Genomic DNA, 57,671 nt, shown 5'->3' on the forward strand with positions numbered 1-57,671 from the left:
GTCCAGCGCCACGATCAGGATCTTGCCGCGCTGGGTCATCTGGGTGCGCACGCCGGTGATCACGCCGCACATCATGCGCGGGTCGCGCGACGGTTCCAGGTCTTTCAATTTGGTCTTGGCGAAGCGCCGCACCTCTTGCGCATACGAGTCGAACATATGGCCCGACAGGTAATAGCCGAGCGCGATCTTTTCTTCGGACAGCTTCTGGCGGTCGGTCCAGGGCGTGGCCTTGACGTACTCGGGCGGCGCCACGAGGTCGGAATCGTCGCCGCCGAACAGGCTGACCTGGTTGGCGGCGACCGAGCCGCCACTAGTTTCCAATGCAAATGCTGTCGGACAGATATTTCTCGTAAAAGCGAGGAAAACTGACTTAGCTAAAATAGGCTAATTCCAATCTTCTCTATGTCTTGCCCTTACCAACAGCCTTCGGAGTTCCTAGCTGCTCAAACCTATCTAGCAAAAAATGAAGTTTAGTACTTGGATTCGGTTCTCCCACATCCGCAGCCTCACGTTCTGCGCGAATGGCATTATCCTTGGCATCTTTTAATCTAGGGAGTAATTTTTCAAATAAGTCTAGATTATCACCCTTTTCGTAAAACGCCATCTCCTTTATACGCTTGAGCTCCCTCAGCATATTTTGCCCAGGGGACAGACCTTTGGCATTCGCATATGCCCTCCGACTGTACTTAAAGTGCAAATATAGCCAATATTCGAAACAAGGATACGAGACAATCATTTCAATTTTCGGCTGATTTCCCGCAAGGCGCATTGCCTCGTCAAATGTCGGATGCGTATCCCTATCAATTACACAATAAAGGTTGTCATATTTCGCTTGACGCTCAATTGCTTTTTCAACTATTCCTCTAGGGTCTGTATGACCAACATTCGCGACGTCAATAAGTGCATTAGCGCGAAAATGCACCTTTGCATCGTTCAAATATTTTTTCCCTGATGTCGTATCCTCACAGATAACCAAAACTTTAGGCTGCTGAACAAAACTGGCCTCACGTCGACGAAAAGAAGATGCGCCACGTCCCATTTATTCAGACCTTAAAATCGGCAAGCCGCGATAACGTCCCTCGAAGTAACGCTTCTCCACATCCTCATCTTCACGCCCCTCAAAATCATGGATTGAAAACAACTTTGTTGCTCCATTTTTATCTCGATCCGTTATCCATAATTGATCTCGTCGAAGCATTTTTGTATTCATAAGATGTGTATCATGGGTGGTGAAAATTAACTGCCCCTCACCAGGATTGCATAGATGTTTCTTAACAAGGTTCTCTACAAGCATAGGATGGAGGCTGCTATCTAATTCATCAACTATGATTGTTTTTTGCGGCAGAGCCAACCAAGGAAGATAAAAACCCATCAAACTTCGTGTCCCTTTTGACTCCTCATTGAAATCAAATTCTGTCTCACCTAGTTCTGTTCTGTGAGTTAAGGTCGTTTTATGCTTTACTGATCCATCAAATGCTTGTTGTAACGCTGTTTCTAAAGATTCCACCGAACTCGAATCAGAGTCGGAATCACGGTCTAAATCGTCATCATCCTTATCAATTTCAAACTCTATCTTTGTCACCGGGACATCAATCTCTTGGAGATAGGAGCTCATGTCCTTTACAAATTGAGGAAATTTTGTCCCTACGACCTGGATTGACCTACCAAGCGGAGCCAAATTATCACCAATAAATAAACTACCCGATTTTAGCCAACGATACGGAATTCTTAACTGCTGTAGTTCCTCACTGCTATTTTCGACCGCCTGAGATAAAAATAACGCGCGAGGCGGCGTTAGTTTTTTCCATACGTTATGTAATTCAGGCTCACCTTCTAAACCGACAATTCTGTAATTTTCAACTTCGCCATCATAAATTCTCTCATAAAGCATGATCTCTTTCCCTTTAGGAAAGCTTGTCAGCCTCTCTTCATAAATGCGACTTTCGGTAAGCGCAAGCTCAAAGTGATAACGGCATTTATTCTCAATGAAATGAAATTCAATACGCGTTGGCTGATCCAATAATTTCCTATCGAATCGAAAAGGTTTAACAGGCAGAGCTTTCTTATCAGAAATTCTCGCATGAATTACTCTACGAACAATGTCTAAAGCTTCTAACAAGTTTGACTTTCCAGAAGCGTTAGCGCCATATATAGCAGCTACTTTTAATAGTGCTGGTAATTTTTCGCCAGGCACATCAGGAACGAATACGCAGTTTTTTTTGCGGAGACGTGGGGCGGCAGCCATTGAGAAAGTCTGCCTCTCGCGGAAAGACTTGAAGTTCTCGACGGAAAATTCGATCAGCATGCGGAAATCTCGCAGTTCATAGTAAGTTATAGGCTTGATTATGACGCAAATTTACCGTTGGCGCAGTTTTTTTGCAAATCGCCACCATCTGCGCCTAGAGACAGCGCAAGATAGTTCAGTACACACGGTGGAAGCAAGATGCGGAAGTTGCCGTAAAAGCATTTTTTTCGGTTGAGTTTGCTCCGCCATAAGCATTTCTAGGTTGCCTGTCTCCACGCGTGGCAGACGTATACTTTTTATTAAAAAAGCGACTGTAATCTAGTAGCTCGATACATCGATGATGAATTACTTCTCGCGTTCAGTACTCGACCGCCACGTCCTTCGCCCCCAGCGTGAGCTCGAGCGCCTGCTTGAGCGTATCCGACGGCCCCACCCGCCACTCGTCACCCAATTGCACCACATACGGTATCCCGTTGGTCTCCAGCCGCAGGCTGACCGGCATCCCGTCCTGCACCCGATAGGGCTGCAGCACTTCGGCGATCTTCGCCGGATCGACAGTGGTAGCCAGGTCCATCTCGAGCTTGTGCCCGTACTGGATGCGCGAGGCCGCGATGTCGAACACCTTCTCGGCCGTGATGCGCAGGCCGCCGTTGAAGCGGTCTTCGGACACCTTGCCGACCACCAGCAGGAACTCGTCTTCCTTGAGGGCGTGCTTGTTGGCGTCGGCCACCTCGCTGTAGACGGTCACTTCATGCACGGCGGTCTTGTCGTCCAGCGCCACGATCAGGATCTTGCCGCGCTGGGTCATCTGGGTGCGCACGCCGGTGATCACGCCGCACATCATGCGCGGGTCGCGCGACGGCTCCAGATCCTTCAACTTGGTCTTGGCGAAGCGCCGCACTTCCTGCGCATACGAGTCGAACATATGGCCCGACAGGTAATAGCCGAGCGCGATCTTTTCTTCGGACAGCTTCTGGCGGTCGGTCCAGGGCGTGGCCTTGACGTACTCGGGCGGCGCCACGAGGTCGGAATCGTCGCCGCCGAACAGGCTGACCTGGTTGGCCGCTGCCGCCGCCTGGCCGGCCGCTTCCATCGCGAACGCCACCGACGCCAGCAACACGGCGCGGTCGACGCCGAAGGCGTCCATCGCCCCGGCGCGGATCAGCGATTCGATGGTGCGGCGGTTGATCTGCTTGCGATCGACCCGCTTGCAGAAATCGAACAGGTCCTTGAACTTGCCGCCTTCCTTGCGCGCAGCGATGATGGCCTCGATCGCGCCCTGCCCCGCGCCCTTCACGCCGCCCAGGCCGTAGCGGATATTGGTCACCTGCTTGCCGGTCTTGGACTTCGCTTCGCCTTCCGGGGTGAAGCGGAACTGCGATTCGTTGACGTCCGGCGGCAGGATCACGAGCTTGCAGATCTCCTTCGCATCCTCCACCAGGATCTTGATCTTCTCGGTGTCTTCCATCGCCAGCGACATATTGGCTGCCATGAACGCGGCGGTGTGGTGCACCTTCAAATACGCGGTGTGGTACGACAGCAGCGCGTAGGCGGCCGCGTGCGACTTGTTGAAGCCGTAGCCCGCGAATTTTTCCATCAAGTCGAAGATCTCATCGGCCTTGGCGGTAGTGAGGCCATCCTTGGCGGCGCCGGCGCGGAAGATCTCGCGGTGCTCGGCCATCTCTTCGGCTTTCTTTTTACCCATCGCGCGGCGCAGCATGTCGGCGCCGCCCAGCGAGTAGCCGCCCACGATCTGCGCCATCTGCATCACCTGCTCCTGGTAGACCATGATGCCGTAGGTCTCGGACAGGATGGACTCGGTGCGCGGATCGGGATAGTCGAACTTCTCGCCGTGCTTGCGCTTGCAGAAGTCGGGGATCAGGTCCATCGGGCCCGGACGGTACAAGGCCACCAGCGCGATGATGTCCTCGAAACGGTCGGGACGCGCGTCCTTCAGCATGCCCTGCATGCCGCGCGACTCCAGCTGGAAGATCGCGACGGTCTTGGCGTCACTGAGCAATTTGTACGAGAGGCGGTCGTCCAGCGGCAGCTTGGCCAGGTCGAATTCGCTCTCGGCCGGGTCGAGATCCTTGATGTAATTGACGGCGCGGTCGAGGATCGTCAAGGTGGTCAGGCCCAAAAAGTCGAACTTGACCAGGCCCACGGCCTCCACGTCGTCCTTGTCGTACTGCGACACCACGCCGGCGTCGCCGCCCTGGGTGTACAGCGGGCAGAAGTCGGTGAGTTTGCCCGGCGCAATCAAGACGCCCCCGGCGTGCATGCCGATGCCGCGCGTGATGCCCTCGACCTGCTGCGCCAGGTCGAGCAGCTGCTTGACCTCTTCCTCGTTTTCGAGACGCTCCTTGAGCATCGGTTCTTCCTCGATCGCCTCGGCGATCGAGACCGGTTTGCCCGGCTTGAACGGAATCAGCTTGGAGATGCCGTCGCAGAAGTTGTAGCCGAAGTCGAGCACGCGGCCGACGTCGCGGATCGCGCCCTTGGCCGCCATGGTGCCGAAGGTGGCGATCTGCGACACCGCGTCGCGGCCGTACAGGTCCTTCACGTGCTGGATCACCAGTTCGCGCTTTTCCTGGCAGAAGTCAATGTCGAAGTCGGGCATCGAGACGCGTTCGGGATTCAGGAAGCGCTCGAACAGCAGGTTGTACTTCAGCGGATCGAGGTCGGTAATCTTCAAGGCATACGCAACGAGGGAACCCGCACCCGAGCCGCGGCCCGGGCCGATCGGCACGCCGTTGTTCTTGCCCCACTGGATGAACTCCGCCACGATCAGGAAGTAGCCCGGGAACTTCATGTTGATGATCGTCTTGTTCTCGAAATCGAGGCGGGCTTCGTAGCGCGGACGCTCCTTTTCGCGCTGCGCCTCGTTCGGATACAGCTGGACCAGGCGCTCTTCAAGACCGCGTTTGGTCTCGGCGACCAGGAATTCGTCGATCGTCATGCCCGGGGTCGGGAAATTCGGCAGCTGCGGCTTGCCCAGGGTGAGCGTGACGTTGCAGCGCTTGGCGATTTCGACCGAATTGGCGAGCGCGCCCGGCAAGTCCTTGAACAGCTCGGCCATCTCGTCCTGCGACTTGAAGCACATATTCTCGTTGAAGCGGCGCACGCGCTTGGCATTGGCCAGCATCTCGCCTTCGGCGATACACACACGCGCTTCGTGGGCGATGAATTCGCTCTTGTCCAGGAACTGCACCGGGTGCGTCGCCACCACCGGCAGCCCCAGGCGGCCGGCCAGCGCCACCGAATGGCGCACCTGCTGCTCCTGGTTGGGCTGGCCGGCGCGCTGGATCTCGATGTAGAAGTGGCCCGGGAAGATTGTCGCCCAGCGCGCGGCATTGGCCTCGGCCTTTGCCAGGTCGCCGTTCTCGATCGCCTGGCCGACGTCGCCGAAATGGGCGCCCGACAGCACGATCAGGGCGTTATCCTGCGGCTCGTCGGGGTTCAATGTCGACACGGACGTGGCCAGCGCTTCCAGCCACTCGGTGCGCAGCTCGGCGCGGCCCTTGTGCTGGTTGGTGAGCCAGGCGCGCGCCAGCAGGTCGCACAGCTGCAGGTAGCCGGTGTGGTTCTTGGCCAGGATCAAGAGGCGATGCGGCTTGTCGCGGTTGTCGTCGTTGGTGATCCAGGCGTCGACCCCGACGATCGGCTTGATGCCCTTGCCGCGCGCCGCCTTGTAGAAACGCACCAGGCAGAAGGTATTGGCTAGGTCGGTCACGGCCAGCGCCGGCTGGTTGTCCTTGACGGCGGCCTTGACCAGGTCGTCGATGCGGACCAGGCCGTCGACGATGGAGTATTCGGAGTGGACGCGCAGATGGGTGAAAGTCGGGGAGGTCATCCCGGTATTTTACCGCGAGCCGGCTGGGCGCGGCATGTCGAGGGCGCTGCCCGGGGTCGCGCCGTGGCGATGCTGTCGGGGCTGGAAAAACGCCTGCCCGGTGACGGGCAGGCGGCGCATCCGCATCGCCTTTGCGGTCGGGTGCGCTGGCGCGTTGCCTCAGGGAGACATCATGCCGATCAGGTCGATCTGCTGGAAGCCCGGCACACCATCGCTGAAGGTGGCGAGCAGCGTGATTTCATCGGCGTCGTCGAGCGTCGACATCGTGGACGATCGCGGCGGGGTTGTTGGTTGCGATATTATTTACTGAGGTTTGGCGCACGCGCAGCGGCAAAACCGTTGCAAGTCCTTAGCCTGGCCATGATGGCAATACTCACAGGCGCAATCGGAGCAGCGCCACCCCTTTGACCGGATCTCGCCGATGAGGGACAGGAGCACGGTCCCGGCATTGCACCGGGACCGGCCAGACAATCAGCCTGGAATACCGATCAGCGTGATCTGCGAGATCTCGGGCACCCCTTGGGTGAACACGGCAATCAGCGTCACTTCGTTGGCGTCGACCACGCCGTTGTTGTCAGCGGACGTGTAGTGCAGCAGCGCGCCGCCCCTGCCTTCCAGGGCCTTCACCAGGATCAGCGCGCTGTCGTCCTTCTGTGCGCCAGTCACGTTCAGGTGGTTGTTCAGGTTCAGCAGTGTTGCCGATCCTGCGAGGTTCAGCTCATCGCTCACGAACGGGCCAAGGGTCTCGATAAACACCCCTTCGGTGGCACCGTCCACGACCACCTCGGCACCTGTTTTCCAGACGATCTCGTCGCTGAAGTCCTTGTTGACCTTCGTCGCCGCCTGGCCCGCGAGGGTGATGTGGTCGTCGTCGCCAAAGCGCACGATCAGGTCGTGCGATGCGGAATCGAAACGCTCGTAATGAAGGTCCACGGTGCCATGACCGGCCAGCACCGCGTCGTGGCCCTTGCCAGTGATGAGCACCGTGCTGGCGTTGCCCGGCTCATACAGCATGCTGTTGGCACTGCCGCTGGCATTGACCAGCCTGCCGTCGAGCGATATCGCCCCTTTGAGCTCGAAGCCTTGCTGGACGACCGTGCCATCGACGCCGCCGGCGAACCGGGTGCTGCCGGCGCCGAACACGCCAACCTCGGTCGCGAAAGTGCCTTCGGTCCACTTGAGTTCATAGACGCCCGCAACCAGCACCTTGTTCAGGGTCAGGCGGCCCTCGATATCGACACCAAAATTGCTGCCATCGAGGTAGCCCGAGGTCGGATCAGCGCCAGGACGCAGGTCGGTCAATTGCAAGCCGCTGGCATCCAGCAAGCCGTTGCCGGTATTGGCCAGCACGACGTCGGCCGGGATGCCGGAAAAGGAAAACTTGCTCCACTGGGCCGAGAAGTCGAACTGGGTGCCGGTATGGATCGAGGCCATCTCACCCGGCGGAACCGGCGCGGCCGCCAGCGTCAGCGTGCCGGCCACGGCATCGATTTTCAGTGCCAGATCCGGGCCGCTGTAGCCGGCCAGCAGGATACTGTTGATGCCGTTACCGTCGGTCCACTGCAGCATATAGTCCTCGCCGCTCGCATCGTGCAGGAAGCGGCCGTTGATGTTGCTGCCGCGCGCCAGTGCGGTTGCGCCGAGCAGGTAGCCGCTCAGCAGTTCATCGCTGACCTCGGGCGGCGTATCGCGGAAGATGGTCCCGATGTGGAATACGTCGCCCACTTCGGCGCCGACGATGCGGTCGAGCTCCGGGATCTTGTCGCCCGACACGATGCCGCCGATATGGGTGTCGCCCGCCTCATACAGCAGGCGGCTGGCCTTGCCGTCGGCTAGCATGATGATCGTATCGGCGCCGCTGCCGCCCGCGATGAAGTCGCTTCCGCCGCCGCCCACGATCTCGTCGTAGCCGTCGCCGCCGATCAGGTAGTCGTCGCCGGCGGTGCCGATCAGGAGATCGTCGCCGTCGAAGCCCCACTGGTGGGTGGCGCCCGACATCATGTCGCCGGAGGTGGTGCCGAGGAAGTAGCTGCGTCCGCTGGCGTCCGCCACTGGCGTGCCGCCGCCGACCGGCGTCACCTGCAGGGTTCCGGAGGACTGGCTCTGCTGCTGGCCGACATAGAAGGAGCCCTTGATGGCGCCGCCGCCTTGCTCGGTCGAGAACAGCGGGGACGGCCCCAGCGCCAGCGAGCCGGCGATCGGGCTGGTGATGGTCAGGCCATCGAGCGTGGGCGTGACCGTCAGGTCGGCCGAAGCCGGGCCGTCGATGTCCCATTCCTGGTAATCGCCGACGTTGCCGGCGGCGTCGATCACGCGCAGCTCGATTGTCTGGTCGGCTTCCGACAGGTCGATGCCCTGCAGCGTGAAGGTGCCAGTGCTGTTCGCCTGCGGAGCGTCAACCCAGGTCTCGGCGCCCTTGATGCGCCACTGGACGACGCCGTCGCTGGTGTCGTCGATGCTGAAGGTGACTTCGACGATCTCATCGTCAGTCTTGAGCACGCCGTCAACGCCCTGGCCGATGCGCACAAAGCCCAGCTGGCCGTGCGGGTCGGTAACGTCGAGCAGGATCTCCTGCTTGAAAGGGGTGCCGACGGTGCCGCCACTGGGGGCGGCCACGCGCAGCTCCACGGTCAGCAGATGGTCGGGCATCGGCTCGCGTGCGCCGGCGCGGTATTCGCCTACCGGTTCGCCCATCGTCAGGTCGACGTCTTCGAGCACGATGATGCCGTTGACCGGCGCGATGTCGGTCCACTCGGCGCTGCCCTCGTGGCGGTACTGGATCTTCTGGCCCGGCTGCAGGGCGCCGCTGACGCTGAAGCGGATGTCGACGGTCGTTTCGTTGGTGACGTGGTCGTTCGGCGCGCGGTCGTCCGGATCATGGGTGACGCCTTCGAAGGTGAAGGTCACGCCCTTCGGCGGAGTCGGCGTCGGTGTCGGGCCCGGCGGATACACGACGTCGATCGCGGCGGTCAGGCCGCCCTGGGCCAGCGCGTTGACGACATCCTGCAGGGTGGCGCTGGCCGGCATTACCTTCAGCACCTGGGCCATGCCGCCGCCGCGCAGGAGCGACTCCAGCGTGGCGGGGCTGCCGGCGGCGGCTTGCGCCACATCGGCCAGGGCCTGGGCCAGGACCACCGGATCGGCCTTGCCGCGTGCGGTGTCGAACAGCGCCAGCAGGTTGCTGCCGGTGGCGATCGCATCGATCACGGCCGGGTTGTGCGAGGCGATATCGGCGAAGGCGACGGTCGCTTTCACCAGCTGCTCGATGTCGGCCTGCGAGGCGCCAGACGTCACGGCGCGCACCAGCACGCGCGCCGCTTCGATGGAAGAGTAACCGGCGTAGTCGCTGCCGGACGTCTCCACCAGGGTGGTGAAGGCATCCACCGCCTGCTGGCGCAGGTCGAGCAAACCCTTGTCGGTGCCCTGGGCGCCCTTCAGGATCTCGACGGCGACGTCGGCCAGCGAGGCATGGCCTTGCGCGACCACCTCGGCCCAGTAGTCCACGCCGCTCTGTTCAGGCGTTCGGTTGAATAGCTGCTGGTAGATCTCGGCGATGCGCTCGGCCGGCGTGTCGTCGCCGAAGCGCAACTGCGCTTCACGCGACGTGGCGAAGGCATCGATGATCGCCCGATGATCGCCATCGCTATTGGCCAGGTGCCCGGCCCAGAACTTCAGGCCGGCAGGGTCGGCCGGACGGCCATAGAAGGCGAGGTAGAGAGAATTTACCGCGGATTCGTGGGTGGAGAGCGTGGTCATGAAATTGTCGATGAGTTGAAGAGGTGGTGGTTCATCGGTCCCGCTGCCGGAGCAGCGGGGTTGGGCGCCATCAGGGGGTCTGGCCGTAGTAGGTGCCGACCACATTGATCTCGTCCATGAGCGGCACGCCGTCGAAGAAGGTCGCGATGACCTGCACCTCGCCGCCATTGATGACGCCGTTGCCATCGCTATCGCTGTAGTGCAGCAGGATGGCGCTGTCGGCGGCCGTGTCGCGCGCCAGGATCACGAGGTCGCGCTTGGTCAGCATTGTCACGTCCAGCGCGCGCAGTGTCGCCAGCGTCGCCGAATCGTCGTTATCGAGTTCGCTGGTGACGATCACGCCGTCGATATCGATGGCAATGCCCTCATGGTGCGCCTCGAGCGTACCGGACCACGCCCAGTCGAGCGCGCCATTCTGGTCCTTGTCGATGGTGGTTTCCGCCACTCCCTGGAACAATAGCTGGTCATCGCCGCCAAAGCCGATCAGCATGTCTTGCGCGCTGCTGTCGATACGTCCGTAGCGGATGTCCATCTGAACACCACCACCCGCAAGGATCACGTCCTGCTGCGTGCCGGTGGTCAGTTGGACCGCGGTGCCGTAGGCGCCGTACATCTTGCTGACATTGCTGCCGGCATCGTTCAGGGTGTAATTGATAGGCAAGAACGTGGGGACGCTGAATCCGTCCTGGACGATGTTGCCGGCGACGCCGCCTGCGAACATGATATCGCCCGCCGCGAGGTAGCCGCTGTCGGTCGCGAACGTATCCTTGTTGAAGCTCATATTGTAGACGCCTGCCTCGAGCGCGCGGCCGAAGTGCATGTTTCCATCGATGCCGATGCCGAAGCCAGGACCGCTGGTGTAGTCGCTGTCGGCCTGGGTGCTGGTCAGGGCATTCTCCAGCCAGAAATCCTGTCCCGCGAGCAGGCCATTGCCGACACCCGAATGCACGATCCCGTCGGGCATGCCGTCCAGGTAGAAGCCGCTGTCGGTGGCGCTGAAGCTGTAGGTGATGCTCTTGTAGGTCGATGCCACCGGTCCGTCGACCAGCGTCAGCGTGCCGCGCCCGGCATCGATGGCCAGGTCCAGCGCATGTCCGGCATAGTCCTTGAAGTAGATGCTGTTGATCGCCGTGCCGTCGGTCCACTGGACCAGGAACGATGTGCCGTCCGGGTTGACGTTGAAGCGGCTGTCGCCCGAGCTGCGCACGACCGATACCTGGCCGGCTGCGGCGCTGGTCAGCAGCGTATCGCCGACGGTCGAGGCGCCATGCAGGATGTCGCCGACCTGGATCACGTCGCCCGCTTCCGCCCCGAAGATGAAGTCCATGCCGTTGAAGTAATCGCCGGAGACGACCACGGTGCTGCGGGTATCGCCTGCTTCGTATACGAGGGTGCTGCCCTTGCCGTCGACTTCCAGGTAGATGGCATCGGATTCGGCGCCGCCCGAGATGACGTCGCTGCCGCCCATCGAGTAGATCGTATCGTTGTCGGCGCCGCCGCTGATGTAATCGTCCCCGGCCGTGCCTTCCAGGTGGTCATAACCCTGGAAGCCCCACAGATAGCTGCCCTGCGGCCCATCCGCATCGGCGTCGCCCAGATGGTAGACGCGGCCGCTCGGGTCTTGCAGCACCTGGCCGTCGGCCGTCCTGACGGTCAGGACGCCGCTGCGGGCCAGTTCCTGCTGGCCCACCAGGACGGTGCCAACGATCGCCTGCGTGGTCTCGTGGGTCGATTCGACCGGCACCCCGCCAATCTCGATCGTGCCCGCCGTCGAACTGGTGACGCGCAGGCCCTGCGGCGTCATCTCGACCGAGATGCCGATGGGGCCGTCAATGACGACACTGTCCTCGAAGCCGACATTACCGGCGGCGTCGATCACGCGCAGCTCGATGGTCTGGTCGGCTTCCGACAGGTCGATACCCTGCAGCGTGAAGTGGCCGTTGCTGTTCGCCTGCGGGGCGTCGACCCAGGTATCGCTGCCCTTGACGCGCCACTGGACGATGCCATCGTCCTTGTGCGCGACGCCGAAGGTCAGGTCGACTTTGTCCTGGTCGGTCTTGAGCACGCCATCGAGTTCGCCCTCGATGCGCTGGAAGCTCAGGATTTCGGTCGGCGGGGTGTCGTCGAACGTGAATTCCAGCTTGTTCGACGCCGCGCTGGCATTGCCGGCGTAATTGATCTGACGCACCAGGAGTGCGCCAGTGGCGATGTCCAGCGCGCCCAGGTCGAGCTGGGCCTCCACGCCGTCCTTGGTGACGCCACCGAACTTCCAGGTCTTGCCGTCGTCGACCGAATATTCCCAGCCGGTCAGCGATGGTTCGCCGAGTCCTTCGATGATCACGGTGCCATCGCTGGTGACGCCATCTTTATCGTCGATGCCGGTATCGTCGGCCAGGCGGATCGTCAGCGCATCCGGCGTTTCGCGGTTGAGATTGAACTGCATTTCCTTCGCCTCGCTTGCATTGCCGGCGGCATCGAGCTGGCGGACCCGGACCGTGTGCATGCCGTCTTGCAGCGCCGGCAAGCTGGTCGTCCAGGTCGCCATATTGGCGCCAGGAGACATGTACAGATACTGTACGACCGCGCCTTGCTCCAGGCCATCGATCGCGAAACCGACGACGTTGGTGTTGCCAGTGCCAAGTCCACCGAAATGGCTGGCGGTCGCATTCACAAGTGCGACGTCCGGCATCTCGGCAAAACGGTCGAGCACGAGCGTTTCGGTGGCCGACAGGATTTCCTGCTTGTCAGCGCCGACCAGGCGCAGCTGCACCGTGGTCAGGACGTCCTCGACCGGGCCGGCTTCCATGATGCCCATGCGCGGCGGCGGTGGCGGCAGGTCTTGCGCACCGATGGTCAGGTCGACGTCCTGGAGCACGATGACGCCGCGCACGGAGGTATCGATGCCAGTGCTGATCCAGTGCTTGCCGCCATCGATGGTGTACTGGAAGCTCTGGCCGGCCTTGATGGCGCCGTCGTAGGTGAACTTGACGTCGGCGCTTTCGACCTTGGTGACGTGGTCCTTGAGATCGCGGTCGCCGGTGCCGGATTCCACGCTGTCGAACTTGAGCGACGATACCGGCGCCGATGGCGACGGGGTCGCCGGGCTGCTCGGATACACGACCTCGATTGCGGCCGGCAGGCCGCCGCGGGCCAGCGCCTCGACCACGTCCTGCAAGGTGGCATCGGCCGGCATCACCTTCAGCACCTGGGCCATGCCGCCGCCGCGCAGCAGCGACTCCAGCGTGGCCGGGCTGCCGGCGGCAGCTGCCGCCACATCGGCCAGGGCCTGGGCCAGGATCACCGGATCGGCCTTGCCGCGTGCGGTGTCGAACAGCGCCAGCAGGTTGCTGCCGGTGGCGATCGCATCGATCACGGCCGGGTTGTGCGAGGCGATATCGGCGAAGGCGACGGTCGCTTTGACCAGCTGCGCGATGTCCGCCTGCGACGCATCATGCGTCACGGCGCGCACCAGCACGCGCGCGGCTTCGATGGAGGAATAACCGGCGTAGTTACTGCCCGACGTTTCCACCAGGGTGGTGAAGGCATCCACCGCCTGCTGGCGCAGCTCGAGCAGGCCTTTGTCGGTGCCCTGGGCGCCTTTCAGGATCTCGATCGCGACGTCGGCCAGCGAGGCCTGGCCTTGGGCGACCACCTCGGCCCAGTAGTCCACGCCGCTCTGTTCAGGCGTGCGGTTGAATAGCTGCTGGTAGATCTCGGCGATGCGTTCGGCCGGCGTGTCGTCGCCAAAACGCACCTGCGCTTCGCGCGAGGTGGCGAAGGCATCGATGATGGCGCGGTGGTCGCCGTTGCTGTTAGCCAGCTGCTCGGCCCAGAATGTCAGGCCGGCAGGGTCGGCCGGACGGCCGTAGAAGGCGAGGTAGAAGGAATTAACCGTGGATTCGTAGGACGTCAGTTCGTTCATAGTCGATATCAATTAATTATGGATGGTATTTGCCAAGCATAATTAGTATGTATCGAAATGTAATTGCGAAACGGAAATATTTTTTGCTTTTATCGATTTTGTAGGTTTTTTCCTACAAAGAAATAGCAAAAAATTATGTATTCATTTGGACCCGTCTTGTCAAAAGCAAAATGACTGCGCAGTCTCAGTAACAGATCCAGACAAGACGAAAGAATGTCAGCGCATAAAAAAGCCCTGCCGGCGTCATCCCAGCAGGGCTCTCGTGTCAGCCGATGGCTGTCGCTCAGCCTTCGATGCCGCCCCCGATCTGGGTGCCGACGAGTTCGATGTTGCCGGTCGAGATCATGCCATCCGCGAACATGGCAATCGTCGTCAATTCCGACGCATCGATCTTGCCGTTATTGTCCATGTTCTGGTACAGGAACAGGACGTTGCTGTCGCCGCGATCGCCGTTGGCCAGGATGAGCAGATGCTCATTCAGCGCGATATTGTCGACATTGAGCTTGAGATTGAGTTCCTCGAACAGATTGCCGCTGTATGGTCCCCAGCCGCCGTAAGGCGTGCCGATCGTGACGTAGCCGTTGACGGTGACGGTCGCGCCTTCGGTCGTCGCGAAAATGTCCTCGCCCTCATGTACCCAGGCAATGTCGTCGTTGTTATCCTTGCGCAACGCGGCGGCAAGCGCGCCGTCGAGCAGCACCGTGTCGCCCTTGTCGAAACCGAAGATCAGGTCTTGCGCGCGGTCATCGATACGGTCGTAGACAACGGTCACGTCGCTGCCCTGGTCGACGATGACGTCGTTGCCGGCGCCGGTGTCGATACGGACAGGGCCCATGGCATTGGTGATGAAGCCGTCGTTGCCGAGGGAATCATCGCGCGCCACGTCGCTGTTGACGATTTCTGGCGCCTTGTCCAGCACAAAGCCGCGATGCGAGAAGGTTCCATTCTCGCCGCCTGCGAAATACACTTCGTCCGCATTCACGAAGCCATTCGTGGTCTGGAAGGTGTCGTTCGCCCAGCTCATCTTGAACAGGCCGGCCGACAGCGCCGTCTTGAACTCCAGGGTGCTGCCTTGCTGGATCTTTTCCATGCCAGGCAGGGCATCGTAGCCCGGCAGTGCCTTGGCGACGCCGGTGCTGAAGTCCTCGAGCCTGAACGTGTCCAGGTTGGCAATGTTCGTGATGTAGCCATCCTTGAGGCGGATGTCCGCCAGGCTGGTGCCGGCTGCAAGGTTGAGATAGAGATCATCGAACTGCGCGTTGATGACCGGCTTGAGTGCGAAGGTAGAGCCGCCCGAATAGGCGAACAGGTTCGGCGTCGTGGTGCCGAAATTGTGCAGGATGGTGCTGTTGACCTTGCCGCCACTGCTCCACTGGACCATGTAGTCGTCGTCGCTCGCGCTCGCCCCCTTGATGAAGACACCGCCGTCGTCCGAACCGCGCACGATGGCGTACTCGTTGGGGTTGCCGCCTGCGCTCAGGTAATCGGTCCTGAGTACTGGCGTCTGACCGAACATGATATCGATACGCAGCTCATCGCCCACGCCAAAATTGCTGATCTTGTCGATGGCGGCAGTGCTGGTGTTGTCGACGAACGGCACATCGGCATCGCCCAGTTCGTACTGCACAGTGTCCGAGACCTCATCCGTGCCGAGATCGATCAGGTCGCCGCCCTTGCCGCCAATGATCAGGTCGCGACCAGCTCCGCCCGTGATCGTGTCATTGCCCTCGCCGCCAAACAGATTGGTCTTGCTACCGATGCCGATGATGACGTCGTCGCCGCCGAAGCCCCAAACGACCGATCCGGAGATGGTGTCTGCTGCCTTGGTGCCAAGATTGAGGACATAGCCGGCAATCTGGGGAGGGGTAACGGGCGCGCCGCCGGTAGGCGTAAACTCGAACGTGCCCTTGGCGCCAGTTTCCTGTTCGCCGACGGTATAGACCACGAAGCCGCCTTCATTCGGGGCCTGGACTGCCGTCAGGGTCGTCGACTTGTTGCCGTCGACCAGCTTCGACGTGCCCTCCAGCGTGGAGCCAACGATCAAGCCATCGCTCCTTGGCACGACCAGCACATTCGGTGGCAACACGACGCCGGCCGGGCCATCGATGAGCGTTGCAACGAATTCGTTGGCATTGCCCGCGTTATCGGTCACCCGCACCTGGACGGTCTGGTCGGCCTTGCTCAGGTCGACGCCCGGAATGGTCACGCTGCCGTCCTTGACGTATCGACTATCGAGTGCGATCCACGCCTGGCTGCCCTGCATGCGGTATTCGACGAAGTCGCCGGCGCCCAGTTCGCCCGTCAGCGCGAAGTCGACATTGACGACCGTGGCGGTCGTGGTGTTGCCGCTATCCTTGCCGTCGATGCCGACGAAGACCAGCGATGCATTCGGCGCCGCGCTGTCGAACACGACCTCTTTGGTGACGCCGGCAAGCTGGCGGTCGCCCTCCATGGCGCGCAGCTGGATCTTGGTCGTGACGTTAGCCGGCGTGATCAGTTCCTGAGTCGATACATTACCAACAAGGGTTGCATGGCCCTTTCCGCCAAGGTAGAGCTCCTGAATGGTGACGGTATTGGCGACGGTATCTTCCAGCATACCCTGGTCGATCCACGATGCGCCGCCATCGATGCTGTACTCGAAGTGCTGGCCCTTGACCAGATCCGGACCGGTGTACTTGAATTTGACGTTGGCGTACGCGAGGTTGGTCGTATTGTCGAGCACATGGTCTTGCTCGCTCTGGTCGATGCTGTCGAACGACAGCTTCATCCCGGCAGGCGCCGGCGTGCCTGGCGCGGTTGGCGCGGTCGGATACACCACTTCGACCGCGGCTGGCAGGCCGCCTTCGGCCAGGGCCTTGACCACGTCCTTCAGGCTGGCCGCGGCCGGCATCACCTTGAGCACCTTGTCCATGCCGCCGCCGCGCAGCAGCGATTCTAGCGTGACCGGGTCGCCGGCGGCGGCCTTGGCGGTGTCGGCCAGCGCCTGGGCCAGCGCAACCGGATCGCCCTTGCCGCGCGTGGTGTCGAACAGCGCCAGCAGCGTCGTGTTGACGGCGATCGCTTCGACTACTTGCGGGGTCTTGGTGGCGGTATCGGCGAACGAGACTGCCGCCTTGACCAGCTGCACCAGGTCGGTGGTGGTGGCGTCCGCGGTCACGGCGCGCACCAGGATGCGGGCAGCCTCGATCGAGGCGTAGCCAGCGTACTGGCTACCGGTCGCTTCGACTTGCGCGGTGAATTCGTCGACCGCCTGCTGGCGCAGCGCGGACAGGGTCGCGTCGCTGCCACGAGCGCCGTTGAGGATGGCGATCGACACGTCGGCCAGCGAAGCGTTGCCCTGCTCGACCACGTCGGTCCAGTAGGCCAGTCCGTCGGCGTCCATCGTCCGGTTAAACAGCTGCTGGTAAATTTCGCCGATGCGGTCACCCAGTGAGTCGGTGCCAAAGCGCACTTGCGCTTCCTCCGACACAGCGAAGGCCTGGGTGATGGCACCTAGGTCGCCGTTATTCGCAGCGAGCTGCTGGGACCAGAATTTGAGGCCGGCAGGATCGGCAGGCCGGCCATAGAAGGCCAGGTAGAAGGAATTGACCGTCGAATCGTGAATGCTGAGTGTGCTCATGGTTTATAGAATGTGGACCAGGCGAAAATTGCCGAGAGCCAAGTATCCATGCACCTGAGATTACAAACACACACATTTTTACTGCTTCTATCGTTTTGTCGTATTTTACCGACGTTCTCTGAGCTTTTTTATATCCTACTTGAGCGATATCGACGATTAATCAGCAAATATCGAAAACCAACACATCATTCCTGACGAGCCGACGCCAGTTCTTTTTTGGCAGTCGCGCCGTAGCGGCGGCGCATGCGCAAGAACGGCTCTTCGATGACGTGGTAGCTGAGCGTCGCCAGCGCCCACGTTGTCGCATAGGTGACGACAATCATGAACAGGGCGTCGAGCCAGCCAATGGCGAACGGCCGCACCGCCCCGACCTGGGTGGCCAGCAGGTGCAACAGCGCCATGTGCAGCAGGTAGAACGAGAAGCTGATCTTGCCGCCATGCGTGAGCACGCGCTCCACCACGCCCGGCAGGCGCGGCCGGAAGGCGGTCCAGCCGAGGATCAGCAGCGCCCAGCCCGCGCTCTCGAGCAGTGACCAGCCGATCCAGAACGGGGAGTGCGGCACGCTGCCGAAACTTGCCAGCCGGTGCATCAGCGCCGTATCCCACATCACCAGCGCGATCGACGCCGGCACCAGCAAGGGCGCGATGCGCTGCAGGAGCGCGCCGTGGCGCGCGTACACCATGGCGGCGATCATGCCGATGATGAACTGGTCGAAGCGGCCGACGAAGGTGCTGAAATACATCAGCGTGCTGTTGGTGTTGACGGTGAACGCCGCCGCCTTGAAAAACAGCAGCAGCACCAGCCATCCCGCCAGGTAGCGGATGCCGCTTTCCATGGCGAAGCGCGCCAGGAACGGGAAGACCAGATAGAACAAGAACTCGAGCGAAATGGTCCATGCCGCACCGGTGATCGGCGTGCCGGACGTGGGCGCCAGCCCGAGGTTGGTGGCGAACACGTACAGCAGGTCGGCCGGCTGGAACTTGTCGCGTCCGATCGAGGTGGCGACCAGGAAGATCACCAGGTACAGCGGCATGATGCGCAGCAGGCGGTTGCGCAAAAAGTCGGCATACACGATCTGACGCTGGTGCAGCGCGATCAGCATGAACAGGAAGCCCGACAGCGTGAAGAACAGCCCCACGCCGGTATGGCCTTCGATGATCAGCGCCGCCCATGGCGAGCTCAGGCCAGTGCCGCCGAGGCCGCGGTATTCGAGGTGGAAGTGAAACAGGAACACGAGCGTGGCCGCCAGCCAGCGCAACTGGTCGATCCGTGGGTTGTACCCGATGTTCAGCGACTGCATGCTGTGCCCCGTTATCAAAGGCAAGCATTGTAGCGTTACCGCCTTGAAATAGTCAGGTATTTGCCGGCCGTTGTGCGGCCGGCAAAGATTACATCGTCAGACGGCGAAGTCCCACTGCGCCGCATCCAGCTGATGGCCCACGATCTCGGCTGAGTGCACCAGTTCGTTGGCCACCTGCTGCAGCGACATGCCGTTCTCCATGTGCTCGACCCAATAGGCCAGGCCGCCGGTGTCGGCGGTGCGGTCGAACACCGCGCGGTACAGCAGGCCGATGTCGTGCGTGGCATCGCCATCGAGCGCGCCGAAGCGGGCCACGCCTTCGGCCGAGGCCAGCAGCTCGAGCGCGACGCCGCCCAGGCTCAGGCCCGCCTCGCCGGCGCCGGCCCAGTAAGCGAAACCGTCGGCGTCGGCCTGGCGGCCCAGCACGTCCTGGTACAGGCCGGCCAGGGTGTGCAACGCGGCATCGGCCTCGACCTTGAGCACGCCGTCGCTGAAGCGCAGGGATTCGACGTTGACCACCTTGGCTACCTGGTCCGGCGCGGCCTTGCTGCTCACCAGGGTGTAGCCGCCATGGTGCGCGATGGTGTAGTCGGCGGCGGCGCCGGCGAAGGCAGCGGTGTCGAGACCGGCTCCGCCGTGCAGCAGCGTCGTCGTGACCGCCTCGCTGATGACTGTCGCCGTGGTCGAGACCGTGGCGGCACGCACCGCGGCGGAGGTGGCGCTGCCGAAGTCGATGGTCAGCAGGTCGGCGCCGCCGCCGGCGAACACCGTGCTGCCGTTGCTGCCGACGGTGAAGCCTTGTGCGGCGTTATCGCCGGACAGGATCACCTTGGTGCCGCCGCCATGCACATTGATCGCGCCGATGATTGCGGCGAAATCGATATTGCTCAGGTTGACGCCGGTTGCGGCCGGCGCCGCAGCGCCGTCCACCACCACGGCGATCTGCTGGCCGCCGCCGATACCGACCAGGTCGATCGCGCTGCTGGACGCCGTGATGCCTTTCAGCGACACCGTTTCGACCACCAGCGACTGGGCGATCGCCAGGCTGTCCAGGTACCGCTCGCCGTTCGCGATCATCTTGGCGATGTTGGCGACCTCATTGGTCTTGTTGGCGGCTTCGATCATGCCGATCAGCGTCTTGAGGGAGGTGTCCGTGCCGCTAACCAGGCCGCCGCTGGCGCTCAGGCCCAGGCCCACGTCGAGATTCGCGGTCAACAGCGCCTTGCCGCCACTGCTGACCAGGGAAATGTCGGATGCGCCGGTCTGGCCGGTGCTCACGATCGGCACATTGATTTCCCGGCCGATCGCGCCGCCAGGCAGCGTGACCGGCTTGACCGACACCTGCACGCTATTGTCGACGACCGGCGGAGTCGGCGTCGGCGTCGGGCTGACCGCGCGCTCGACCGTTAATTCCAGCGCTTCGCTGGCTTGCGACACATTGCCGGCGGCGTCGAACTGGACGGCGGTCAGCGTGTGCTTGCCGACGGCCAGCGTGTCGGTCTTGACGCTCCAGACGCCCTCTTCGTTCGCCTTCGTGCTGGCCACCAGCTTGCCGTCGGCGTAGATGGCGACCCGCCCATAGGCGTCGGCGCCGTGCCCGTTCAGGGTCGGAGCGGTGACGTTGGTGATGTTGTCGCCCACCGTGCCGCTGTCGCTGGCCTCGGCCAGCGCAGGCGCATGCGGGGCGTCCGGGTTGACGGTATCGATTTCGACCCGGACGATGCCGCTCTTGAGGACCACCGGCTGGTTTTCCACACCCTGGCCCATCGCCAGCACTTGCGCATGAATCTTGTAGTTGCCGTCTTTCAGCGGCTGGCGGTCTTCCGGATCGAGGGTCATGTTGTCGCCGATCCGGATGGACCAGTTGCCGTCCCCGTTGGCGCTGCCGACGGCGAGCAGCTTGCCGGTGCTGTCCAGCAGGCTGACGGCGGCGTTCGCCGCCGCGGTGCCAGTGAACGTGGGGTTGACGTCGTTGGTGATGCCGTCGTCCTTCACGCCCGAATCGCTGTCCTCGCTCAGCACCGGGGTGCTTGGGCGGCCGCTCTTGACCGTGAACGCGATCGGCGCGCTGGCCGCCGATTCGTTGCCGGCCACGTCGACCTGCCTGGCCGTCAGGCTGTAGGGGCCGTCTTGCAGTTCGGTGGTGGTGATTTTCCAGTCGCCTTGCGAGTTGGCGACCGCTTCGCCGACCTTCTTGTCGCCGTTGTACAGGGTGACGGTGGCGCCCTTCTCGGCCGTGCCGGTGATGTCCGGGGTGAAGTCGGACGTCACCTTGTCGGCAGGATCGCCGATGGCATAGGTGCTGTCGAGCCCGATCTCGGCCGGCGCATCGGCCTTGGTGTCCACGGTGAAGGTGAAACTGGTGCCGGCGTCGTCGCTGTTCGTCAACTTGACGGTCACGGTGTGCTCGCCGTCGTCCAGGTCGGGCAGCGCGACCGAGTAATAGCCTTCGGCATTGCTGTCGACCGTCGCGAATGCCACGCTGGCGTCGTCGAGATACACGTCCAGCTCGACCGATGCTTCGGCGAAGCCTTCCAGCGCCGGCGAGCTCAGCTTGGTGGTGGCGTCGCCTTTGACGCCGGTATCGCTACTGGCGGCGAACTGCAGGGTGTTGGTTTGCAGGACGATGTCGTCGAGGCTGAAATAGAAGCTTCCTTGGGTAGGCTTGATCAGGCTGACCGCCGACACGTTTTTCCATTCCGCGTTGAACGTCAGCGTGCCGTCTTCCGGTGAAAACTGAACCGAACCGAAAGGATCGTTGAGGGCCGTATTGAATGTCTTCGAGGCGATTGGAGACCCGTTCGAGTCATATCCTATGACCTTGACGTCGGCCATCAAGCTCTGGGGTACGATCAACTTGAGGGACTTGATGCCGAAGCTGCTGCCATCCTGGGCCGAGATGCGCACGCCCGAATCCTCCGCGGCCTGATTCAATGAAATCGACAAATACTTGTTACCCTGGTCTTCGTCGATATAGCTCGAGCTGTCGTAGCCGCTACCGATATGTGAGAACAGCAAGGTGCCGTATGGCGTTCCGTTCTTCGATAACGAATTGGAATTTGTAACGGACAGGTCGTCGAAATCAAGGGAAGCTGGTTTGGGAGCGGTCATGTCGGTAAGTCGGCAAAAAATTGAGTCGCGGCAGGATTGCATCGCTCGCTGAGTATAGGTGTCAGATATTTATTGCGAACAGGCAATTTACCGTTTTCGCCGGAAATGTTGGGCACGCACCACAGAATGATGCTTTTTTGTACATGCGATACACATAGTTAATAGGTTTTTTGTTAACGCAAATTTGACATCTCCTGCTACATTCCAGAAACGAAGTGCTTTTATTGCACTATTTACCTGTTATCGAATTAGCGAGTTTCCGTACGCTAAGCCCTTATTGTCGGCAAAATGCCGGTGCCGCGTGGTAGGTCTGACTGGCTGACTTATAATGTCGCCCTGTCTTTTCTCACGCCTTTGCAAGGCCTATCGACCATGTCTTCCCACACCCAGTACGTCAACATCGCCGCCTATAAATTCATCACGCTCGACAACCTGGAGCAATTGCGCCCGCAATACCAGGACCTGTGCAACGAGCTGGGATTGAAGGGGACTGTGCTGCTGACGCCGGAAGGCATCAATATGTTCTTGTCGGGTACGCGCGAACATATCGACCAGTATCTGGCCTGGGTGCGCAGCGACGCCCGCCTGGCCGACCTGGAATGGAAAGAAAGCCTGTCGGCCGAGCAGTCGCACAAGCGCATGCTGGTGAAGATCAAAAAAGAGATCATCACCATGCGCATGCCGCTGATCAAGCCGGAACTGGGCCGCGCGCCAGTGGTCGATGCCCCTACCCTCAAGCGTTGGCTCGACCAGGGCCATGACGACGACGGCGTCGAAGTCGTCATGATGGAAACCCGCAATGCCTTCGAGGTGGACGTCGGCACCTTCAACAACACGCTCGACTACCGGATCGACAAGTTCACCGAATTCCCGGCCGTGGCTGCCGCGCACAAACAAGAGCTGTCCGGCAAGACCGTGGTGACCTTCTGCACCGGCGGCATCCGCTGCGAAAAAGCGGCGATCCACATGAAGGAAATCGGTTACGACCGCGTGTTCCAGCTGGAAGGCGGCATCCTGAAGTATTTCGAGGAAGTCGGTGGCGACCACTACAACGGCGACTGCTTCGTGTTCGACTACCGCACCGCGCTCAACCCGAAGCTGGAACCGACCGAGACCGTGCAGTGCTTCGCCTGCCGCGCCGTGGTGACGCCGCGCCAGCAGCTGTCGCCCGACTATGTCGTGGGCGTGTCGTGCCCGCATTGCGCGGGCAAGCCAGCCCAGGGTGAAGCGCTCAATGCGCCTGCCGCCCAGCCAGCGGCCCAAGCATAACCACGTCGTTCCCGCGATATAAGCACGTCGTTGGCGCGATGTAAGCACGTCGTTGGCGCGATATAAGCACGTCGTTCCCGCGAAGGCGGGAACCTAATTTCCGCTGCAGTCCATAGCGTCTTTTCCATCAGCTCAAGCGACCTTGGGTCCCCGCCTGCGCGGGGACGACGGCTAAGTTGAGCTACAGGGACGACGGCCGAGTGGAGCAATACCGTTACACCACCGGCAGCGCTTCCGCACCGGTCTGCACGCCCACCAGCGCGGTTTCGCCGGCCGTATGCGCGTCCACGATCCGGTCGATCCACGCATCGACCACTTCCGTGTCGAGCGCATCGGCGGCGGACGACAGGTCCTTGATCGTGGCGAGGAATTCGGCCGCGATATCGATGTTGGCGCCGGCATAGGCAGCCTGTTCATGCGGCTCATCCAGGCGATCCGTGAACAGGGTCGCGGCGGCGATCTTGCCCTTGAAGGCGATTTCATCCTGCCCCTCGGCGCCGTCGGCGATCTGGGTCACGACGTTATCGATGGTGATCATCTTGTTATCGAGCAGGTTGGCCCAGTAGTCCACGCCCGTGGACTCGGCCTCGCGGCCGAACAGGTTCATGTAGACCTCGCTGACCACGGCACGGTTGTCCATGCCGGCATAGGTGTCGCGGTATTCATTCGATGTCGAAAACGAGCGCGACAGTTCATTCAGCGCATCCGGGTTCGCGTCCAGCGCATCCTTCCAGTAGTCCAGCCCGGCAACGTCGGCTGGACGGTTGAAATACGCGACGTACAGTTCCTGGATATCGAGTTCGGCGATTGCCATAGTTACCTCCGCTATTAATTGGTGATTTGATATTACTCAAAACGACGAATTAGCGGCGCACACATCGGACGGATTCGGGAAAATCACATCTTTTGAATGCAAGATAACGATGGTTGCTGCGGGATATGAGAAGTTACTTCGCCCTGACTGACGCTTGGGCGGATGCGGCCGCCTGCGGGCGCAGGCGACCGTCGCTGATCAGCGGAAGAAGGCTGCGATCTCGCGGATGGCTTCCGGCGCGATCGTGCCGGAGGCTGCGCGCAGGCGCATCAGTCCCACGAGGTAGGAATAGCGGGCCTGGGCCAGGTCGCGCTGGGTGGTGACGAGCTGCGACTGGGCGTTGAGCAGGTCGAGGTTGATACGCACCCCGCCTTTGATGCTTTGCTCAGTCGCCTTGACGAGTTCCTTGCCCGAATCGACTGCCTTGACGAGGGCATCGATCTTGCGACCGCTGCTCTGAACCAGGTCGTATGCGCGGCGCAACTCGACCATGGTCTCGTTGGTGCGGGCATCGAGCTCGGCCTGGACGCGGCCGTAGTTGGCCGCGGCCTGGCGCGTCTGCGCGCTGATCGCGCCGCCCGAATAGATCGGAATATTCACCTGAAGGCCGATCGAGCGGTTGAGCGTTTCCTGGCCTGCCACGGTCAAAGTCTCGCTGAGGTTTTTGCCGTAGGAAGCGACCATGTCGACGCGCGGCAGGTGGCCCGCCTTGTTACGGCCGATCTCGAGCCGCGAGTTTTCCACCGACAGCCGCAACGCCGCCAGCGTATTGTTCTGGCGCAGCGCCAGTTGCTGCCATTCCTCGTACGTGGTGACGTCCAGCGTGACAGGACGGAAGTTGGCGGCGATCTGGTCGAGCGAACCCGGATCCATGCCGATCACGCCGGCCAGCGTGTTGCGTGCCGCCGTCACATGGTCCTGGGCCTCGACCAGCGCGGCTTCGGCCACATCGAGCCGGGCCTGGGTTTCCAGCATGTCGGTGCGGGTGCCCTCGCCTTTTTCGAACAGGAATTGGTTCACCTTCTGCTGCTCGCTGTGCGTGTCGCGCTGGGCACGCGCGAGCGCCAGCTGATCCTCGGCGAACAAGGCATCCATATAGGTGCTGACCAGGCGCACCGAGACTTCGTCGGTGCCCGCTTCATAAGCTTCCTTGGCCTGGGCGCTCTGCACCTTGCCCTGACGGTAGCGCTGGATTGCATCCATATTGAACAGCGACTGGCGCAGTTGCACGACCGAGGAGCGGCTCAGGTATTTTGGGTAATCCTGCTGGAGCCGCCCGTTGCTGGTGAACTCGCGATCAACCCGATTCTGGTTAACCGAATGGCTGGCCGACACCTGCGGCAAGAGCTGCGAGCGGCCCAGGATCGCGTTTTCCTTGCCGCTCTCGTTCTCGTAGTAACGCATGCGGAACACCGGATCGTGCTTGAGCGCGGCCTGGTACGCCTCTTCCAGGGTGACCGCGCCGACGCTGCCGGCGCCGCACAGACCGGCGGCCAGCAGCGCGCCCGCCGCCAGGCCATGCAGGCGAAACTTGTTGATCGACGCCATGGCTTACTCCTCGCTCAGCGCCGAGTGGGCACGGTCCATGATCGGCTTGAGCAGGTAGCTCATCATGGTGCGCTCGCCGGTCTTGACGAACAGCTCTACCGGCATGCCGGAGCGGATGTCCATCTTGTGGGCGGCAACTTTCTTCTCGCCTTCCGGCGTGACCTTCACGTGCACCTTGTAGTACGGGGCGCCGGTGCGCTCGTCGACGCTGCGGTCAGCCGAGATGTACAGCACTTCGCCATTGATGTGCGGGGTCTTGTTGGTATTGAATGCTGAGAAGATCAGCTCGACCGGCAAGCCCGGATGCACCTTGTCGACCAGGTTCGTCGCCAGCTGGCCGTCGACGATCAGCGGGGCATTGCTCGGCACGATGTCCATCATCTTGAAGCCGGGCGGCACCACGCCGCCATTGGTGAACACGGCCAGGCCGACCACGACGCCGTCGGCCGGCGAGCGGACTTCGACGTTCGACAGTTCGAAGTGCTGCGCCTGCAGGCGTGAACCCTGGGCATCGACTTCGCGCTGGTAGTCGGTCAGCTGGGTACGCACTTCCTTCTGGAACTCCTGGAGGCGTTGCGTGCGGCGCATCGTCAGCTCGATCACCTGGCGCTGCGAGCGGCCGATATTGCCGATGTCTTCGGAGATCGCGCCGCCGAGCTGAGCATAGGTGCGCTCCAGTTCGAGGAGGCGGTTGCGAGCGACATAACCTTCTTTCGCCAGGTCACGCATGCCGCCCAGCTGTTCCTTCAGGAATTCGACCTGTTCTTTCTTGCTATCGCGCGATTCCTGCAGGCCGCTGATCTGCATCTTGAGGCCTTCGATACTGGCGTCGACGCCGGACAGCTCGCTCTGCAGCGCATTGGCGCGCGACATCAGGAGCTGATTCTGGGTAGTCATCATTTCCATGACGCGTGGCTCGCTACGGCGCTTCTCCAGCTCTTCCGGGAACTTGATCGTGCGGGAACCGTCGCGCTCCGCCGTCAGGCGGGCCACGGTGGCCAGTGCCGACAGGTACTGGGCGTCGGTAACGTCGAATGCAGAGCGCGCGATGATTGGATTCATGCGCACCAGCACCTGGCCTTTCTTGACCTGGTCACCATCGCGCACCAGCAATTCCTGGACCGTGCCGCCAGCCTGGTGCTGCACGGCCTGGCGGTTCGATTCGGTCGCCACGGTGCCCGACAGCGGCACACCCTTGTCGAGCGGTGCGAACAACGCCCACAGCAGGAAACCACCAAACCCGATCAACACGACGAACCAGCCGATACGGCTGAACGCTTTCGCATCGGTCTTCACTTCAAGCGGCGTCACGTCGTGGGTGATGACTTCCGCTGCGTCTTTCTTCACCAGCTTCATTAGTTCGATTCTCCGGTAGTCGCAGGCGCCGCCGCGGCGGAGGCGGGGGCGGTTGCCGCACGCGCTGCTTGCGCGGCTTCGATCGCTTTCTTGTTCGCTTCCTGGATTGCTGCCATCACTTGCTGGGTCGGACCGAATGCCTGCACCGAACCTTCTTTCAGTACCAGCAGTTTATTGGTCGCACCAAGGATGCTTGGACGGTGCGTGATCAGCACGATGGTCTTGCCACGGCGACGCAGGTCGAGCACCGCCTGGACCAGCGACTGCTCGCCGATCTCGTCCAGGTTCGAGTTTGGTTCGTCCAGCACGAGCAGCGCAGGATCGTCATACATCGCACGGGCCAGGGCCAGGCGCTGCTTCTGCCCGCCCGACAGGCCCCCGCCACCGTCCGCGAGCGGCGTGTCATAGCCTTTCGGCAGGCGCAGGATCATGTCGTGCACACCGGCGCGCTGGGCGGCCGTCACGACTTTCTCGGCATTGACGTCGCCAAAGCGGGCGATATTCTCGCTCACGGTGCCGCTGAAAAGTTCGATGTCCTGCGGCAGGTAGCCGATGTGCGGGCCCAGCTCGGCCTTGTTCCACTGATAGATGTCGGCGCCATCCAGGCGTACTTTGCCCATCATCGAAGGCCAGATACCGACCAGCAGGCGCGCCAGGGTCGACTTGCCCGAACCGCTTTGACCGATCACGCCGAGGACGTCGCCAGGGGCGATCGCAAAACTCAGATTGCGTACGATCGGCGTGCTCACGCCCGGTGGGGCCGCGGTGACAGCTTCGACGGTCAGGGCGCCATTCGGTTTCGGCAGCTCCATGCCCGCAGGACGCGCCGGATTGGTTTCGAGCAGCTTGGTCAGGCGCTCGTGGGCGCTACGGGTGCTGCTCCAGCTCTTCCACACGCCAATGACCTGCTGCACCGGTTGCATCGTTCGGCCAACCAGGATCGAGGCAGCAATCATCATGCCGGGAGTAATCTTGTTCTCAAGGACCAGCAGCGCGCCGAAGCCGAGCACCAGCGACTGGAGCGCGGTCTGCACGAACTTGGTCACGGCGCCGATCGTGCCGGCTTTCTGGCTGGCATCTGCCTGCAGCGACAGGAACTTACCGTGGGTCTTGAACCAGCGGCCCATCAGATTGGGCAGCATGCCCATCGATTCGATCACCTCGGCATTGCGCAGGTTATTGGTCGCCATGGTGCTGGCCGACACGGCCATCGAGTTGGCTTCCGACAGCGGCGCGCGCGTCACACGTTCGTTGACGATCGCCAGCACCACCAGGATCGCGGTACCGCCGAGTGCGAACCAGCCGAGCGATGGCTCGAACAGGAAGATCACGATCAGGTAGATCGGGAACCATGGCGCATCAAAGAAGGCGAACAGTGCATTGCCGGTCAAGAACTGGCGCAGGCTGGTCAGGTCGTTCAGCGCCTGGCCGGCATTGCCGCCGGATTGCTTCAGATTTTGCTCGAACGCTGCCGTATAGATGCGCTTGTTGAGCATCATGTCGAACTTGGCGCCGACGCGCACCAGCACAAAGGAACGCACGACCTCGAGCGCACCGACGAACAGGAAGGCGCCCAGCATCAGCAGGGTCAGCATCAACAGGGTGATTTCGTTACGGCTGGCCAGCACGCGGTCGTAGACCTGCAGCATGTACAGCGACGGGGTCAGCGCCAGCAGATTGATGACCGCGCTGAAGACACCGACGGTGATGAAGGTGCTCTTGAAGGCGAGTAAGGCGCGCTCGATTTCGTTTTTTTCGTTTAGCAGTTTTTTCATGGGCTGTAGTCTGAGAACAGATCGGTATCGAGGAGCACTCGACCGGCCCAGCAGTTTCCAAGCATCAAGTAACTGTTCGGCGCGCCTATTATGCCGGAAAACCTTTGCGTTTTGTGATATTCGTCACAAAATGTGAGTACTCTGACCACACTTCCGTCGTCTGGCGACGACAGGCGTAAAAAAACCCGCCACCTTGCGGTGGCGGGCTTCAATGCTTATGCAAGCCCGCTAGGCGGGCAAGGCATTAATTAAGCATCTTTCAGCGAGATCACGCCGTCGGTCAGTTGCAGGTCGGTTGCATCGACGCCCACCAGGCTGATGACGATGATGTCGTCGCTGGTCGAACCGTATGCAGCTTTTTCCACGTGGATTTCAGCGCGGTTGCCGTTCTGGACGAAGAAGATTTCCATCGCGGTGTCGACGCCTTTGTCCAGGCCGCCAGCGTTGAAGGTGAAGTTCTTGCCGACGTAGATCACGTCGTCGCCGCTGGTGCCGAAGCCGGTCACGGTCGAGTCAACCGAACCCAGCAGGAACACGTCCGAACCGGTCAGAGCAGCCGAAGCGGCGGTCAGGGTCACTGGCGCCAGGAAGCCGCCGTCTGCGAAGTCAGCAACAGCGACGTCACGTGCATCGACCAGATCAGCGTAAGCATCGACTTTTGCATCAGCAGCCGACAGAGCAGTAACCAGCTTAGCCAGATCGCTGACTGCTTTGGTTGCTTCAGCAGCGGTGGTTGCCAGCGGAGCGATTGCCACAGCAGCAGCCTCGTCGGCATCGCTCAGGTCATCGCTGATGGTCTTGTTAGCAGCGGCGACTGCTTTCACCGCGCCGCTTTGAACCAGCAGTGCGTCATTGTAGTCACGCACTGCGGTTGCCAGTGCGCCAATGCCAGGGTAGGCGGTTTCGGTGATGCCGCTGGCAACGGTGACAGCACCGGTATCAACGTTGATGCGAGCCAGCACGACTGGAGTGACGCCAGTGGTCGGAACAACGGTGATTTCTTCTGCGCCGACGGTAACGGCACGAGTGCCACCGATACTTGCTTCGAGGAATGCTTCAGCAGCGTTCTGTTTCAGCAGGGCAGCGTCTTCAGCTTTGTCTGCAGCGGTTTGAGCAGCGGTTGCACGTGCCAGTGCGTCAGCAGCGGCGACAGCCTTGGCGCTTGCGTCGCCGCGGGCATCTGCCAGCTCGTCATTTGCAGCTTTAGCTTCTTTGGTCAGCTTTTCCTGTTGGTCAGCCAGCGCTGCTGCTTTTGCACGGTCGGTGGTTGCAGCCGCGTAGCCAGGAACCTTACCAGCCAGGTTGGTTTCTGCGGTTGCAGCAGCGGTGTTCAGAGCGGATTCAGCGGTAGCAGCGTCCAGGTCGTTGGCTTTAACGAAGTCAGCGATTGCCTTGTCAGCAGCGCGCAGTGCAGCGATGCCGCTTTCCAGAGCGAACGGGGTGCCAGCTTTGACGACTGCAGCAACTTGTGCGTTCAGTGCGGTAGGAGCGATAGCAGCGGTCAGGGTTGCATCGGTGGTGATGCTCGAGATCCAGGTCTTAGCCAGGGCCAGCGAATCGGCACCAGCGTAGCCAGCTTGTTCAGCGGCGGTGTCCAGAGCGGCGGTGAAGGCGGTAGCGGCTTCGACTTTGTTTTCGAAAGCAACGCCGTCCGAACCTTGTGCGCCGTTAGCGACTTCAGCAACGATGGTGCTGACGCCGACGGTGCCTTTGTTCAGCAGGTCAACCCAGTACGCACGACCGTCGGTGGTCGAGGTGCCGCGGCCGAACAGGTTCAGGTAGATCTGATCGACGACTTGGGCGTTGGTCTTGCCGAAGTATGCGACGATGTATTCTGGCTGGGTAGCGAAAGCTGCCGACACAGCGGTGGTCGAGCCAGCTTGAGCTTGAACGACGTTGGTCCAGTAGTCCAGGCCTGCTGGGTCAGCAGGACGGCCGAAGTATGCAACGTACAGTTCTTGGACTGCTGCGACGTGGGTAGCGACGATTGCCATGTATAACTCCAAATAAAAGATCGATCGATCGAAATGTTGATTCAATGTTGCAGAGAGTGGTAGCCACCCCTGTAAGGCCAACGGACCGCATCATGACAGATGCCTAGCGAGCTCATGTGTGATGGCCGTCACAAAACAGACAAAGTTTTTAGCAAAACGGACAAAATCAGGACAAATTCCTTTTCCGAAGGAATTTAAAAGATAAATTCTTTGCAATTCTCACAAATTTACACACTGCCTCAGCTGAAATAACCATGATCTTCTGATTGTTACATCCTGAAACACAGAATACATTTTGTAATTGCCACGCATAAAAATATGCATATGGCGAATATAAAAAAACCCCGGATTTCTCCAGGGTTTTTCAATTGCGTTTCAGGAGTTTATCAGCGCCAGGTTGCGCCGCCATTCACCCGCCTGCGCTCATCTATACGGCCATCGAAAATGGTCGCCGCGGTACCAGTAGTGACGCGTTCGTTGCTCAGCACACCCTGGATATTCAAATAGCCCATACGGCCGTTGGCATCCCCAGAGAAGCGGCCATCGCCTCGCACCGTGCCTTCGCCACGCAGCTTGACCACATCGTCCTGGGTGGTGAGATCCATGCTGGTTTCAAAGCTCCGCTTGCCGAAGTCGATATTGAGCGCACCGTTGGACAGACTTGCGCTATGGGTGCGGCTGATACCCCCGCCATACTCGGTAATCACATAAGCTTCACTGCCGCGCAAGGTAAAACCGATGCTGCCATTGTTTGGCGTTACGTATTCCTTGCCAGGCGTGCGGTACAGCGCGAAATACCCGTTCAGTGCGATCAGCTCATTCTCCCTGCGTGCCGTCGCATAGTCGATCTGCGCCGGCAGCAAATTCACCTCCTGCCAGCGCCCCCAAACAACTCTTCGTTCCAGCTGAGGCGGCACAACGACCACTGGCGGATCGACAGGCAGCGTTGGAACCGGAGTCGGCGTCGGGGTCGGATTTGGCGCTGTCCCGGGATTAGGCATTGGCACCGGGGTACCACTTGGCGGCCCGGCCTTGTCGATCGCGGCCACCAGGCCAAGATTCTTCGCGGCTTCCACACTGACGTTTGGCTGACCACTACCATTCTTGCTCAACGGCTCATCCAAACGTGGCGCCGCCTGGCTTGGCCCTTCTGAACCAGCCTCCACCACCTGCGGCGCAGTTTGTCCACGTGTCACCTGCAGCAACTGCCCACGTTGTGCCGCACTCAGTTCACGGCTCAGCGAGCCTTCACACGGCCCCGCCCCTTCCGGACGGCAACCACCGGCAAAGCCACTGACAACAACACCGCCCGAAAATACCGACACGCGCGACGTATCGCTATCGGTCACCACAGTAAAATCAGTGCCGCGCACGCCAATGGCGGCGACCGGCGTATTGAACCGGAAATTCTGGCGCGCATGCTTGACCGCATCGCCCGACCTGCTGCGCGCAGTCCCGCTGATCAGCTCGAACTTGACCTTGGTATTGGCCGGGTTCCGCTGGTCGATGCGGTAGGTGACGATGCGCGCCTGCGTCTGGGGACGCAGGATGAACAGGCCGTTGTCGGCCGTCTTCACATAGATATAGCCGTCGGCGCCGGTCGTGAGCATCTGCCCTTCCTCGACCTGGGCGCCTTCCACGGCGGGACGGTCGCCTGCCTTGGCGGCGCCGGCGACAAAGATGATCTTGCCCGCCTCGGCGGCATGAGCGAACTGCGCGGCGCATGCGAGCGTTGCGGTAATGAGTAATTTATGCAAGATGGATCCCCTTTCCTTTCCACTGTACCGTGTTGCCTAGACAAGGCTCTGTGACAACCATCACATTCTATCTGAAAGGCGACACCAAATAGTTGCAACTTAGTTTGTTCAATTACCAGATAAACAATGCATCCCAGCAACCCTGACGATATACTTGGTGCCTCAATCCAACTGTCGTTACAACCGAAGAGTAGTGCGTGGCGCAACCTAGAACACAAGCACGGCGGCCCCGGGGTCGCTGGATCATTGCCGCGCTGGCTTTCATGGTTACCCTGTGGTCGCAATACGCGATCGTCGCGCCATTGTCGCTTGCTGACAACATCTGGACCCGCACCATCCTGAGTCAGGTGTCTTTCCTGCCCAACGAATGGTTGCGTGACGCCTTCCTGCGACTGCAGGTAAGCGACGCCCCCGAACCGCGCATCCTGGTGGTCGATATCGACGAAACCTCGCTGGCCGAGCTCGGCCCGTGGCCATGGCCGCGCGAGCGGCTGGCCCACCTGGTCGAGATCCTGCTCGCCGAGTACGCTGCGCGCGGCGTCGCGCTCGACATCGTGCTGCCATCGAGCAGCAAGGAACCCGCGGGCGACGACCGCCTGGCCCTGCTCGCCGCCCACGGCCCGCTGGTGCCGGCCCAGGCCTTCGACTTCGATTTCGCCGGCAACCGCCCGCAGCCGGTGCGCGACGGCCACCTGGGTGGAGCGAGCGCCCGCTATCAAGGCGGCGTGCCGGCCACCGGCTATGTCGGTAATTATCCGGCGCTGGCCGCGGCGCCGCACATTGGCGCCATCGGCTTCATTCCCGACCCCGACGGCTCCCTGCGCCGCATTCCGCTGGTGACCCAGTTCGCCGGCAAGCAGTATCCCGCCCTCGGCCTGGCCCTGCTCGATTGCTGCAGCGGCAAGCCGGCACTGGCGCTCGCCGACGACAGCCTGATGCGCATTCCCTACCGCCGCGACTGGCGCGCCTATACCGTGGTGAGCGCGGCCGACATCCTGGCGCAGCGCATCGTGCCGTCCAGCGCCAGCGGACGCCTGGTGCTGATCGGATCGTCTTCGCTCGGCATGGGCGACCGCGTCTCGACCCCGCTCGCCGCCAGCCGTCCCGGCCTGGGGGTGCAGGCCACGATCCTGTCGACCCTGCTCGACCGCCAGGAAGGCAAGCTGCCCGCGCCCTGGCCCGGCCGCCTGGCCGCCTGTCTGTTCGCGCTGGCCTCGATCGTCGTCTGCATGCAGGCTTTCCCGCGCCTGTCGGCCGCAGCCGGCGTGGCGCTGCTGGGCCTCAGTTCGGCCCTGTGGCTCGCCATCGCCTATGTATTGGTGCGCCACGATCCTGATTTCGCCCCGATCGGCCCGCTCGGCACCAATCTGTTCCTGCTGGCGGTGGCCGTGCCCTACCAGTGGCAGCAGGCCCAGCGCCGCTCGCGCCATCTGCTCCAGACCCTGCGCCAATACGTGGCGCCGGCCGTGGTCGAGCAATTGCTGCGCAGCGAAGAAGAAGACCCGCTGCGCCCGCGCCAGGCCGACGTCACCACCCTGGTGGCCGATATGGAAGGCTATACGACCCAGGTCGAATCGCTGCCGGTGGAAGAGGCGGCGAAACTGACGCGCGACTTCCTCGACTGCCTCACCGGCCAGGTGATCGCTCACCAGGGCACGCTGGATAAATACACGGGCGACGGCATGATGGCGTTCTGGGGCGCGCCGCTTCCCCTCGAGCAGCATGCCGACCTGGCGCTGGACGCCGCGCGCGAGATGACGCGCCGCGTGGCGGCCCTGAGCGCCGAACGGGTGCGCCAGGGTTACCTGCCGCTGCGGGTGCGGATCGGCGTCGAAAGCGGCAACGCGATGGCGGGCGATTTCGGCACCTCGTTCCGCAGCATCTATACTGCGGTCGGCGACAGCGTCAACACCGCGGCGCGTCTTGAACAAGTGGCGCGCGACTTCCCGCACGACATCATCATCGGCCCGGGCACCGTCTCCCGCAGCGGGCGACACCGTTTTCTCGCCCTGGGCGAGCGTTTGCTACGTGGCAAAGAAAGAGCGACTCCTCTGTTTACCCTCGATATGACCAACCCGGACGACGTAAGCGATCCGCAAGCCGCCGGCGCGCCCCGCGATCTCGCGAAAGGCGCGCCATGAATCCCGTGCGCACGATGGCAGCGCTGGCCCTGCTGCTCGCCCCCGGCCTGGCGCTAGCCCAGCCCGCACCCGCCGAGCCGACGCCGACCGCCGAAGAACGGCTCTACCAGCAAGCCCTGGAGTCGCTCGCCGAAGGCCGCAAGACCGACGCCTCGGACCAGATGACGCGCCTGATCGGCATGCTGCCGCAGCACGCCGGCGCCTGGCTCGACCTGGCCCTGATCCAGTGCAGCCTCGGCCAGACCAACGAGGCCGAACGCCTGTTCGCCACCGTCGAGACGCGGTTCGATCCGGCGCGCGAGATCCTGGAGCTGATCGCCGAGGCGCGCGACACCGGCTGCATGGCCTGGACCCCGTCCAGCTCCGGCGCGCTGAGCGTCACGCGCGGCGTGGACGACAACGTCAACCAGGGCGCCAGCAATTCGACCTTCGTCGTCGAAGGCCCCGACGGCCAGCTCGAGCTGCCGCTGCTGGAGGATTTTCTCCCTAAGCGCGACCAGTACACCCAGCTCGGCGGCGACTATGTGCGCGACCTGACCGCCAACGGCACCATGGGCTTCGTGCAATTCCAGGGCCGGCGCTACGACCGCATGCGCGACTACGACACCGCCTCGCTATATGCCGGCGTCGAGTCGCCATGGCGCTTCGGGCGCTGGGTGGTGCGTGGTACCGGCTCGCTGGGCGTGTCCGGCATGGGCGGCCACCTGTACCAGCGCCAGGCCCAGGCCCAGTTGCGGGTCACGCCGCCGCTGCCCTTGCCGGCGCGCACCCAGCTGCACTTGATCGGCGCCGCCACGCTCACCAAGTACGCGACCCTCGACACCTTCGATTCCGGGATGTTCGAGGCGCGTGCCCTGCTCAGCCACCACACCGGCTCGCTGAGCGCCAACGCCACCTTCGGCCTGCTGTCGGACCGCGCGCGCGACGACCGTCCCGGCGGCAACCGCCATGGCAGCTACCTGAGCCTGAACCTGCGCCAGCCGCTCGGCTGGAACACGATGGCCGAGCTGGCATATACGCGCCAGACCTGGGACAGCGCCAGCGCCTATTCGCCGGAACTCCTGATCGACCAGGTGCGCGCCCAGCGCACGCAGGTGGTGCGCGCCTCGCTGACCTACCAGCTGGCCAAGCGGCAAAACGTTGTGCTGGAAGCACGGGCGGTGCGTAATCGCGAGAATATTTCGATCTTTCAGTACAATAACCGCCAGTTGCAGCTGAGCTGGCAGTGGCTTTACCCCTGATTTGACCTGTACAATCGCCCCTTTGTAAGACTCTGAAGGGTGGTCGGCGGCATGGGGCTGGAAGCGATCTTGTTTGTCTGCGCCGCGGCCGCCGTGTGCATTGGCTGCCTGGTGCCGAACCGCTGGCTGCCGCCGCTGCCCAACGATAAATTTCTGCATTTCGCCGCCTTCGCAGTGCTGACGGTATTGGCCCTGCGCATCGCCGACAACGCGGTCGAGTCGGCATGCTGGCTGGCGGGACTGCTGGTCGGAGGCTGGCTGATCGAATGCCTGCAGACCCTGGTTCCCGACCGCCGCTTTTGCTGGCGTGATATGGCTGCCAATACCGCAGGCATCGCCTGCGCCGTGCTGGCGGTGACGCTCGCCGGCCAGACAGGCTTGACCTGGCCAAGCCCGGCAGAAAAACCTGTCGGAACGGTGACGACGCCGTCGGCCATGCCTCCCGGATTTGTACGAGACTGAACTCCCAGATGACTTCCACCACCAAGCTTTCCCAGAATGCCGAAGCCGCGCCAGGCGCGGCCCCGCAGCTGCAGGAACGCCAGATCCAGGTTCACCTGCGCAAGATCCCCTTGCTGGCCGACCTGGGCGACGAGGACATCGCGCGCGTCAAGACCGAGCTGCGCTACCGCCACTTTCCGAAGCGTTCGGTGGTGCTGCACAAGGGCGGCAGCGCCGATGCGCTGCTGTTTCTGCTGTCGGGCCAGTTGCAGGTGATCGACGTTACCGAAGACGGGCGCGCGGTCGGCCTGCGCATGCTGGCGGCCGGCGACTTCTTCGGCGAGATCGCCCTGATCAACGGCTCGACCCGCTCGGCGTCGGTGGTGGCCATGACCGAGGTGCTGGTCGCCTTCCTGCCGGCCTCCACCGCCCTGCACCTGTTCTCGCACTCGCCTTCGGTGGCGCGCAAGATGCTGGGCCACCTGGCGCAAAAAATCCAGCGCGACTCGGAATTCCGCGCCCTGCTCAGCATCAACAACACCTCGCGCCGCATCTTCACGTATATCGCGCTGATGCCGCAGGTGGTGGACAAGGACGGCAAACAGGTGGTCGAAAACCTGCCGACCCACCAGGACATCGCCAATATGATCAATACCAGCCGCGAGACCGTGACCCGGGCGCTGCTGACGCTGGTGCAGCAGGGTGTGGTACAGAAGGAAGCGCATCGGCTGGTGATCCTGGATCCGGATGCGTTGCAGAGGCTGGCGCAGGGCGGTTGAGCGGTTGAGCGGTTGAGCGAAGTTAGCACACGCTTCACCCACCACCACCAGCACGTCGTTCCCGCGGAGGCGGGAACCTAATTCCTTCGCCCCAGCCAGTGCTGCTCAACGCAGCGTCAGCGCCAGCACACTTGGGTTCCCGCCTGCGCGGGAACGACGTTTTGAGGCTGACAAAAGAACCGCTTAACGGTTGCTCCATAGCGTTTTTTCAACTTTCCACGCCCCCGCACCGATGTCAGTGTTCACTGACACGTCGTTACAATTGAACAATTTGTGTGCTGGACCGTGGAGTATAATTCCGCTGTTAACGACCCAGCATTACTATGACGACAACCCTCCCGCCACACTTCCTGGCGCCCTCCGACGCGACCGCACGATGATCTCGCCCCTGATGCTGCGTGGCCTGTGGGCCTACCGCGGTTTCGTGCTGGGCAGCGTGAAACGCGAATTCCAGTCGAAATACGCGAATGCGATCCTCGGCGCCGTCTGGTCGGTGCTCAGTCCGCTCGCCATGATCCTGGTGTACACCGTGATCTTCTCCGAAGTCATGCGCACCAAGCTGCCCGGGGCCGATTCCGGCTTCGCCTACTCGATCTACCTGTGCGCGGGCATCCTGACCTGGGGCCTGTTCGCCGAGATCGTCGCGCGCGGGCAGAACATGTTTATCGAGCAAGCCAACCTGATCAAGAAGATCAGCTTTCCGCGCATTTGCCTGCCCTTGATCGTGGTCCTCAACGCGCTGGTCAATTTCGGTATCATTTTTGGCTTGTTCGTGGTGTTCCTGATTGCCACCGGCAATTTTCCTGGCCTGATGTTCTTCTCCCTGCTGCCGGTGCTGGTGGTGCAGGTGCTGCTGGCGATCGGCCTGGCCATGATCGCCGGCGTGCTCAATGTCTTCTTCCGCGACGTCGGCCAGTTCGTGACGATCGCGATGCAGTTCTGGTTCTGGCTGACCCCGATCGTCTATCCGGCCACCATCCTGCCGCCCGAAGTGCGCGCGCTGATGGCGTGGAATCCGATGGCGCCGCTGATCGGCGCCTACCAGGCGGTGCTGGTGCACGGCGCGGCGCCCGACTGGGCCGCGATCTGGCCGGTGGCGCTGCTGGCCCTGCTGCTGTGCGTGTTCGGCATGCGCCTGTTCAGGAAGCGCGCCGGCGAAATGGTGGATGAACTCTGATGGGCACGATTACCGTTTCAGGCCTGGGCAAGGCCTATAAAACCTATCCGACGCGCCTGTCGCGCCTGGCGGAATGGATGCTGCCGATGCGCGGTCCGCGCCACACGCTCAAGTGGGTGCTGCGCGACGTCAGCTTCCAGGTCGCGCCCGGCGAAGCCGTCGGCCTCATCGGCATCAACGGCGCCGGCAAGAGCACCCTGCTCAAGCTGATCACCGGCACCACGCAGCCGACCACCGGCGGCGTCGCCATGCAGGGCAGCGTGGCGGCCCTGCTCGAACTGGGCATGGGCTTCCACCCCGACTTCACCGGCCGCCAGAACGCCTATATGGCGGGCCAGCTGCTGGGCATGACGGCCGACGAGATCACCGCGCTGATGCCGCAGATCGAAGCCTTCGCCGACATCGGCGAGTACATGGACCAGCCGGTGCGCGTGTATTCGAGCGGGATGCAGATGCGCGTCGCGTTCTCGGTCGCCACCGCGCGCCGGCCCGACATCCTGATCGTCGACGAAGCGCTGTCGGTGGGCGACGCTTATTTCCAGCACAAGAGCTTCGACCGCATCCGCCAGTTCCGCAAGCAGGGCACCACCCTGCTGCTGGTCTCGCACGACAAGCAGGCGATCCAGTCGGTGTGCGACCGCGCCATCCTGCTCGACGGCGGGCGCCTGGCGCGCGAGGGCAAGCCCGAGGAAATCATGGACTACTACAACGCCATGATCGCCGAGCGTGAGAACGAAACCGTGCGCCTGCAGGAAGCGGCCGGCGGCAAGGTGCAGACCGTGTCCGGCACCGGCGAAGCCACGGTGGCCGACATCGCCCTGCTCGACGAGAGCGGCGCGCGGGTCGAAGTGGTCGACGTCGGCAGCACGGTCACGCTCGAGGTCAAGGTGCGCGCCCATGCGCCGATCCCGCGCATGGTGCTGGGCTATATGATCAAGGACCGTCTCGGCCAGCCGATGTACGGCACCAATACCCACCTGAAGGAACTGCCGCTGTCCGACATAGCGGCCGGCGAAGACGTGATCTACCGCTTCGCCTTCCCGATGAACCTGGGTCCCGGCACCTATTCGGTCGCGACCGCGATCGTCAGCACCGAGACCCACCTGGTCAACAACTACGAATGGCGCGACCTGGCGCTGGTGTTCACCGTGATGAACATGCGCAGGCCCCATTTCGAAGGCTCGGCCTGGCTCGATCCGGCCATCGACATCCAACGCACATGACTTTCGTTTCCTATTCCCAGAACAGCGAGGACGTGCTCCTGTGGCGCGCGCTGGGCCACGTCAAGGACGGCTTCTACATCGACGTCGGCGCCAACGACCCGGTCGAACACTCGGTCACCAAGGCCTTCTACGACGCCGGCTGGCGCGGCATCAGCATCGAGCCGCTCCCTTCCTTCCACCAGGCCTTCGAAGAGCAGCGCCCGCGCGACGTCAACCTGGCCATCGCGGCCGGCGCCACCGATGGCGAACTGACCCTGTACGACGTGCCGGCGGTGCGCGGCTGGGCCTCGCCCGACGAATCGGTGGCCGAACTGCACCGCAGCGAAGGCCATGTGGTGGCCGAGCTCAAGGTGCCGGTGCGCACCCTGGCCGCGATCTGCGCCGAGCACGTGCAGGGCGATATCCACTTCCTGAAGATCGACGTCGAAGGCTTCGAGGGCGAAGTGCTGCGCGGGATGGATTTCAAGCGCTGGCGCCCGTGGGTGCTGGTGATCGAGGCCACCCTGCCCAATAGCCGCGCCACCAACCACGAGACCTGGGAACATCTGGTGACGAGCCAGGGGTATGCCTATGCCTGGTTCGATGGCCTGAACCGCTACTACGTGGCGGCCGAACATCCCGATCTGCTGGCGCTGCTGGACATCCAGCCGAACGTGTTCGACGACTACATCACCCACCACCTGGACAGCGCCTGGAAACAGATCGACGCGCTGCGCGCGCAGTCCGACCATGGCTGGCAGCGCGCCGCCGAACTCGAACGCCAGGTGCTCGATTACCAGGAGCGCGCCGAATTCGACGCCCGCACGGCGGCCGAGCTGGCGCAGCGCAGCGAGCGCCTGCGCCAGGAACTGGCCACCGTGCGCCAGGAACTGCGCGCCAGCGAAGCCCAGCTGCAGCAGGTCGAACTGCAGGCCCAGACCCTCACCGCCCAGCTGCACGAGACCGCGGCCTGGGGCAAGGACCTCGAACAGCGCCTGCTGGCCACCCTGTCGAGCACCTCGTGGCGCATCACCGCGCCACTGCGCTTCATCGCGCGCCGCGGCCCGGACGGCCTGGTCGGACTCACCCGCCGCAAGGCGCGCGGCGCCGCCCGCCGTCTGCTCCGCTGGCTGACTTCGCGCGAAGCGCTGCGCCGCACGGTGCTGCCGCTGGTGATGCGTTCGCCCAAGCTGCAGGCGCTGCTGTCGCGGCTGCTTACCGCCGCCAAGCAGGCCACCCAGGAGCAGGCCGCCCATGGCGCGGCCGTGCCGCACGCACAGCGTGAATTGCCGCAATCGGCGCGCGACGCCCTCGAGCAGCTGCGCCGCGCCTACGAACCGAACAAAGACTGACCATGCGCCTGATCATCGACTTCCACGCCCCGCAGGCGGCCCCCGCCCAGGACACGGCCATGCTGCGCAGCCTGGCCCTGTCCCTGCTCGACGCCCGCGCCCAGGCGCAGTCGCAACAGCAGTGGGACATCCACGTGGCCGTCAGCGGCCGCCACCCGACCGACGTCGACGTGCTGCGTCACGCCTTCGACGGCCTGCTGCCCGAGGGGCGCTTCCACGTCTACGCCCAGCCGAATGGCGACGACGCCTGGCGCCGCCACGGCGCGCATGCGCTGCGCGCCGGCTTCCTGGCTTCGCTTTCGCCCGACCTGGTGCTGTCCATGTGGCAGCCGGATGCCGATCCGGCTTGGGCCGGCTATTGGACGACCGGCGTGCCGCAGGTGCTGGGCGCGGCCGACCTGGCGAGCGTGCTGGCCGCGCCGCGCGCGCAGCAAGACCTGCTGCGCGGCGCCGCGCTGGTGCTGGCCGCGGATCCCGATGCGGCGCTGACCCTCGACGCCGTGCTGACGCCAGCGCCGGTGCTGGCGGTCGATGACGTGCAGGCCGTGTACCATGCACTGGAAAAGGCGGCAATGAAGTCCGCGCAGACCGCCGCAGCGCCGGCAGCGAAACCCAGCCTGGCGCTGGTCTCGCCGCTGCCGCCCGAGCACTCGGGCATTGCCGACTACAGCGCCGAACTGGTCCTCGAGCTCGAGAAACACTATGCGGTCGAACTGGTGCTCACGCCGGGCGTCACGCCCGACGCCGCGCTGGCGCGCTTCCCCCAGCGCGACGTCGATCATTTCATGCGTCACGGCGCCGGCTACGATCGCGTGCTCTACCACTTCGGCAACTCGAACGCGCACAAGCACATGTTCGCGCTGCTGCGCCGCCATCCGGGCGCCGTCGTGCTGCACGACTTCTTCCTGAGCGGTGTGCTCGACAATATGGAACGCGACGGCGACGTGCCCGAGGCTTTCCTGCAGGCGCTGTATGCCTCGCATGGCCACAGCGGGTTGCAGTACCACCGCGAACACGGCCGCAATCCGTCGATCTGGCAATTCCCATGCAATAAAGAGGTGCTGGACCGCGCCGCCGGCATCATCGTCCACGGCGACTTTTCGCGCCGCCTGGCCGAGCAGTGGTACGGCCCGGGCGCCGCCGACGGCTGGCGCACCATCCCGCTGCTGCGCGGCCAGGTCGCGCACGACGCCGACACTTCGGCAGCACGCGCCGCAGCGCGCGCGCGCCTGGGCCTGGGCGCCGACGACTATGTCGTCAGCAGCTTCGGCATGCTCGGTTCGACCAAGCTCAATCAGCGCCTGTTGGATGCGTACCTGGCGTCGCCGCTGGCGGCCGATCCGCGCTGCCGCCTGGTGTTCGTCGGCGCCAACGATCCCGGCCCCTACGGCATCGAGCTGCTGCGCGCGATCGCCGAACGCGGCGCCAACGCGCGCATCGACATCACCGGCTTCGTCAGCGCCGAGGCCTACCAGGACTGGCTGGCGGCCAGCGATTGCGCGGTGCAGCTGCGCACCCAGACCCGCGGCGAGACCTCGGCCTCGGTGCTCGACTGCCTGATGCACGGCCTGCCGTCCATCGTCAACGCCCACGGCGGCGCGGCCGATCTGCCGCCCGACGCCCTGTGCATGCTTCCCGACCTGTTCGAGGATGCCGCACTGACGGCGGCGCTGGCCGACCTGTACGCCACGCCGGCGCGCCGCGCCGCGCTGGCCCAGGCAGGCCGCGCCCACATCGCGCGCCACCACGCCCCCGGCGCGGTCGGCGCGCTGTACGTGGAAGCGATCGAAGCCTTCGCGCAGCACAGTGCTCCCGCACGCCGGCAGCATCTGGTGGCCGCGCTCAGCGCGCCCGGCACGCCGCGCCCACCGGGCGAGGCGGCGCTGGTCGAGACCGCGGCCATGATCGCCGCCAACGCGCTGCCGACGGCGCCGCGCCAGCTGCTGGTCGACATCTCGGCGCTGGTCCAGGCCGACCACAAGACCGGCATCCAGCGCGTGGTGCGCAGCATCGTACTGGCCCTGGTGCAGGAACCGCCGCCCGGCTACCGCATCGAACCGGTGTACAGCGAAGGCGGCAACCGCAGCTACCGCTATGCGCGCGCCTTCACCGCCTCGATGCTCGGCACGCCGCCGCTGGCGCTCGAGGATGCGCCGATCGAGGCGCGGCCCGGCGACGTGTTCCTGGGCCTGGACCTGGCCACCAATATGACCACCCAGAACCAGCCGCAATTGCTGGCGCTGCGCCGCCGCGGCGTGGCGGTCTGGTTCACCGTATACGACCTGCTGCCGCTGCTGCGGCCCGACTGCTTCCCCTTCGGCGCCGAGAAATACTACGGCGACTTCATCGACACCATTTCGCTGGTGGCCGACGGCATCGTGACCATCTCGCGCGCGGTGGCCGACGAACTGGCCGATTGGCTTGGCCAGCGTCCGAACCGGCGGCTGTCGCCGCTCAAGCTGTCGCACTTCCACCTGGGCGCCGACATCGACGCCAGCGCGCCGAGCCGCGGCCTGCCCGACAACGCGGCCCAGGCCATGGAAGCGCTGCGCCGCGCGCCGACCCTCTTGATGGTGGGCACGCTCGAGCCACGCAAAGGCCAGGCCCAGGCGCTGGCGGCCTGCGAACTGCTGTGGGCGCGCGGGATCGAGGTCAACCTCGTCATCGTCGGCAAGAACGGCTGGCTGGTCGACGCCCTGGCCGAGCGCCTGCAGGCGCACCCGGAGCGCGAACGTCGCCTGTTCTGGTTCAACGGCGTCTCGGACGAGATGCTGGTGCAGCTCTACGAGCACAGCTCGGCGCTGCTGGCGGCATCCGAAGGTGAAGGCTTCGGCCTGCCGCTGATCGAGGCCGCCCAGAAGGGCCTGCCGATCATCGCGCGCGGCATCCCGGTATTCCGCGAAGTGGCCGGCAATCACGCCTATTACTTCGAGGGCGGCAAGCCGGAAGACCTGGCCGCCGCCATCGAGGCCTGGCTGGCGCTGCATGCGGCCGGCAGCGCGCCGCCGTCGTCCGCCATGCCGTGGCTGACCTGGCGCCAGAGCGCCGGGCAGCTGATGGAAGCCGTGGTCCAGGATCGCCACCACGCCAGGCTGTCGGCCGAAGGCATGGCGCCGCAGTTGCTGGTGGACGTCTCGGCCATGGTGCGCGAAGACCTGCGCACCGGCATTCAGCGCGTGGTGCGCGCCCAGCTGCTCGAGCTGCTGCGGGCCCAGGGCCGCCACGTGCAGGTGCTGCCGGTGTACCTCAGCGACGAGGGCGGCACCTGGCACTACCGCTACGCGCGGCGCTACCTGCATGCGCTGATGGGCACCGTCGGCGACGGCGTGCACGACGACGAGGTGACGGTCGCCGCCGGCGACGTGTTCTACAGCCCCGACGTGTTCCCGCGCGCGGTGATCGAAGCGGCGCGCCACGGCCTTTATGCGCGCTGGCGCGCGGCCGGCGTGCGCGTGCACTTCATGGTGCACGACATCCTGCCGGTGCTGCGTCCCGACTTCTTCCCGCCCGGCGCCGACCGCGAATTCGGCGACTGGCTGCGCGCCATCGGCGCTGCCGCCGATGGCCTGGTATGCATCAGCGCCGCAGTGGCCGACGAGACCCGTGAATGGCTGGCGGCCAATGCGCACCAGGCGACGCCGGGCGACTACCTGGTGCTGCACCACGGCGCCGACATCGGCGCCTCGCAGCCGACCACCGGACTGCCGGACGGCGCCGAGGCGCTGCTGGCCGACCTGCGGGCCGCCTCCACCTTCGTGATGGTCGGCACCATCGAGCCGCGCAAGGGCCACCTGCAAACCCTCGACGCCTTCGAGCGCCTGTGGGCCCAGGGACTGGACCTGCGCCTGGTGATCGTCGGCGCCGAAGGCTGGAAAGGCTTGCCCGACGGCGCGCGCCGCACCATCCCGCAGCTGGTGGCGCGCCTCTCCAGGCATCCCGAACTGGGCCGCCGCCTGCACTGGCTGCAGGGCATCAGCGACGAGTACCTTGACCGCGTGTACGCGGCCAGCACCTGCCTGCTGTTCGCCAGCGAGGGCGAAGGCTTCGGCCTGCCGCTGATCGAGGCCGCGGGCCATGGCGTGCCGCTGCTGGCGCGCGACCTGCCGGTGTTCCGCGAGGTGGCCGGCGAACACGCCCATTACTTCAGCGGCGCCGACGGCGCGGCGCTGGCCGCCGCCGTCCAGGACTGGCTGCGCCTCCACGCCGCCGGCCAGGCGCCGCGTCCCGAGGGCATCGCCGGCCGCACCTGGGCCGACAACGCCGCCGAACTGATGACGAACCTGTTCGCCAAACCATGAACGCTACCGACACCTCCTCCCGCCCGCTGGTGGTCGACCTCGACGGCACCCTGATCCATTCCGACCTGCTGTGGGAAGCGATCGTGCTGTTCCTCAAGAAGAACATCCTGCGCGCCTGGCTGCTGCCGCTGTGGCTCCTGCGCGGCAAGGCCGGTTTCAAGGAACAACTGGCGCGCGAGGTCGACCTCGACCCGGCCGCCCTGCCCTATGACCAGAAGGTGCTGGAACTGGTGCGCGCCGAGCGCGCGCGCGGACGCACCGTGGTGCTGGCCACCGGCTCGCAGCGCATCTTCGCCGAACGCATCGCGGCCCACCTGGGCCTGTTCGACCTGGTGCTGGCCACCGATGACGGCATCAACCTGACCTCGCACAACAAGGCGCGCCGCCTGGCCGAGCTGTATGGCAGCAAGGGCTACGACTACATCGGCAACTCGCGCGCCGACCTGGCGGTGTGGCTCGACTGCGCCGATCCGTATTCGGTGCACTGCAAGCCGTTCCGCCTGGCCGACGGCCGCAGCACCGTGCATTCGGGCAGCGTGCGCGGCGGCGCGGCCATGGCCCTGCTCAAGGCGATGCGCCCGCGCCAGTGGCTCAAGAACCTGCTGGTGTTCGTGCCGATGCTAGCCGGGCATGAACTCGACCTGTGGACCTTCGAGGCCTCGCTGGTGGCCTTCCTGGCGTTCTCGCTGTGCGCCTCCAGCGCCTACCTGCTCAACGACGCGCTCGACGCCCAGGACGACCGCGTCCATCCGACCAAGCACCGCCGCCCGATCGCTTCCGGCGCGCTGCCGCTGCCGCTGGCGCTCGGCATGAGCCCCCTGCTGGCGCTGGCCGCGCTGGCGCTGTGCGCCAGCTACAGCGCGCTGCTGCTGGTGGTGGTGACGCTGTATTTCATCAGCACCGTGGCCTATTCGGTCTACCTCAAGCGCCTGCTGATGGTCGACATCGTCACGCTCGCCATCCTGTACAGCCTGCGCATCCTGGGCGGCAGCGCCGCCACCGCCATCGCGCCCTCGTTCTGGCTGCTGGCGTTCTCGTTCTTCATCTTCCTCAGCCTGGCCCTGCTCAAGCGCCACAGCGAACTGTTCAACCTGCACCGCGAGGGCAAGGAAAAGACGCGCGGGCGCGGCTACACCACGGCCGACAAGGGACCGATCGGCATCATGGGCATCAACGCCGCCTTCGTGTCGGTGCTGATCTTCATGCTCTACTTTAATTCGAACAACGTGCTCGACCTGTACGCCAGCCCCGGCTGGCTGGCTGGCATCCTGCCGCTGCTGGTGTTCTGGCTGGGCCGCCTGTGGGTGCTGGCCTTCCGCGGCGAAGTCAACGAAGACCCGGTGCTGTACGTCAGCAAGGACAAGGTCAGCCTGATCGTCGTGGCGCTGTGCCTGGCCCTGGCCGTACTGGCCGCCTATCCCTGAGCATCATGCGCGCTGCGAACCACGCTCCCCTCTCCTCGCACGCCGCCTGGCGCTTCCCGCTGCTGCTGGCCGTGGTGCTGGTGGCCATGCTGGCCGTGTTCAAGCCGCGCTTCGGCGGCGACGTGGTCGAGTACACGCTGGCCACCGTCGCCCTGGCCGAGCGCGGCACGCCGGACGTGCGCCTGGAAGACATCGCGCGCGTGCGCGCGCTGGTCCCGGGCCTGCTCGACGAACCCCTGAACCGCATCGAGAGCGGCCTGCGCGCCGGCGACGAGAAGCTGTACGCCGCCTTCGTGCGCGGCCGCGGCGGTGACGTCTACCCGGTCCATTTCTTCGGCTACTCGCTGCTGGCGGCGCCGGCCTTCAAGCTGTTCGAGGCCATCGGCGTGCCGCCGTTCAAGGCCTACCAGGCGGTCAACCTGGCCGTCATCTTCGTGCTCGGCCTGGCGCTGCGCCGCTTCTTCGGTTCGGACCGCAAAGCCTGGGCCGGCCTGGCGTTGTTCATGGTGTGCGGCGGCGCCCTGTACTGGAACTGGACCAGCCCCGAATGCGTGAGCGCGGCCGGCCTGCTGGCGGCGCTGCTGCTGTTCTGCAGCGGGCTGCCTGCGGCCGGCGCCGTGCTGGCCGGCCTGGCGGGCCAGCAGAACCCCACCATCGTGTTCTTCTTCGCCTTCGCCCCGCTGCTGCGCATGACGCTCGACTGGCAGCCGGCGCTCGGCGCCCTGGGCAACCTGCGCCGCCAGCTCACGCTGCGCACGATCGTGGCGCTGGCCGCCGGCTTGCTCATGATCGGGCTGCCGCCGCTGTTCAATCTATACCAGTTCGGCACCCCGAACATCATCGCCCGCCTGTATTCCGACCCGGAACACATCGGCATGGTGCGCCTGCTGTCCTTCTTCTTCGACCTGAACCAGGGCATGATCGTCGGCGTGCCGGCGCTGCTGGCCGGCCTGCTGCTGTGGATCGGGCGCGGCGATGCGCGCTGGCGCGCGGCGCTGGGACTGGCCCTGCTGTTCACGCTGGCTCTGGCGCTGCCGGCACTGGCCATCAATAACTGGAACTCGGACGCCACCGGCGTGATGCGCTATGCCTTCTGGGCCGCGATGCCGCTGCTGTTCGTGCTGCTGGTGCTGCTGCGCGACCTGCCGCGCTGGCCGCGCACACTGGTGCTGGGCGTGGTCCTGTGCCAGGCGCTGGCGATGGCGCATGCCGCCAGCTACCACTACGTCACCTTCAGCCCGCTGGCGCAGTTGGTGCTGAAGGTCGCGCCGCAGCATTACCATCCCGAGCCCGAGATCTTCGCCGAGCGCGCCGGCCACCACGACGACTACATCCGTCCCGACATGGTCTACGCCTATCGCGACGGCGCCGTGGTCAAGACCCTGGTCAACGACGCCAATCCGCGCGCCGAAGAAGGACTGTGCGGGCGCGATATGGTGTTCGCGCCGGATCTGCCGGTGACGCGCAGTTCGCGCGGCTGGCGCTACCTCGACGGACAATTGCGCTGCGTGCACGGCGGCTTCGCCCAGCATGATTTCGAGATCGACGCGTTCCGCGCCGGCGATGCCCTGCGGCTCGATTCGGGCTGGAGCGGGCTGGAACAGAACGGCGCGTTCTGGAGCGGGGTGTGGTCGACCGGCCCGCGCTCGCGCATCGTGCTGCGCATCGACGGCGCGCCGGCCGAGAGCCTGCTCCTGACCGGCAACTACCACACGCCGAACCGCGAGACCCGGGTGACGGTCAACGGCCATGACCTGGGCTGGCATGCGCTCGACCGCGAAGGCCCGCTGGCGCTGCCGCCGGCCGCCCGCGCGCGCGAACTCGTCATCGAACTCGAGCACGCCGCGCCGAGCTCCCCGGGGCCAAGCGACGGCCGCCTGCTCGCCTTCTTCCTGCGCCAGGCAAGCGTGCGCCAACCGGTGGCGCCGCAAGTGGAAAAACCAGCACAAGAACAACAACCAGTGAAAACACAACCATGATCGCCGTCGTCATCCCCAGCTATCGCGTGACGCGCCACATCCTCGGCGTGGTCGCCGGCGTCGGACCCGAAGTCACCCGCATCTACGTGGTCGACGACAAATGCCCGGACGCCAGCGGCGCCTACGTGCGCGAGCATTGCCGCGACCCGCGCGTGACCGTGCTCGAACACGCCGAGAACCAGGGCGTGGGCGGCGCCGTGATGACCGGCTACCGCGCCGCGATCGCCGACGGCGCGGCGGTGATCGTCAAGCTCGATGGCGACGGCCAGATGGACGCGTCGCTGATCCCGATGTTCGTGGCGCCGATCCTGGCCGGCGAAGCCGACTACACCAAGGGCAACCGCTTCTTCAACCTGGAGCGCCTGGGCGCCATGCCGCCGGTGCGCCTGTTCGGCAACGCCATGCTGTCGTTCATGACCAAGCTCTCGTCGGGCTACTGGGACCTGTTCGATCCGACCAACGGCTATACCGCGATCCATGCCGATTGCGCCCGCTACCTGCCCTTCGACAAGATCAGCAAGCGCTACTTCTTCGAGAGCGACATGCTGTTCCGCCTGAACACCCTGGGCGCGGTGGCGGTCGACGTGCCGATGGACGCCGTCTATGGCGACGAGGTCAGCAACCTCAAGGTATCGAAGGTGATCACCGAGTTCGCCGCCAAGAATGTGCGCAACTTCTTCAAGCGCCTGTTCTACAACTACTACCTGCGCAACCTGTCGGTGGCCTCGATCGAGCTGCCGGCCGGCGTGCTGCTCACCGCCTTCGGCGCCGTGTATGGCCTGAGCCACTGGATCGCGTCGGCGCGCAGCGACGTCGAGACCCCGGCCGGCACCGTGATGCTGGCGGCGCTGCCGGTGATCATGGGCGTGCAGCTGATCCTGGCCTTCCTGAACTACGACATCGCGTCGGTGCCGCGCCGCGTGCTGCACAAGAAGACGCTGTTCCGGCGCCGCTTCGATGATTGAGCCCGCACGCCTGCGCCAGTTCGGCGTCTTCCTGGTCGGCGGCCTGTTGTGCGCCGGGGTCGACATCGGCCTGATGCAGCTCCTGATCGACAGCGGCGCCCACCACACGGCCGCCGCCAGCGCCGGCTTCGTGGCCGGCCTGCTGGTCAATTACGCCTTCCACAGCCGCGTGACCTTCGAACAGGCCGCCTCGAAAAGCAGCTTCGCGCGCTACCTGTGCGTGGTAGGCTTGAACTACGTCGTCACCATCGCCTGCGTCGCGCTGGCGGTGTCCCTTGCCGATAACCCGCTGGCCGGGAAGATCCTGTCGCTGCCGCTGGTGGCGGTGAACGGATACCTGCTCAGCCGCTACTGGATCTTCAAGTGATGCGCATCGCTCCCGTTCAGCACGACCCGGCCACCCTCGCCCTGTACGGCGCCCTGTTCGACGCCTGCTTCCCCGGCGCCGGCAAGTTCACGCCCGCCTACCTGACCTGGCTGTACGCGGCCAATCCCGACGGCCCGGCGGTCGGCATGGATGCCTGGGACGGCGAACGCCTGGCGGCACACTACGTGTGCATCCCGGCGCGCGCCTGGGTCGAGGGCCGCGAGGTGCCGGTGCTGCTGTCGCTGAACACCGCGACCCATCCCGACTACCAGGGCAAGGGCCTGTTCACCAAACTGGCCGCGGCCACCTTCGAGGCCGGCGCCGCTGCCGGCTTCGACGGCGTGTACGGCGTGGCCAATGCCAACAGCACCCCCGGCTTCGTGCGCAAGCTGGGCTTCCAGCTGGTGCGCCCGCTGGAAGCGCGCGTCGGCCTGGGCAAGCTGGCCCATGGCCCCAAGGCGCCGGCTGCGCAGCTGTCGTTCGAGCGCAGCTGGAGCCCGCAGGCGCTGGCCTGGCGCTGCGCCAATCCGCACAACCCGGTGGCGCGCAAGAGCAGCGGAGAGCGCGAGCAGTTCTACGCCCCCGCCTTCGGCCTGAAGCTGCCGGCGTATGCCGAACTGCCGGCGCTCGCCGGCGCCGACACCGGTGTTGACGCGTCGGCCCCGCTGTCGCCGCTGCGCCTGTACCTGGGCCTGGCGCCGGACGCGAACAGCAGCTACTGGAACTACCCGAGCATCCCGCGGCGACTGCGTCCGTCGCCGCTGAACCTGATCTACCGTTCCTTCGTGCCGCGTGTGAGCGCGCTCGACCCGAGCCGGCTCCAGTTCAGCTTCCTCGACTTCGATGCCTATTGAACCTGTCGCCCTGTTCCTGTTCGCCCACCAGGACGACGAGTTCGGGGTGTACGAACGCATCGCCAGCCTGCGCCGCCAGGGCCGGCGCGTGGCCTGCGCCTATCTCACCGACGGCCAGACCGCCAGCGCCAGCGCGGCCACCCGCAACGCCGAATCGCTGGCGGTGCTGGCGCGACTCGGCGTCGACGCGCATGAGGTGCGCTTCGCGGGCGCCGAACTGGGGATCGGCGACGCCCGGCTGCCGCTGCACCTGGAGGCCGCGGCCGACTGGATCGGCGCCTGGCTGGATGGTTTCTTCCCGATCGAATCGATCCACGTGACCGCCTGGGAAGGCGGCCACCACGACCACGACGCCCTGCACGCCCTGACGGTGCAGCTGGCGGCCCAGCGCGGCCTGCTGGAACGTACCTGGCAATTCACGCTGTACCAGGCCAACGGCCTGCCCGGGCCGCTGTTCCGCGTGTTCGCGCCGCTGCCCGAGAACGGCCCGGTGTCACGCCTGCCGATCGCCTGGGGCGCGCGCCTGCGCCACCTGCGCCACTGCCTGTCGTATCCATCGCAGCGCACCACCTGGATCGGACTGTTCCCCTTCGTCGCCCTGCACTACCTGGTGCGCGGCGCCGAGCAGTTGCAGCCGGTGTCGCTGGCGCGGCTCGAGCAGCGCCCGCACGCCGGCCCGCTCTACTACGAGAAACGCAAGTTCTTCACGTGGCAGCGCATGCAGGCCGCCCTCGCCGCATGGCGCTCCGCCCCCCCTTCCGCATGAGCGCCTCGCCTGCGCCCATGCCTGCCTCCCGGCCGGCACTGGACCGCCATGCCGGCCCGCTGCTGGCGCTGGCGCTGTGCATCCTGTTTGCCTGGCTGCTGCAGCGCAGCCTCGGGCTCTACCCGGGGATCTTCGCCGACGAGTGGTACTACAGCAAGATGGCGCGCCTGATGCCGCTCGGCGAAGCGATCGTGCCGTCCTACCTGTACCTGTGGCTGTTCGGCTTCACCAGCAGTTGCGGGACCGGTTTCCTCGACTGCGTCCGCATCGGCAACGCGCTGCTGCTGGTCGGCGCCGCCCCCTTCCTGTACCTGATCGCCTGCCGCGTCATGCGCCCGGCGCTGGCGGCCGTCGTCACCCTGATGTGCCTGCTCGCGCCGTTCAACCTGTTCAGCGCGATGTTCATGCCCGAGACCGCCTATTACTTCGGCTTCGCGGTACTGAGCTGGCTGCTGCTGACCCGAGTGCATTGGCATCCGGCCGCGCTGGCGGCGGGCGCCGGCCTGGTGCTGGGGATGATGAGCCTGGTGAAAGTGCATGCGCTGTTCCTGCTGCCGGCCGTGTCCCTGTTCCTGATCGGCGCCGGCTGGCTGCAGGCGCCGCGCACGCGCTGGCTGCAGGCGCCAGGCACGCGCTGGTTGCGCGATGGCCTGGCCGGCACGCTGCTGGCCGTCGGCGCCGCATTCGCGGTCAAGCTGGGGCTGGGCTACCTGCTGGCCGGCGAACCCGCGCTCGGCATCCTCGGCAGCTTCTACGGACACACCGCCAGCGCCAACGCCGGCAAGTCGCTGGCCACGCTGGCGTCGGCCGCCTTCATCAACGGCCGCGGACACCTGATGGCGCTGGCCCTGCTGCTGCCGCTGCCGATGGCGATCCTGCTGCTGCTCGCGATCGGCCGCCGCACGCGCCAGGCGCTGCCGCCCGCGCTCGCCCGCCTCGCCCTGTACGCCTTCTTGATGCTGGGCGCGACCGCCGGCGTCACCGTGATGTTCACCGCCTCGCTGGCGGGCATCACGCCGCTCGAAGTGCTGCGGCTGCACCTGCGCTACTACAGCTTCACCTTCCCGCTGCTGTTCATCCTGGGCGCAGCCGCCGTCGATGCACACGCGGCGCTCGGGTCGGAGCGGCGCCTGCGGCTGGTGGCCGCGCTGCTGGTGGGCAGCGCCGTCGTCGCCGCGAAATTGCTGCTGCCGCTGTACGTCATCACCGACATCGACGGGCCTGAACTGGCGGCCGTCGGCGTCACCCGCTGGACCGGCTGGGCCATCGTCGCGCTCGACCTGCTGGTGCTCGGCGCCTGGGCCGCCGGCAGCCGCCTGGCGGCGCCGCTATTCCTGTTTTTGGCGCTGCCGGCGATGCTGGCGCTGGGCATCCACGCCACCTCGCACTACTTCGAGCGGCTGCGCGCCGGCTGGCCGGCCGACCGTGGCGGCATCGCCGCGCGCGACCACGTGCCACGCGACGAGCGCAAGCTGATCACGGTGGTGTCCGACAGCGTGATGGACGCGATGCGCGCCCAGCTCCACATCGACGACAAGGATAGCGGGATGCTGGTACTGGCCGACGGCGCGCCGATCGAGCCCTACCACCTGCCCGCGCGCCGGCGCTGGCTGCTGGTGATGGGCGAGCATGCCCTGCCCGAGGGCCTGGCGCCGGTGTTGCAAGGCGATGGATTCAGGCTCGTCAGGCTCGCAGGAGGTTTCCAGCCGGTCGCCAGCGCCCGCCTGTCCGGCCCCATCGGCCCAGGGCAGCTGCTGGAGCGCGCCGAAGGGCTGTCCAAGCCCGAACCGTGGGGCCGCTGGTCGGACGCCGGCCAGGTGGTCCTGCACTTTGACCGGCCGCTGCCCAAACGGCTGGTCGTGCTGCTGACCGGCCTGGCCTATGCCGACAACACCACCCTCCCGTTCACGATGCGGGCAGGCGACGCACAATCGAGCTTCCGCCTGGGCGGCAGCGAGCAGGAGGTGACGCTGCGCCTCGATACCGACGGCGCGCAGCGCAGCCTGACGATCGAGGTGCCGCGTCCCACCGCGCCGAGTTCGCTCGGCCAATGGGCGGACGACCGCCTGCTCGGCATCGGCATCGCCGAGATCGCGATCGGCGCCAATCCGGACGACATGACGACATCCACCGATTCCAAGCAATGACTTTCCATACTCCCGACCTTCGACATCCGCGCGTACGCATCGCCTTCGGCCTGCTGCTGGCCATTGCTGCCGCCTGGCTGGCCTGGCGCAACTTCGGCCTGCATCCGGTGATCTTCGCCGACGAGTGGTACTACAGCAAGATGGCGCGCTTGACGCCACTGGCCGAGGCCATCGTGCCCTCTTACCTTTATCTGTGGCTGTTCAGCGCCACCAATGCCTGCGGCGACGGCTTCCTCGACTGCGCGCGCGGCATCAACCTGCTGTTCTATACGGCCGCTGCGCCTTTCCTGTACCTGACCGCACGCCGCTTTACGGGTCGCGGATGGGCCGCCGCCATCGCGGTGCTGTCCATGCTGGCGCCGCTGAACTTGTACACGATGTTCTTCATGCCAGAGGCGGTCTATTACTTCGGCTTCTGCGTCCTGAGCTGGGTCATGCTGGCGCATGCCGACCGCCCGCTGCCGTTGCTGGCAATGGCCGGTGGGGCGGTGCTCGGCGCGATGAGTCTGGTCAAGGTGCACGCGCTATTCCTGCTGCCTTCCCTGTGCCTGTATCTGGTATATGCCAGTTGGCACGCAGGCGGCGCCTGGCTGTGGCGTGGCCTGGGCGCGGCAGCCATCGCCGGCGCGCTGGCGCTGGGCGTCAAGTTTGCGCTCGGCTTCGTGCTGGCTGGCGATGCCGGCCTGAGTCTTCTCGGGCCGTTCTATGGCAATGCCGCCGGCGGTGGCAGCCTTGTCGACCGCCTGGCGCAGCTGGTGGGGCCGGCCTGGATCAGCGGCCGCGGCCACCTGATGGCGCTTGCCGTGCTGCTTGGCCTGCCGCTTGCGGTGCTGCTGCACGGCCTGTGCAGCAGCGCCCTGCGCGCGCGCGGCACGCCCGCCAATCCGCTGCTGGTCTACGTGCTGCTGATGCTGGGCGCCGCCGCCGGCATGACGGCCGTGTATGCAGGCACCGTGGCCTATGCCGGCAATAACGAAGGCCTGCGCCTGCATCTGCGCTATTACAGCTTCACCTTCCCGCTGCTGTGGATCGTGGCGGCCGCCGTCATGCACGACCGTGAAGATCGCTTGCCGTGGCTGCGCTGGCTCGTTGCGGCGCTGGTGGCGGCGGTGCTGGGCATCGCCTGGTACAAATTGCCGACCTATGTCATCTACCTCGTCGACGGCCCGGACATCGCCTCCGTGAACCCCTTGCTGCGAAGCGGACAGGCGATCTACGCCTTGCAGCTGATCTTGCTGCTGCTCTGGGCGGTGGGTCGCTGGAATGCGCCACGGCTATTCCTGCTGACGGTACTGCCCCTGTCCCTGCTGGTGGCGCAGCAAAGCATTGCCCTGTTCCAGGCCGAATACCGGCCAACCACGGTCGGCGACCGGGCGGGCCTGCTCGCGCGCAACACCGTGCCGGCGGCCGAACGTGGCCAGATCACCGTGGTGTGCGTCGACCCGCAGCAACTGATGCGCGCGCAATTCCACATCGACCATCCCGATTCGCGCCCGATGCAGATGGATGGGCATTTCCCGATCGAGCCCTACCAGATGCCGCTCGACCAGAAATGGTTGCTGGTGATCGGCAATCACCCACTCCCCGCGGGCGCAAACGTCGTGCACCGTGAGCCCGATTTCGCCCTGGTCCGCCTGCCCGATCCGGAACCGGTACTGGCCCGCTTCGTGTTATCGGCGCCGCCCGATCCAGCACTCATCAGTGAGATCACGGGCCTGTCCGGGATCGAGCCATGGGGCCGCTGGTCGGACGGGAAAACGGTCACCCTGCAGTTTGCCCAGCCACTGCCGCGCAGGGTCGGCATCATGCTGCGGGCGCGCGCCTTCGACGTCAACGCCACGCTGCCGTTCAGGATGGAAGTTGGCGGCGCCAGCCAGGAGTTCCGCGTGGGCAACGGGGTGCAGACAGTCGCTCTCCATTTTGATACCGATGGCAACACCCGCACACTCACCATTGTCGTGCCACGCCCCGTCTCTCCCGTTCCTGCGGGACAGGGGGGCGATACGCGCTATCTCGGCATCGGCATCGAGGAACTCGTCCTGACCGGCGCGCACTGAGCTGGCCATTTGTGTGGGCGCTCGCACAGAGCGCCCCGGATGCGGGCGCTAGAGTTGAATCGGATGGGCTGACATCCGGCCCCACTGCCAGAACGGCAGTGCAACTCGCAAGGACACCCTCATGGTACTCGGACCGCCAAAGGACGATTCACTCAAGAAAGAGCTCGACGTGCAGGGCGGCGGCCAGAGCCGAGGCGTGCCGGCGAACGCCGAGGTCGAAGGCAATGCGGTCCACCCGATGGGCTCGCCAGAGGACAATCCCGGCGTCCATCACTGGCAATCCAGCTATATCGAGCACGGTGGACTGGACGAGCGCGGCAATATCTTCTTCGCTGCGGTCGAGATGACCCGCATGCCGATGCTGATCACCGATCCGCGCCAGGACGACAACCCGATCGTGTTCGCCAACGGCGCCTTCACCGACCTGACTGGCTATCGCGAAGACGAGCTCCTGGGCCGCAACTGCCGCCTGCTGCAGGGACCGGATACCGACCGCACCACCGTGGCCGAGCTGCGCCGCGCGGTCGACGAAGAGCGCGCGGTGGCGGTCGACCTGCTCAACTACAAGGCCGACGGCACGCCGTTCTGGAACGCCCTGTTCTTCGGCCCCATCTTCGACCAGGACGGCAAGCTGCTGTACTTCTTCGCCTCGCAGATGGACATCACCGAGCGCCGCACCAACCAGGAATCGTGGTTGCAGGCGCAGAAGATGGAAGCGATCGGCCAGCTCTCGGCCGGCATGGCCCATGATTTCAATAACCTGCTGCAAGTTATCAACGGCAACCTCGAAGTCGCCATACTCGGCACCGGGCCCCAGCACAAGGCAATCGAACCGATCCGGCGCGCCCAGCGCGCCACCATGCAGGCCGGCAAGCTGACCCAGCAGCTACTGACCTTCGCGCGCAAGCAGCGCCTGGAGCCGAAGCGCATGAGCCTGAACAGCCTGGTGGTCGAGTTTTCCGACATGCTGGTGCGCACCCTGGGCGACAAGATCGACCTGCGGCTCGACCTCAAGCCCGGCTTGCCGGCCAGCACGATCGACCCGACCTATCTCGAGATGGCGCTCCTGAACGTGGTGCTCAATGCGCGCGACGCCATGCCGGGCGGCGGCGCCGTCACCGTCGGCACCGCCGTGCTGGGCGAGGAGCGCCGCCGCCTGCTGGGCCTCTCCCCCGGCAACTACGTCTGCATCTGCGTGCAGGACGAGGGCGAAGGCATGACGCCCGAGGTCAGGCGCCGCGCCACCGAACCCTTCTTCACCACCAAGGGGCCGGGAACCGGCCTGGGCCTGGCGATGGTGCACGGCTTCGTCCAGCAATCGCACGGCAAGCTCGACATCGAAAGCGAGCCGGGCCGGGGCACCATGGTGCGCATGGTGTTCCGGGGCGCCGACCAGGCCGCCAGCGACGATGCTTCGCAGGCCGAACGGCGCGGCGGCACGCCCGCCGAACCGCAACAGCGGCGCTGCCGCATCCTGGTGGTCGAGGACAACGACGACGTGCGCGAACTGGCCGAGAGCATGCTCGAAATGGCCGGCTACGAGGTGTTGTCGGCTCCCAGCGGCGAGCGCGCGCTCGGCCTGCTGGAAAGCGGCGAGCAGGCCGACCTGCTGTTCACCGACGTGATCATGCCGGGCGGGATGAACGGGCTGGAACTGATCGAGCGCGTGCAGGCCAGGCGCCCCGGCCTGCCGGTGCTGGTCACCACCGGCTATATGGACGAACTGCCCGGCCGCGGCAAGCCCGGCGGCTCGCTCGACGTGCTGTCCAAACCCTACCAGCACCAGGACTTGCTGGACCGGGTCGGGGCCGCGCTCAAGCGGGCTGCCTGAAGCGCTGACTGCATCGCCGGCTGCATCGCCGACCTCGATCGGGGCCGACGCCAGGGCGCCGGCCAGGGCGGCGCCGAGGAGCGCGGTCACGGCGACCAGCGCCATCTTGCGGGATGTGTTCATCGTCGTTCTCCTTTGACCCGGACTATCGGCCAGTCCGCCTTTCCGGATACTTACCGGGACGATGTCGCGCCGACGTCGTCGCCTCAGTGTCCTGGTAAGTGTTGTGTAAGACGACCGGGCCGAGCATGGCGCTTTCCAACAACCGAAAGCGCTCCATGCCACTCTCCGACCGCTACTTCCCGCGCCGCCTGGCACAGGTCCAGCTGC

33 protein-coding genes and 2 pseudogenes (1 of these 35 cut by a window edge) are annotated in these 57,671 nt (G+C 64.3%); 19 read left to right on the top strand and 16 right to left on the bottom strand.

What is annotated here, in order from left to right; translation table 11 throughout:
- The 10 genes and pseudogenes from SOM61_RS24745 to SOM61_RS24785 form a co-directional block, all read right to left on the bottom strand.
- Positions 1–297 (bottom strand): annotated as a pseudogene (locus SOM61_RS24745) (hypothetical protein); the annotation flags it as partial.
- 103 nt (positions 298–400) lie between these two features.
- Positions 401–1,039, bottom strand: a complete 639-nt coding sequence (locus SOM61_RS24750; protein ID WP_320476539.1) for an RloB family protein — start codon at positions 1,037–1,039, stop codon at positions 401–403.
- Positions 1,040–2,305, bottom strand: coding sequence for an AAA family ATPase (locus tag SOM61_RS24755; protein ID WP_320476540.1), 1,266 nt, complete (start codon positions 2,303–2,305; stop codon positions 1,040–1,042). It abuts the gene before it with no gap.
- A 298-nt stretch (positions 2,306–2,603) separates the two neighbouring features.
- Positions 2,604–6,098 carry a DNA polymerase III subunit alpha gene (gene dnaE, locus SOM61_RS24760; protein ID WP_320476541.1) on the bottom strand — a complete coding sequence of 1,165 codons (3,495 nt, stop codon included), beginning with the start codon at positions 6,096–6,098 and terminating at the stop codon, positions 2,604–2,606.
- Positions 6,099–6,410: 312 nt separating this feature from the next.
- Positions 6,411–6,533 (bottom strand): annotated as a pseudogene (locus tag SOM61_RS26550) (IS1595 family transposase); the annotation flags it as partial.
- A 36-nt stretch (positions 6,534–6,569) separates the two neighbouring features.
- Complete coding sequence (locus SOM61_RS24765) at positions 6,570–9,854, bottom strand: DUF4214 domain-containing protein (protein WP_320476542.1); 3,285 nt, start codon at positions 9,852–9,854, stop codon at positions 6,570–6,572.
- Positions 9,855–9,924: 70 nt separating this feature from the next.
- Complete coding sequence (locus SOM61_RS24770) at positions 9,925–13,776, bottom strand: DUF4214 domain-containing protein (RefSeq protein ID WP_320476543.1); 3,852 nt, start codon at positions 13,774–13,776, stop codon at positions 9,925–9,927.
- A gap of 283 nt (positions 13,777–14,059) precedes the next feature.
- A complete protein-coding gene (locus tag SOM61_RS24775) occupies positions 14,060–17,395 on the bottom strand; it encodes a DUF4214 domain-containing protein (RefSeq protein ID WP_320476544.1) in 3,336 nt (1,111 codons plus the stop codon).
- A 185-nt stretch (positions 17,396–17,580) separates the two neighbouring features.
- Positions 17,581–18,696, bottom strand: coding sequence for an acyltransferase family protein (locus SOM61_RS24780; protein WP_320476545.1), 1,116 nt, complete (start codon positions 18,694–18,696; stop codon positions 17,581–17,583).
- Between the two features lie 96 nt (positions 18,697–18,792).
- Positions 18,793–21,714 (bottom strand): Ig-like domain-containing protein, encoded by a 2,922-nt coding sequence (locus tag SOM61_RS24785; RefSeq protein ID WP_320476546.1) that lies wholly within the window; start codon positions 21,712–21,714, stop codon positions 18,793–18,795.
- A gap of 465 nt (positions 21,715–22,179) precedes the next feature.
- Between SOM61_RS24785 and SOM61_RS24790 the strand changes: the two genes are divergently transcribed.
- Positions 22,180–23,076, top strand: coding sequence for a sulfurtransferase (locus SOM61_RS24790; protein WP_320476547.1), 897 nt, complete (start codon positions 22,180–22,182; stop codon positions 23,074–23,076).
- Between the two features lie 214 nt (positions 23,077–23,290).
- Here the strand turns inward: SOM61_RS24790 and SOM61_RS24795 are convergent, their stop codons facing one another.
- The 6 genes from SOM61_RS24795 to SOM61_RS24820 all read right to left on the bottom strand — a co-directional run bounded on the left by SOM61_RS24795 (position 23,291) and on the right by SOM61_RS24820 (position 32,320).
- Positions 23,291–23,890, bottom strand: a complete 600-nt coding sequence (locus SOM61_RS24795; protein ID WP_320476548.1) for a DUF4214 domain-containing protein — start codon at positions 23,888–23,890, stop codon at positions 23,291–23,293.
- Positions 23,891–24,088: 198 nt separating this feature from the next.
- Positions 24,089–25,438 (bottom strand): TolC family outer membrane protein, encoded by a 1,350-nt coding sequence (locus tag SOM61_RS24800; protein ID WP_320476549.1) that lies wholly within the window; start codon positions 25,436–25,438, stop codon positions 24,089–24,091.
- Between the two features lie 3 nt (positions 25,439–25,441).
- The gene (locus tag SOM61_RS24805; RefSeq protein WP_320476550.1) at positions 25,442–26,794 is read right to left on the bottom strand and encodes an HlyD family type I secretion periplasmic adaptor subunit; all 1,353 of its coding nucleotides are present in this window, start codon (positions 26,792–26,794) and stop codon (positions 25,442–25,444) included.
- The gene (locus SOM61_RS24810; RefSeq protein ID WP_320476551.1) at positions 26,794–28,569 is read right to left on the bottom strand and encodes a type I secretion system permease/ATPase; all 1,776 of its coding nucleotides are present in this window, start codon (positions 28,567–28,569) and stop codon (positions 26,794–26,796) included. The genes SOM61_RS24805 and SOM61_RS24810 overlap by 1 nt, the downstream gene beginning before the upstream one ends.
- A gap of 248 nt (positions 28,570–28,817) precedes the next feature.
- Positions 28,818–30,563 (bottom strand): hypothetical protein, encoded by a 1,746-nt coding sequence (locus SOM61_RS24815; RefSeq protein WP_320476552.1) that lies wholly within the window; start codon positions 30,561–30,563, stop codon positions 28,818–28,820.
- A 386-nt stretch (positions 30,564–30,949) separates the two neighbouring features.
- A complete protein-coding gene (locus tag SOM61_RS24820) occupies positions 30,950–32,320 on the bottom strand; it encodes a FecR family protein (RefSeq protein ID WP_320476553.1) in 1,371 nt (456 codons plus the stop codon).
- A 263-nt stretch (positions 32,321–32,583) separates the two neighbouring features.
- Between SOM61_RS24820 and SOM61_RS24825 the strand changes: the two genes are divergently transcribed.
- The 18 genes from SOM61_RS24825 to SOM61_RS24910 form a co-directional block, all read left to right on the top strand.
- On the top strand, positions 32,584–34,461 hold the full coding sequence (locus tag SOM61_RS24825; RefSeq protein ID WP_320476554.1) for a CHASE2 domain-containing protein: 1,878 nt from the start codon (positions 32,584–32,586) through the stop codon (positions 34,459–34,461).
- Positions 34,458–35,702 carry a tetratricopeptide repeat protein gene (locus SOM61_RS24830; protein WP_320476555.1) on the top strand — a complete coding sequence of 415 codons (1,245 nt, stop codon included), beginning with the start codon at positions 34,458–34,460 and terminating at the stop codon, positions 35,700–35,702. The genes SOM61_RS24825 and SOM61_RS24830 overlap by 4 nt, the downstream gene beginning before the upstream one ends.
- A 51-nt stretch (positions 35,703–35,753) precedes the next feature.
- A complete protein-coding gene (locus SOM61_RS24835; protein WP_320476556.1) occupies positions 35,754–36,164 on the top strand; it encodes a VanZ family protein in 411 nt (136 codons plus the stop codon).
- A gap of 8 nt (positions 36,165–36,172) precedes the next feature.
- Complete coding sequence (locus tag SOM61_RS24840) at positions 36,173–36,922, top strand: Crp/Fnr family transcriptional regulator (RefSeq protein WP_320476557.1); 750 nt, start codon at positions 36,173–36,175, stop codon at positions 36,920–36,922.
- A gap of 376 nt (positions 36,923–37,298) precedes the next feature.
- Positions 37,299–38,099 carry an ABC transporter permease gene (locus SOM61_RS24845; RefSeq protein ID WP_320476558.1) on the top strand — a complete coding sequence of 267 codons (801 nt, stop codon included), beginning with the start codon at positions 37,299–37,301 and terminating at the stop codon, positions 38,097–38,099.
- Positions 38,099–39,322 (top strand): ABC transporter ATP-binding protein, encoded by a 1,224-nt coding sequence (locus tag SOM61_RS24850; protein WP_320476559.1) that lies wholly within the window; start codon positions 38,099–38,101, stop codon positions 39,320–39,322. Before SOM61_RS24845 ends, SOM61_RS24850 begins: the two co-directional genes overlap by 1 nt.
- Complete coding sequence (locus SOM61_RS24855) at positions 39,319–40,653, top strand: FkbM family methyltransferase (protein ID WP_320476560.1); 1,335 nt, start codon at positions 39,319–39,321, stop codon at positions 40,651–40,653. Before SOM61_RS24850 ends, SOM61_RS24855 begins: the two co-directional genes overlap by 4 nt.
- A 2-nt stretch (positions 40,654–40,655) precedes the next feature.
- Positions 40,656–44,951 carry a glycosyltransferase gene (locus SOM61_RS24860; RefSeq protein WP_320476561.1) on the top strand — a complete coding sequence of 1,432 codons (4,296 nt, stop codon included), beginning with the start codon at positions 40,656–40,658 and terminating at the stop codon, positions 44,949–44,951.
- Positions 44,948–46,375 carry a UbiA family prenyltransferase gene (locus tag SOM61_RS24865; RefSeq protein ID WP_320476562.1) on the top strand — a complete coding sequence of 476 codons (1,428 nt, stop codon included), beginning with the start codon at positions 44,948–44,950 and terminating at the stop codon, positions 46,373–46,375. The genes SOM61_RS24860 and SOM61_RS24865 overlap by 4 nt, the downstream gene beginning before the upstream one ends.
- A gap of 5 nt (positions 46,376–46,380) precedes the next feature.
- Positions 46,381–48,354 carry a hypothetical protein gene (locus tag SOM61_RS24870; protein WP_320476563.1) on the top strand — a complete coding sequence of 658 codons (1,974 nt, stop codon included), beginning with the start codon at positions 46,381–46,383 and terminating at the stop codon, positions 48,352–48,354.
- Positions 48,351–49,319: a glycosyltransferase family 2 protein gene (locus SOM61_RS24875; RefSeq protein ID WP_320476564.1), complete on the top strand. Its 969-nt coding sequence runs from the start codon at positions 48,351–48,353 to the stop codon at positions 49,317–49,319. Before SOM61_RS24870 ends, SOM61_RS24875 begins: the two co-directional genes overlap by 4 nt.
- The gene (locus SOM61_RS24880) at positions 49,312–49,686 is read left to right on the top strand and encodes a GtrA family protein (protein WP_320476565.1); all 375 of its coding nucleotides are present in this window, start codon (positions 49,312–49,314) and stop codon (positions 49,684–49,686) included. The genes SOM61_RS24875 and SOM61_RS24880 overlap by 8 nt, the downstream gene beginning before the upstream one ends.
- Complete coding sequence (locus SOM61_RS24885) at positions 49,686–50,540, top strand: GNAT family N-acetyltransferase (protein WP_320476566.1); 855 nt, start codon at positions 49,686–49,688, stop codon at positions 50,538–50,540. Before SOM61_RS24880 ends, SOM61_RS24885 begins: the two co-directional genes overlap by 1 nt.
- Positions 50,530–51,306, top strand: a complete 777-nt coding sequence (locus SOM61_RS24890; protein WP_320476567.1) for a PIG-L deacetylase family protein — start codon at positions 50,530–50,532, stop codon at positions 51,304–51,306. The genes SOM61_RS24885 and SOM61_RS24890 overlap by 11 nt, the downstream gene beginning before the upstream one ends.
- 17 nt (positions 51,307–51,323) lie before the next feature.
- Entirely contained in the window at positions 51,324–53,453 is a 2,130-nt protein-coding gene (locus SOM61_RS24895; RefSeq protein WP_320476568.1) for a DUF7024 domain-containing protein, read from the top strand.
- Positions 53,450–55,510 carry a DUF7024 domain-containing protein gene (locus SOM61_RS24900; RefSeq protein ID WP_320476569.1) on the top strand — a complete coding sequence of 687 codons (2,061 nt, stop codon included), beginning with the start codon at positions 53,450–53,452 and terminating at the stop codon, positions 55,508–55,510. Before SOM61_RS24895 ends, SOM61_RS24900 begins: the two co-directional genes overlap by 4 nt.
- Before the next feature lie 121 nt (positions 55,511–55,631).
- Positions 55,632–57,341 (top strand): response regulator, encoded by a 1,710-nt coding sequence (locus SOM61_RS24905; protein ID WP_320476570.1) that lies wholly within the window; start codon positions 55,632–55,634, stop codon positions 57,339–57,341.
- A 278-nt stretch (positions 57,342–57,619) separates the two neighbouring features.
- Positions 57,620–57,671: the 5' portion of a MipA/OmpV family protein gene (locus SOM61_RS24910; protein ID WP_320476571.1), read on the top strand. Its footprint extends 764 nt past the window's final position; only the first 52 of its 816 coding nucleotides appear in the window; its start codon is at positions 57,620–57,622; its stop codon lies beyond the right edge, outside the window.

The organism is Massilia sp. CFBP9012, from assembly GCF_034045115.1.
In the GTDB taxonomy this organism is placed as follows: domain Bacteria; phylum Pseudomonadota; class Gammaproteobacteria; order Burkholderiales; family Burkholderiaceae_D; genus Telluria.

Coding starts and splice junctions, on each gene's coding strand:
- SOM61_RS24775 (WP_320476544.1), bottom strand. CDS start 17,395: ATGAGCACACTCAGCATTCACGATTCGACGGTCAATTCCTTCTACCTG.
- SOM61_RS24755 (WP_320476540.1), bottom strand. CDS start 2,305: ATGCTGATCGAATTTTCCGTCGAGAACTTCAAGTCTTTCCGCGAGAGG.
- SOM61_RS24810 (WP_320476551.1), bottom strand. CDS start 28,569: ATGAAAAAACTGCTAAACGAAAAAAACGAAATCGAGCGCGCCTTACTC.
- SOM61_RS24835 (WP_320476556.1), top strand. CDS start 35,754: ATGGGGCTGGAAGCGATCTTGTTTGTCTGCGCCGCGGCCGCCGTGTGC.
- SOM61_RS24895 (WP_320476568.1), top strand. CDS start 51,324: ATGCCTGCCTCCCGGCCGGCACTGGACCGCCATGCCGGCCCGCTGCTG.
- SOM61_RS24885 (WP_320476566.1), top strand. CDS start 49,686: ATGCGCATCGCTCCCGTTCAGCACGACCCGGCCACCCTCGCCCTGTAC.
- SOM61_RS24765 (WP_320476542.1), bottom strand. CDS start 9,854: ATGACCACGCTCTCCACCCACGAATCCGCGGTAAATTCTCTCTACCTC.
- dnaE (WP_320476541.1), bottom strand. CDS start 6,098: ATGACCTCCCCGACTTTCACCCATCTGCGCGTCCACTCCGAATACTCC.
- SOM61_RS24825 (WP_320476554.1), top strand. CDS start 32,584: ATGGTTACCCTGTGGTCGCAATACGCGATCGTCGCGCCATTGTCGCTT.
- SOM61_RS24840 (WP_320476557.1), top strand. CDS start 36,173: ATGACTTCCACCACCAAGCTTTCCCAGAATGCCGAAGCCGCGCCAGGC.
- SOM61_RS24845 (WP_320476558.1), top strand. CDS start 37,299: ATGATCTCGCCCCTGATGCTGCGTGGCCTGTGGGCCTACCGCGGTTTC.
- SOM61_RS24750 (WP_320476539.1), bottom strand. CDS start 1,039: ATGGGACGTGGCGCATCTTCTTTTCGTCGACGTGAGGCCAGTTTTGTT.
- SOM61_RS24805 (WP_320476550.1), bottom strand. CDS start 26,794: ATGAAGCTGGTGAAGAAAGACGCAGCGGAAGTCATCACCCACGACGTG.
- SOM61_RS24790 (WP_320476547.1), top strand. CDS start 22,180: ATGTCTTCCCACACCCAGTACGTCAACATCGCCGCCTATAAATTCATC.
- SOM61_RS24900 (WP_320476569.1), top strand. CDS start 53,450: ATGACTTTCCATACTCCCGACCTTCGACATCCGCGCGTACGCATCGCC.
- SOM61_RS24880 (WP_320476565.1), top strand. CDS start 49,312: ATGATTGAGCCCGCACGCCTGCGCCAGTTCGGCGTCTTCCTGGTCGGC.
- SOM61_RS24850 (WP_320476559.1), top strand. CDS start 38,099: ATGGGCACGATTACCGTTTCAGGCCTGGGCAAGGCCTATAAAACCTAT.
- SOM61_RS24905 (WP_320476570.1), top strand. CDS start 55,632: ATGGTACTCGGACCGCCAAAGGACGATTCACTCAAGAAAGAGCTCGAC.
- SOM61_RS24875 (WP_320476564.1), top strand. CDS start 48,351: ATGATCGCCGTCGTCATCCCCAGCTATCGCGTGACGCGCCACATCCTC.
- SOM61_RS24855 (WP_320476560.1), top strand. CDS start 39,319: ATGACTTTCGTTTCCTATTCCCAGAACAGCGAGGACGTGCTCCTGTGG.
- SOM61_RS24890 (WP_320476567.1), top strand. CDS start 50,530: ATGCCTATTGAACCTGTCGCCCTGTTCCTGTTCGCCCACCAGGACGAC.
- SOM61_RS24830 (WP_320476555.1), top strand. CDS start 34,458: ATGAATCCCGTGCGCACGATGGCAGCGCTGGCCCTGCTGCTCGCCCCC.
- SOM61_RS24795 (WP_320476548.1), bottom strand. CDS start 23,890: ATGGCAATCGCCGAACTCGATATCCAGGAACTGTACGTCGCGTATTTC.
- SOM61_RS24780 (WP_320476545.1), bottom strand. CDS start 18,696: ATGCAGTCGCTGAACATCGGGTACAACCCACGGATCGACCAGTTGCGC.
- SOM61_RS24865 (WP_320476562.1), top strand. CDS start 44,948: ATGAACGCTACCGACACCTCCTCCCGCCCGCTGGTGGTCGACCTCGAC.
- SOM61_RS24800 (WP_320476549.1), bottom strand. CDS start 25,438: ATGGCGTCGATCAACAAGTTTCGCCTGCATGGCCTGGCGGCGGGCGCG.
- SOM61_RS24860 (WP_320476561.1), top strand. CDS start 40,656: ATGCGCCTGATCATCGACTTCCACGCCCCGCAGGCGGCCCCCGCCCAG.
- SOM61_RS24770 (WP_320476543.1), bottom strand. CDS start 13,776: ATGAACGAACTGACGTCCTACGAATCCACGGTTAATTCCTTCTACCTC.
- SOM61_RS24870 (WP_320476563.1), top strand. CDS start 46,381: ATGCGCGCTGCGAACCACGCTCCCCTCTCCTCGCACGCCGCCTGGCGC.
- SOM61_RS24815 (WP_320476552.1), bottom strand. CDS start 30,563: ATGGCAATCGTCGCTACCCACGTCGCAGCAGTCCAAGAACTGTACGTT.